At 69.5% G+C, this 56687-nt stretch carries 48 protein-coding genes and 8 pseudogenes (1 of these 56 running past the window's edge); 27 read left to right on the top strand and 29 right to left on the bottom strand.

Going from position 1 to position 56687, the window contains the following annotated elements; all coding sequences use genetic code 11:
* On the top strand, window positions 1–226 hold the 3' end of the coding sequence (locus tag ACFWSK_RS20135; RefSeq protein WP_383787840.1) for a LacI family DNA-binding transcriptional regulator. The gene continues 815 nt to the left of window position 1, outside the view; 226 of the gene's 1041 nt are visible here — the last part of the coding sequence; its start codon lies off the left edge, out of view; the stop codon is at window positions 224–226.
* A gap of 82 nt (window positions 227–308) precedes the next feature.
* Here the strand turns inward: ACFWSK_RS20135 and ACFWSK_RS20130 are convergent, their stop codons facing one another.
* The 3 genes from ACFWSK_RS20130 to ACFWSK_RS20120 form a co-directional block, all read right to left on the bottom strand.
* A complete protein-coding gene (locus tag ACFWSK_RS20130) occupies window positions 309–3080 on the bottom strand; it encodes a glycosyl hydrolase (RefSeq protein ID WP_383787837.1) in 2772 nt (923 codons plus the stop codon).
* Window positions 3081–3337: 257 nt separating this feature from the next.
* Entirely contained in the window at window positions 3338–3634 is a 297-nt protein-coding gene (locus ACFWSK_RS20125) for a hypothetical protein (RefSeq protein WP_383787834.1), read from the bottom strand.
* A complete protein-coding gene (locus ACFWSK_RS20120; RefSeq protein WP_383787985.1) occupies window positions 3631–4194 on the bottom strand; it encodes a hypothetical protein in 564 nt (187 codons plus the stop codon). The genes ACFWSK_RS20125 and ACFWSK_RS20120 overlap by 4 nt, the downstream gene beginning before the upstream one ends.
* Window positions 4195–4280: 86 nt before the next feature.
* Between ACFWSK_RS20120 and ACFWSK_RS20115 the strand changes: the two genes are divergently transcribed.
* Window positions 4281–4622, top strand: a complete 342-nt coding sequence (locus tag ACFWSK_RS20115; RefSeq protein ID WP_383787830.1) for a PadR family transcriptional regulator — start codon at window positions 4281–4283, stop codon at window positions 4620–4622.
* Complete coding sequence (locus tag ACFWSK_RS20110; protein WP_383787827.1) at window positions 4619–5311, top strand: permease prefix domain 1-containing protein; 693 nt, start codon at window positions 4619–4621, stop codon at window positions 5309–5311. Before ACFWSK_RS20115 ends, ACFWSK_RS20110 begins: the two co-directional genes overlap by 4 nt.
* A 369-nt stretch (window positions 5312–5680) precedes the next feature.
* On the opposite strand, the gene ACFWSK_RS20105 is transcribed toward ACFWSK_RS20110, so the two are convergent.
* The 3 genes from ACFWSK_RS20105 to ACFWSK_RS20095 all read right to left on the bottom strand — a co-directional run bounded on the left by ACFWSK_RS20105 (window position 5681) and on the right by ACFWSK_RS20095 (window position 9044).
* Entirely contained in the window at window positions 5681–6691 is a 1011-nt protein-coding gene (locus ACFWSK_RS20105) for an aldo/keto reductase (protein ID WP_383787825.1), read from the bottom strand.
* Between the two features lie 248 nt (window positions 6692–6939).
* The gene (locus tag ACFWSK_RS20100; protein WP_383787823.1) at window positions 6940–7764 is read right to left on the bottom strand and encodes an aldo/keto reductase; all 825 of its coding nucleotides are present in this window, start codon (window positions 7762–7764) and stop codon (window positions 6940–6942) included.
* A gap of 122 nt (window positions 7765–7886) precedes the next feature.
* On the bottom strand, window positions 7887–9044 hold the full coding sequence (locus tag ACFWSK_RS20095) for an MFS transporter (protein ID WP_383787820.1): 1158 nt from the start codon (window positions 9042–9044) through the stop codon (window positions 7887–7889).
* Between the two features lie 342 nt (window positions 9045–9386).
* On the opposite strand from ACFWSK_RS20095, the gene ACFWSK_RS20090 reads away from it, so the two are divergent.
* The 3 genes from ACFWSK_RS20090 (at window position 9387) to ACFWSK_RS20080 (ending at window position 13320) form a co-directional block, all read left to right on the top strand.
* Window positions 9387–10184, top strand: coding sequence for an HAD family hydrolase (locus ACFWSK_RS20090; RefSeq protein WP_383787817.1), 798 nt, complete (start codon window positions 9387–9389; stop codon window positions 10182–10184).
* 2 nt (window positions 10185–10186) lie between these two features.
* Window positions 10187–12601 (top strand): glycoside hydrolase family 65 protein, encoded by a 2415-nt coding sequence (locus ACFWSK_RS20085; RefSeq protein WP_383787816.1) that lies wholly within the window; start codon window positions 10187–10189, stop codon window positions 12599–12601.
* 119 nt (window positions 12602–12720) lie between these two features.
* Window positions 12721–13320 (top strand): fasciclin domain-containing protein, encoded by a 600-nt coding sequence (locus tag ACFWSK_RS20080; protein ID WP_383787982.1) that lies wholly within the window; start codon window positions 12721–12723, stop codon window positions 13318–13320.
* Between the two features lie 39 nt (window positions 13321–13359).
* On the opposite strand, the gene ACFWSK_RS20075 is transcribed toward ACFWSK_RS20080, so the two are convergent.
* A complete protein-coding gene (locus ACFWSK_RS20075) occupies window positions 13360–14544 on the bottom strand; it encodes a spore photoproduct lyase family protein (RefSeq protein WP_383787813.1) in 1185 nt (394 codons plus the stop codon).
* A 163-nt stretch (window positions 14545–14707) separates the two neighbouring features.
* On the opposite strand from ACFWSK_RS20075, the gene ACFWSK_RS20070 reads away from it, so the two are divergent.
* Window positions 14708–14902, top strand: coding sequence for a hypothetical protein (locus tag ACFWSK_RS20070; protein ID WP_383787811.1), 195 nt, complete (start codon window positions 14708–14710; stop codon window positions 14900–14902).
* 32 nt (window positions 14903–14934) lie between these two features.
* On the opposite strand, the gene ACFWSK_RS20065 is transcribed toward ACFWSK_RS20070, so the two are convergent.
* Complete coding sequence (locus tag ACFWSK_RS20065; protein ID WP_383787808.1) at window positions 14935–15591, bottom strand: RNA polymerase sigma factor; 657 nt, start codon at window positions 15589–15591, stop codon at window positions 14935–14937.
* Between the two features lie 144 nt (window positions 15592–15735).
* On the opposite strand from ACFWSK_RS20065, the gene ACFWSK_RS20060 reads away from it, so the two are divergent.
* Together ACFWSK_RS20060 and ACFWSK_RS20055 are read left to right on the top strand one after the other, a co-directional pair.
* Window positions 15736–16719, top strand: coding sequence for a MerR family transcriptional regulator (locus ACFWSK_RS20060; RefSeq protein ID WP_383787806.1), 984 nt, complete (start codon window positions 15736–15738; stop codon window positions 16717–16719).
* 138 nt (window positions 16720–16857) lie between these two features.
* On the top strand, window positions 16858–18126 hold the full coding sequence (locus ACFWSK_RS20055; protein WP_383787803.1) for an NAD(P)/FAD-dependent oxidoreductase: 1269 nt from the start codon (window positions 16858–16860) through the stop codon (window positions 18124–18126).
* Window positions 18127–18357: 231 nt separating this feature from the next.
* On the opposite strand, the pseudogene ACFWSK_RS20050 reads toward ACFWSK_RS20055, so the two are convergent.
* A pseudogene (locus ACFWSK_RS20050) lies at window positions 18358–18587 on the bottom strand (GNAT family N-acetyltransferase); the annotation flags it as partial.
* 136 nt (window positions 18588–18723) lie between these two features.
* The gene (locus ACFWSK_RS20045) at window positions 18724–19518 is read right to left on the bottom strand and encodes a helix-turn-helix domain-containing protein (protein ID WP_383787800.1); all 795 of its coding nucleotides are present in this window, start codon (window positions 19516–19518) and stop codon (window positions 18724–18726) included.
* 105 nt (window positions 19519–19623) lie between these two features.
* Between ACFWSK_RS20045 and ACFWSK_RS20040 the strand changes: the two genes are divergently transcribed.
* Window positions 19624–19992 carry a nuclear transport factor 2 family protein gene (locus tag ACFWSK_RS20040; protein WP_383787797.1) on the top strand — a complete coding sequence of 123 codons (369 nt, stop codon included), beginning with the start codon at window positions 19624–19626 and terminating at the stop codon, window positions 19990–19992.
* 330 nt (window positions 19993–20322) lie between these two features.
* Window positions 20323–21246 (top strand): hypothetical protein, encoded by a 924-nt coding sequence (locus ACFWSK_RS20035; RefSeq protein ID WP_383787796.1) that lies wholly within the window; start codon window positions 20323–20325, stop codon window positions 21244–21246.
* A 353-nt stretch (window positions 21247–21599) separates the two neighbouring features.
* On the opposite strand, the gene ACFWSK_RS20030 is transcribed toward ACFWSK_RS20035, so the two are convergent.
* The 9 genes and pseudogenes from ACFWSK_RS20030 to ACFWSK_RS19990 form a co-directional block, all read right to left on the bottom strand.
* Complete coding sequence (locus ACFWSK_RS20030; protein WP_383787793.1) at window positions 21600–22244, bottom strand: dihydrofolate reductase family protein; 645 nt, start codon at window positions 22242–22244, stop codon at window positions 21600–21602.
* Window positions 22245–22351: 107 nt separating this feature from the next.
* A pseudogene (locus tag ACFWSK_RS20025) lies at window positions 22352–22957 on the bottom strand (DUF6250 domain-containing protein); the annotation flags it as partial.
* Between the two features lie 108 nt (window positions 22958–23065).
* Window positions 23066–24871: pseudogene (locus tag ACFWSK_RS20020) on the bottom strand (hypothetical protein); the annotation flags it as partial.
* A gap of 567 nt (window positions 24872–25438) precedes the next feature.
* Complete coding sequence (locus tag ACFWSK_RS20015; RefSeq protein WP_383787791.1) at window positions 25439–26341, bottom strand: urease accessory protein UreD; 903 nt, start codon at window positions 26339–26341, stop codon at window positions 25439–25441.
* Window positions 26338–27039 (bottom strand): urease accessory protein UreG, encoded by a 702-nt coding sequence (gene ureG / locus ACFWSK_RS20010; RefSeq protein WP_383787788.1) that lies wholly within the window; start codon window positions 27037–27039, stop codon window positions 26338–26340. Before ureG ends, ACFWSK_RS20015 begins: the two co-directional genes overlap by 4 nt.
* Window positions 27040–27083: 44 nt before the next feature.
* Window positions 27084–27758 carry an urease accessory protein UreF gene (locus tag ACFWSK_RS20005; protein ID WP_383787785.1) on the bottom strand — a complete coding sequence of 225 codons (675 nt, stop codon included), beginning with the start codon at window positions 27756–27758 and terminating at the stop codon, window positions 27084–27086.
* A gap of 59 nt (window positions 27759–27817) precedes the next feature.
* Window positions 27818–29677 (bottom strand): urease subunit alpha, encoded by a 1860-nt coding sequence (gene ureC, locus ACFWSK_RS20000; RefSeq protein ID WP_383787979.1) that lies wholly within the window; start codon window positions 29675–29677, stop codon window positions 27818–27820.
* Window positions 29678–29790: 113 nt separating this feature from the next.
* Window positions 29791–30294: a metallophosphoesterase family protein gene (locus ACFWSK_RS19995; protein WP_383787782.1), complete on the bottom strand. Its 504-nt coding sequence runs from the start codon at window positions 30292–30294 to the stop codon at window positions 29791–29793.
* A gap of 101 nt (window positions 30295–30395) precedes the next feature.
* The gene (locus ACFWSK_RS19990; protein ID WP_383787779.1) at window positions 30396–32054 is read right to left on the bottom strand and encodes a catalase; all 1659 of its coding nucleotides are present in this window, start codon (window positions 32052–32054) and stop codon (window positions 30396–30398) included.
* A gap of 644 nt (window positions 32055–32698) precedes the next feature.
* Here ACFWSK_RS19990 and ACFWSK_RS19985 point away from each other — a divergent pair.
* Both ACFWSK_RS19985 and ACFWSK_RS19980 read left to right on the top strand, forming a co-directional pair.
* A complete protein-coding gene (locus tag ACFWSK_RS19985; protein WP_383787778.1) occupies window positions 32699–33256 on the top strand; it encodes a GNAT family N-acetyltransferase in 558 nt (185 codons plus the stop codon).
* Between the two features lie 165 nt (window positions 33257–33421).
* Window positions 33422–33598 (top strand): annotated as a pseudogene (locus ACFWSK_RS19980) (DUF4259 domain-containing protein); the annotation flags it as partial.
* 71 nt (window positions 33599–33669) lie between these two features.
* Here ACFWSK_RS19980 and ACFWSK_RS19975 read toward each other — a convergent pair.
* Complete coding sequence (locus ACFWSK_RS19975; RefSeq protein ID WP_383787775.1) at window positions 33670–34602, bottom strand: PaaX family transcriptional regulator C-terminal domain-containing protein; 933 nt, start codon at window positions 34600–34602, stop codon at window positions 33670–33672.
* Complete coding sequence (locus ACFWSK_RS19970; RefSeq protein WP_383787772.1) at window positions 34602–35264, bottom strand: GNAT family N-acetyltransferase; 663 nt, start codon at window positions 35262–35264, stop codon at window positions 34602–34604. Before ACFWSK_RS19970 ends, ACFWSK_RS19975 begins: the two co-directional genes overlap by 1 nt.
* Before the next feature lie 109 nt (window positions 35265–35373).
* Here ACFWSK_RS19970 and ACFWSK_RS19965 point away from each other — a divergent pair, with 109 nt between their 5' ends.
* Together ACFWSK_RS19965 and ACFWSK_RS19960 are read left to right on the top strand one after the other, a co-directional pair.
* A complete protein-coding gene (locus ACFWSK_RS19965; RefSeq protein WP_383787769.1) occupies window positions 35374–36435 on the top strand; it encodes an alpha/beta hydrolase family protein in 1062 nt (353 codons plus the stop codon).
* Entirely contained in the window at window positions 36432–37649 is a 1218-nt protein-coding gene (locus tag ACFWSK_RS19960) for a DUF418 domain-containing protein (protein ID WP_383787767.1), read from the top strand. The genes ACFWSK_RS19965 and ACFWSK_RS19960 overlap by 4 nt, the downstream gene beginning before the upstream one ends.
* Before the next feature lie 32 nt (window positions 37650–37681).
* Here the strand turns inward: ACFWSK_RS19960 and thpR are convergent, their stop codons facing one another.
* Window positions 37682–38290: an RNA 2',3'-cyclic phosphodiesterase gene (gene thpR / locus ACFWSK_RS19955; RefSeq protein WP_383787764.1), complete on the bottom strand. Its 609-nt coding sequence runs from the start codon at window positions 38288–38290 to the stop codon at window positions 37682–37684.
* Between the two features lie 82 nt (window positions 38291–38372).
* Between thpR and ACFWSK_RS19950 the strand changes: the two genes are divergently transcribed.
* From ACFWSK_RS19950 to ACFWSK_RS19940, 3 genes are all read left to right on the top strand, one after another.
* Window positions 38373–38660, top strand: a complete 288-nt coding sequence (locus ACFWSK_RS19950) for a hypothetical protein (protein ID WP_383787761.1) — start codon at window positions 38373–38375, stop codon at window positions 38658–38660.
* 271 nt (window positions 38661–38931) lie between these two features.
* The gene (locus ACFWSK_RS19945) at window positions 38932–39234 is read left to right on the top strand and encodes an ArsR/SmtB family transcription factor (protein ID WP_383787758.1); all 303 of its coding nucleotides are present in this window, start codon (window positions 38932–38934) and stop codon (window positions 39232–39234) included.
* Window positions 39231–39623, top strand: a complete 393-nt coding sequence (locus ACFWSK_RS19940; RefSeq protein ID WP_383787755.1) for a VOC family protein — start codon at window positions 39231–39233, stop codon at window positions 39621–39623. Before ACFWSK_RS19945 ends, ACFWSK_RS19940 begins: the two co-directional genes overlap by 4 nt.
* 83 nt (window positions 39624–39706) lie before the next feature.
* On the opposite strand, the gene ACFWSK_RS19935 is transcribed toward ACFWSK_RS19940, so the two are convergent.
* The 3 genes from ACFWSK_RS19935 to ACFWSK_RS19925 all read right to left on the bottom strand — a co-directional run bounded on the left by ACFWSK_RS19935 (window position 39707) and on the right by ACFWSK_RS19925 (window position 42797).
* Window positions 39707–41245 (bottom strand): glycoside hydrolase family 43 protein, encoded by a 1539-nt coding sequence (locus ACFWSK_RS19935; RefSeq protein ID WP_383787753.1) that lies wholly within the window; start codon window positions 41243–41245, stop codon window positions 39707–39709.
* A 696-nt stretch (window positions 41246–41941) separates the two neighbouring features.
* Window positions 41942–42082 (bottom strand): hypothetical protein, encoded by a 141-nt coding sequence (locus ACFWSK_RS19930; RefSeq protein ID WP_383787750.1) that lies wholly within the window; start codon window positions 42080–42082, stop codon window positions 41942–41944.
* 442 nt (window positions 42083–42524) lie between these two features.
* Entirely contained in the window at window positions 42525–42797 is a 273-nt protein-coding gene (locus tag ACFWSK_RS19925) for a hypothetical protein (protein WP_383787748.1), read from the bottom strand.
* Window positions 42798–43016: 219 nt separating this feature from the next.
* Between ACFWSK_RS19925 and ACFWSK_RS19920 the strand changes: the two genes are divergently transcribed.
* From ACFWSK_RS19920 to ACFWSK_RS19910, 3 genes and pseudogenes are all read left to right on the top strand, one after another.
* Window positions 43017–45455 (top strand): GH92 family glycosyl hydrolase, encoded by a 2439-nt coding sequence (locus tag ACFWSK_RS19920; RefSeq protein ID WP_383787745.1) that lies wholly within the window; start codon window positions 43017–43019, stop codon window positions 45453–45455.
* Between the two features lie 100 nt (window positions 45456–45555).
* Window positions 45556–45739: pseudogene (locus ACFWSK_RS19915) on the top strand (ABC transporter permease); the annotation flags it as partial.
* Window positions 45739–46338 (top strand): annotated as a pseudogene (locus ACFWSK_RS19910) (hypothetical protein); the annotation flags it as partial. The pseudogenes ACFWSK_RS19915 and ACFWSK_RS19910, both read left to right, overlap by 1 nt.
* On the opposite strand, the gene ACFWSK_RS19905 reads toward ACFWSK_RS19910, so the two are convergent.
* Together ACFWSK_RS19905 and ACFWSK_RS19900 are read right to left on the bottom strand one after the other, a co-directional pair.
* A complete protein-coding gene (locus ACFWSK_RS19905; RefSeq protein WP_383787742.1) occupies window positions 46296–47072 on the bottom strand; it encodes an ATP-grasp domain-containing protein in 777 nt (258 codons plus the stop codon). The pseudogene ACFWSK_RS19910 and the gene ACFWSK_RS19905 overlap by 43 nt on opposite strands.
* Before the next feature lie 302 nt (window positions 47073–47374).
* Window positions 47375–48364: a GlxA family transcriptional regulator gene (locus ACFWSK_RS19900; RefSeq protein WP_383787739.1), complete on the bottom strand. Its 990-nt coding sequence runs from the start codon at window positions 48362–48364 to the stop codon at window positions 47375–47377.
* A gap of 101 nt (window positions 48365–48465) precedes the next feature.
* On the opposite strand from ACFWSK_RS19900, the pseudogene ACFWSK_RS19895 reads away from it, so the two are divergent.
* Window positions 48466–49721, top strand: a pseudogene (locus ACFWSK_RS19895) (MFS transporter).
* 122 nt (window positions 49722–49843) lie between these two features.
* Window positions 49844–49999 carry a hypothetical protein gene (locus tag ACFWSK_RS19890; RefSeq protein ID WP_383787736.1) on the top strand — a complete coding sequence of 52 codons (156 nt, stop codon included), beginning with the start codon at window positions 49844–49846 and terminating at the stop codon, window positions 49997–49999.
* A 200-nt stretch (window positions 50000–50199) separates the two neighbouring features.
* Here the strand turns inward: ACFWSK_RS19890 and ACFWSK_RS19885 are convergent, their stop codons facing one another.
* Window positions 50200–50859: a lysophospholipid acyltransferase family protein gene (locus tag ACFWSK_RS19885; RefSeq protein WP_383787733.1), complete on the bottom strand. Its 660-nt coding sequence runs from the start codon at window positions 50857–50859 to the stop codon at window positions 50200–50202.
* A 1002-nt stretch (window positions 50860–51861) separates the two neighbouring features.
* On the bottom strand, window positions 51862–52134 hold the full coding sequence (locus ACFWSK_RS19880; protein WP_383787730.1) for a hypothetical protein: 273 nt from the start codon (window positions 52132–52134) through the stop codon (window positions 51862–51864).
* Between the two features lie 656 nt (window positions 52135–52790).
* Between ACFWSK_RS19880 and ACFWSK_RS19875 the strand changes: the two genes are divergently transcribed.
* From ACFWSK_RS19875 to ACFWSK_RS19860, 4 genes and pseudogenes are all read left to right on the top strand, one after another.
* On the top strand, window positions 52791–53240 hold the full coding sequence (locus ACFWSK_RS19875; protein WP_383787728.1) for an SRPBCC family protein: 450 nt from the start codon (window positions 52791–52793) through the stop codon (window positions 53238–53240).
* Window positions 53241–54274: 1034 nt separating this feature from the next.
* Window positions 54275–54511: a hypothetical protein gene (locus ACFWSK_RS19870; protein WP_383787992.1), complete on the top strand. Its 237-nt coding sequence runs from the start codon at window positions 54275–54277 to the stop codon at window positions 54509–54511.
* Between the two features lie 314 nt (window positions 54512–54825).
* Window positions 54826–56076, top strand: a complete 1251-nt coding sequence (locus ACFWSK_RS19865; protein ID WP_383787725.1) for a hypothetical protein — start codon at window positions 54826–54828, stop codon at window positions 56074–56076.
* 403 nt (window positions 56077–56479) lie between these two features.
* Window positions 56480–56687 (top strand): annotated as a pseudogene (locus ACFWSK_RS19860) (transposase); the annotation flags it as partial.

Genomic DNA, 56687 nt, shown 5'->3' with positions numbered 1-56687 from the left:
GGGAATCCGGGTTCCCGAGCAGGTGGCCCTCGTGGGCTTCGACGACATGGACTCGGTCTCCGAGGCCACCGATCCGCCGCTGACCACCGTGCGGCAGGACATCGAGGGCCAGGGCCGGCTGATGGCCCGGCTGCTGCTGCGCGATCTGAGCGCGGACCAGGCGGATGCCGACGGCCCCGACTCCGTCGTCACCCCGACCACACTGGTGCGGCGGGCCTCGGCCTGAGTGGCACGAAACCCGCCGCATGTGGTGCGCATCCGCGCGCGTACTTCCCGAGGATCGGAACCAGAGATCTACGCGCAGGCGATCACGCGTACGGGATCTTCAGGACGGCCCCGTCCGTACCGGTCTGCACCTTGGAGGTACCGCTGTTCAGGGCGTTCCAGATCTCCAGCCGGACCGTGCCGCCCCTGAGGGTGCCCAGGCTTCCGGTCACCGACTTCGTGCCCACCGCCTGGGTGTACTCCTCCCATCCCGTGACCGGGTCGGTCGCGAAGTAGCGGAAGGTCTCGGCCCGGTCGAAGGAGCCGTCTCCGGTCAGGTCGTAGCTGACCCTGACCTGCGGAGCGAGTCCGACCGTCGTCCCCGCGTCGACCCGGAGGCGGAACGTGGTGGACGCGCCCGCTGCGAGTGCCCCGTCGACGTTCCTGGCCTCGTACACCGTCGGCTTGTACGGCGTACCGTCCCGGTTGACGCCGTCGGCGGAGGCCAGCGTGTCCGCCCCCGCGGCGCCGTCCGTGGCGGTGGTGAGGACGCCGCCGGACTTCAGCCGGAAGGTGTTGCCGGTGGACGGGTCCGGATCCGGGTCTCCGCCGCCCGTGCCCGTACCGGTGGCCGTGGATCGGGCCGGGACGGAGAGGGTCGCGCCGTCTGAGAAGGTGACGGTACGGGCGGTGGAACCGTGGTTGTGGGCGGTGTAGGTCCGGACACCGTTCTTCACGAGAACGGCCGAGGTCGGGATGTTCCCGCTGACGGTCAGGTCGGGAGCGCCGAGAGAGTCGAGCGTCGCGATCCAGTGGTACGTGTGGGCCCTGGACTCACCCTGTTCCGGTGAGTAGCCCGCGTTGCCCGCGTCCCACTTGGCCTTCGCTGCGGCCGGATCGGCGAGCGACTCGAACTCCCACAGAAGATCGCGCCACTCGACGGCGGGTCCGCCGTTCTCACGTTCCATCTCGGCGATATTGCGCTTGATCGCGGCCTTCTCGCGGGCCAGGTGCAGCGAACCGCCGGTGACGGGTAGGACGTTGATGCCGTGGATCTCCTCCGGGTTCGCGGTCCACCAGGTGGAGTACGCGCCACCGCTGCCCCAGACCATCCCGACCGTGTCGTGCCCGAAGGAGCTCGGGAAGACCTGCTGGCCGGCGTCGAACCAGTACTGCGTGATCGCTTCCGACTCGGTGGTCAGCAGGTAGCTGCCGAGGTCGCGCAGTGCGGTGTCACCCGTCGCCGCACCCCACAGGACGAGTCCGGCGCTGAGGTTGATGGATTCCGACGAGGACTCCTGGTTGTTGCCCGCGGCGAATCCCTGATGACCAGAGGCCCAGCTGTGGCCCGCGTACACGTCGAAGCCGCGCAGGAACGGGTACGCGCTGTCCGTGCGGCTGGGGTTGGCCGCGTCACGCACGAGGGTCTTGACCATGGTGCCCCAGGCGGAGTCGGCGGCCCACGCCTGGTCGTACTGGGCGACGATCGCCGCCGCGTACACGTAGTAGCTGTAGTGGAAGTGGTGGTCGTTGAGCTCGGTGTCGCTGCCGTAGGAAGCTGGGTAACCGGTCAGCGTCTTCCAGTCCTTGTCGTAACTGAACTCGCTGGCACCGCCCGCCGTGAACCACTCCTGCAGCCGGCCCTTCATCAGGCCGAGCAGCTTGTCCCGGATACCCGGCTGGCCGATCTGGTCGGCGACGGGGACCAGTTGGGCGAGACGGCCGAGCGCCTTGCCGGTCCAGTAGGTGTCAGTGGCGCCGGAGAACGGATCGGAGGCGTTCGCCACCTCGTTGAGATACCCCGTCAGGCGGGCCTTGTCGACGCCGCTCGACGCGGGGAGCGCGGGCAGCACGCCGGAGTTCTTCTGGCTGGTGGTGAAGGAGGCGGACTCCCGCACCTTCATGGTGCCGCGCGGGGATACGTACGTGTACGGCGTGAGCGCGTCGGACGTGTGCAGCCACTGATGCCGGTAGAGGGCCTGGAGCGTGCCGCGCTCGGTGCCCTCCTTGGCCTCGGTGGTCAGGCTGTAGGTCGCCTTGACGGTGCCGCCGGTGGACTCCCAGCTCACTTGGGACCCGGTGACGAAGCTGAAGGCGTACTTGCGGTACGTCGCGAGCGCGTCGGTGGACGGCAGCACGGCGAGCGAGAAGTAGTCCTTGCCGCCCAGCCCGGCGGTGATGGCCGAGCCGGAGACCGTCCAGTCGCTGCCCGTGGGGGCGAAGAGGGCGTAGTGGTGCCCGGCGACGGTGATGCCCAGGACGTTGCCGTTGTCGGCGAAGACGGTCGGTGTGCCCGCCGTGGTGATCCGCGCGTCCCCGCCGGAGCCCTTGGCGTACACGAAGGGCATGCCGTGCCCGATGGTGGTACGCAGGGTACGGGCGCCGTCCGACCAGTAGGGGGTGACCGTCCAGTCGGACCAGGCGTCGGCCTTGGTGTCGGGGGAGTTGAGGCCGTTGAGACCGACGGTCAGGTCGGCCTTGTGGGCGTACTCGTACTGGCGGCCGTCCCCGACGACCGCTGGGGTGGTCGGGTAGCCGACCTCCAGTCCACCGGAGGTGGCCTGGTAGGTGAGGGGGTGGCCGTACATGGGGGTGGAGTACGGGTTGTCGCCATAGCGCTGGTAGGCGAGCGAGGTCCACCAGTCGTTGGTGGGGACCGGCTTGTCCCGCGCCGCCGCGGTGAGCTTGGGCGTGACGGGGGCGCCGGTGTTCGTGGTGGGTCCGGAGGTGCCTGCGGGGCGGGCATCGGAGTAACTGCCGGAACCTGCGGGGACGGTAGCGGCTGCCGCCGGGGTCGCGGCAGGGACCAGACCCACGGCGGCCAGGGCGATGGCCAGCACCGTCGCCGCGGCAGGTCTGGAGAAGGAGGCTTGCATGAGCAGCACCTCGAAGTCGTGGGAGGAGGACGGAGGCCCCATTGAGAGCGCTCTCAGATGTCAAGGAAACGTAAAACTCCTGAAACGTAGTGTCAATAGAGCACGCAACAGGGGCAGTTACTGATTACCAAACGTCGCGATGTGTTCGAGACTTGACGGCTGAGGAGTCCTGGAGGGTCGCCGAGGACGGGATGTGGGAGCGCTCTCGACGTGCGGCCCGCAGGCGGGCAGCGCGGTGTGGGTCCGCTCGGATCGGGTCAGCCTTCCTGAGCCTGCCGCGTATCGGGCCGGCTTGCCCGGGCACGGCTCCGGATCTGTCGCAGGGCGAGCAGGCCGCCGACACCCGGAAGGAGCGCGCGCCACCGGGCGCCCGACGCGACGGGCGCGGGGATCATGAAGGTGGCTGCGATGACGACGAGGTAGGCGGTGCCGTGCAAGGGGCCGAGGAGCTGGGAGATCACCGGCGAGTGCGTGCTGAGCAGATTGCCCAGCAGGGCGGCGAGGGACAGGGCCTCGGCCCCGGCCGCGAGCCGGAGGGCGCGCACCGGAATCACGCACCCGTGGTGGAGCCGGGGCGGACGATCATCAACACGACGACGACCGCCCAGAGGACGTTGAAGATGCCGGTGAGCATCGTCAGGCGCGTCGCCGCAGAGCGCGCTGCTTCCGGGGTGGGCACCGCCCGGACAGGTTCATGGGGCGCAGGGGCGTCCTGTGGAAGCGCCTCGGGCGCGGGTGTCCGGCGCCCGTTCATCTCGTGCGCGGGTGCCTCCTGGGCCAGGGCGAGCAGGCGCTGCTGGCCGGGCAGGATGGCCACCGCGAGGAGAGCCGCGGCGATCGTGGTCAGTGCGAGTGAAGTGATCAGCCAGGCGTCGGTGAGGACACCGAGCGCGGCGCCCGTGGCTATCCCGAACACCGGCACGGCGACCCCGGCGAGCGCGTAGGCGCGGCAGACGCGGTGCAGGAGTGCGGCGATCCCGACGGATCGGCCGTCCTTCCCTCCGTCGCCGAGGGCCTGCAGTGCATAGCGGGGGAACATCGAGGCGGCCACGGTGATCGAACCGACGGCCAGGATCGCCGCGAGGACGTGTACGGACAACAGCAGCTTGGTCACTGCGGGTGCCTCCAAGGCAGGAACGTGAATATGTTGGCTGCCAATACATACACTGTCTACGCCCTTATTGGGTAGGCTGCCTACTTATGAAGGCGGACGCGGTGCGAGGGCACCTCGATGGACTGTTGCTGGCCGTACTCGAGACGGGCCCGCTGCACGGCTACGCGATCATCGCCGCGGTTCAGGCCCGCAGCGGCGGCGTACTCGAACTGCGCACGGGCACGATCTACCCCGCTCTGAACCGGCTGGAGCGGATCGGGCTGCTGAGCAGCAGCTGGCAATCCGCCGGTGAACGGCGACGGCGATGCTACGAACTCACCGACGCCGGACGGCGCACGCTGGCCAACGAGCGAACGGCGTGGAGCGAGTTCACCATGGCGATCGGCTCGGTCCTGAACCCCGCCGCACCGCCCGGCCTCGCCACATGAACGCCCCCGGTCGGGACACCGATCCGATCCAGAACCACATCATGGCTCTGACGGCCGCCCTGCACGGACCGGCCAAGGCCAAGGCCCGGATGATCGAGGAGATACACGACGGCCTCGTGGACACGGCCGAGGCGCTCACGTGCGAAGAAATGCCCTACGAACGCGCTGCTCGGCAAGCCGTGCGCGAATTCGGGACGCTCGACCAACTCGTGCCGAGCTGCCAACAGGAACTCACCATCGCCCAGGCCAGGCACACTGCCCGCGTCGTCGCTCTCACAGCCCCTTTCCTCGTTGTCTGCTGGCACCTGGCCCGCACCACCGACCATGAACAGACCTCGCAACTCCCGCACGCGGCCCAGCTGCTGGCCGTGCACCTGGCAGGGGTGGCGACGGTCGCCGCGCTGCTGGCCGCCGTAACGCCGGCCGCAACCGGGGCCCTGGCCCGTCGGCTCCACCCACCCGTCCGATTGCCCCTCATGGTCGCCTGGGCGGGCACAACCGCCAGTGCCGCCATGGCGGTTGCGACACTCGCGCTCGCCACCGCCTCCGCCCTGGCCACGAACTGGCCCCTGCTCGCATGCGCCGGCACGCTCGCAGCCGCCTCCCACGCCGCGATCGCGGCTTCGGCCCGAGCGTGTCGGCAGTGCGCTCGCCTGCCCCTGACGCAGATGTCACTGAATCGTCGGTGACAGGACCGGGTGGAGTGAGCCGAACGGGGCCGGCCAGATCATCCACGCCGAGCGGCTGTCGGCGTGACCGTCGGTGCGAAGCACTGATACTTCCACGATGCCGCTCGCGTCGCGGTGAGTATCGATTCAGGGAGGAGATCTGGTCACGCTCGTCGCACGCGGTACGGAGTGGGTCCTCACCCCGTCAATGAGGGAGCGAGGACCCACTCCGGTCCTCGGGAGAGGTGCCTTCCGTGCGAATCGCGGCGGTCTCAGGCAGTGAGGGTGTGCCGTAGCGCGGCGAGCCCGTCGGTGTAGATGGCGTTGAACAGCGTGGTGGCCTCGTCGTCGTCGACGCCGACAGAGGTGAACGTGTGGGCTTCGCGCAGGTCAGGCGGTCGGAACAGGGGCGTCGGGAGCGATCAGCTTCTCCTCGCGCAGAGCCGCCCAGAATTCTGCGGGTACCGGCTCGGTGAGCGCGGCCGCATCTTCGGTGATGCGGCTCGGCCTGGTGGCGCCGGGAATCGCGGCCACGGTGGCGGGGTGAGCCAGTGAGAACTGCAGCGCGGCTGCCTTGATGCCGATGCCGTACCGCTGGGCGAGCGCCTTGATGCGCTCCACCTTGGCGATGATGTCCGCGGGCGCCTTCTGGTACTCGAAGTGCTGTCCGCCGGCCAGGATGCCCGAGCTGTACGGTCCGCCGACGACGATGTCGACGTTCTGGCCGGCGGCGGCCGGCAGCAGGCGCTGCAGAGCGCGGTCGTGGTCGAGAAGCGTGTAGCGGCCGGCCAGCAGGAACGCGTCGGGCTTGGGCTCGTCGAGGTCCAGGGTCAGTTCCAGGGGCTCGACCCGGTTGACGCCCAGCCCCCACGCCTTGATGACGCCTTCCTCCCGCAGTCCGTCCAGGACACGGAAGGCGCCGGTCCGCGCGCTCTCGTACATGGCCAGCCACTCGTCGCCGTAGAAGTCCTGCGCCACATCGTGCACCCACACGATGTCGAGCCGGTCCGTCCTGAGTCGCTTGAGGCTGTCCTCGATGGAGCGCAAGGTCGCGTCCGCCGAGTAGTCGTTCACCATCCTGTTGGGGCGTCCGTGCTCGAACAGCCCGCCCTTCTCACCGAGTTGGCGGGACGCAGGGTCTTCCACCTCGTCCAGGACGACGCGCCCGACCTTGGTGCTCAGGACGTAGTCGTTGCGCTGATGCTGCGACAGAACGTCGCCGAGCCGGAGCTCGGACAGGCCGGCACCGTAGAAGGGTGCGGTGTCGAAGTAGCGGATTCCGTGGTCCCAGGCGGCTTCGACGGTCCTCGCGGCCTCGTCGTCGGGGATGGCGCGGAACATGTTGCCCAGCGGGGCCGTACCGAAGCCGAGAGGGGAGGGGAGCAGGTGCCTAACGGTCATGGGAGTGTCCTGAGGGTTGAGGGTCCGGGGTGGGAAAGCGCGGCAGGATGTGCGCGCCGAGTTCCGCGAATACGTCTGCGGCGGGGCGATCGCCCCGCCGCAGATTGAGGGAGACGTGTACGACGCCGGCGTCCGACATCTCACGGAGTCGTTCGATGAGGCCGTTGCGACCCGTACGGTTGAGCGCGCTCAGCGGCAGGGGCGCCGTACCTGAGGGCCCGGGGCGGCCCCCCAGGTACGGCCGGTGGTCAGTTGAGGGTGTCGGGGTCGGGGCCGGTGCGCATTCCGCTGTCGAGGGCGGTGATGGCCTCGATGTCGGCATCCGTGAGTTCGAAGCCGAAGACGTCGAGGTTCTGACGGATGCGCTGCGGCGTGACGGACTTGGGGATGACCACGTTGCCGATCTGCAGGTGCCAGCGCAGAACGACCTGCGCAGGTGTCACGCCGTGACGAGCGGCGATGGACGTGATCGCCTCGTTCTTGAGCAGTGCGCCCTGGGCGAGCGGGCTCCATGCCTCGGTGGCGATGCCGTGCCGGGCGTGGAAGGCGCGCAGCTCCTTCTGCTGCAGCCCCGGGTGCAGCTCGACCTGGTTGACGGCCGGCACGGTGGCGCTCTGGTCCAAAAGGCGCTGGAGGTGGGCGGGCTGGAAGTTGGAGACGCCGATCGCGCGGGTGCGACCGTCGGCCAGCAGCTTCTCCAGGGCGCGCCAGGTGTCGGTGTACAGGTCGCGTGCCGGGGTGGGCCAGTGGATCAGGTACATATCCACGTGGTCGAGTCCGAGCTTGTCCAGCGAGGCGTCGAAGGCGGCCAGGGTGCTGTCGTAGCCCTGGTCGGCGTTCCACAGCTTGGTGGTGACGAACAGCTCGTCCCGGCTGATTCCCGATGCGGCGAGGGCGCGGCCGACACCGCGCTCGTTGCCGTAGATCGCGGCGGTGTCGATGCTGCGGTAACCGGCCGCGAGTGCCGTGTTCACGGCGGCGGTGGTCTCCTCGTCGGGGACCTGGAAGACACCGAACCCCAGCTGCGGCATCTCGACGCCGTTGTTGAGGGTGATGTGGGGGATGGAGGTCATGCTGTGCTCCTTGCGAGGTGATCTGTGTGGGGTCCGCGGAACGTGGGGTACGCGGAACGTGGGGTCAGGAAGACGTGCGGTCAGGTAGCTGTGTCGGGGTTGTGACGCCTTCCCCTCGTGACTCAGGGGACGGCGATGGGCCGCTTCTCCAGGGAGCTGGACAGGAAGGCGAGGGCCAGGGCGGATGCGGCCAGCAGTGCGCCGACCCAGTTGGGAGAGGTGTAGCCGAGTCCGCCGCTGATGACGAGGCCACCGAGCCAGGCGGCGAGGGCGTTCCCGGCGTTGAAGGCGCCGATATTCACGGCCGACGCCAGGGTGGGGGCACCGTGGGCGTGGTCGAGGACCCGCTTCTGCAGGGGCGGTACGGTGGCGAAGCCCAGGGCGCCGATCAGGAAAACCGCCGCGGCTGCGGCCGCCTTGTCGTGAGCGCCGACCGTGAACAGGGCCAGTACGAGGGCCAGGCCGCCCAGCGCCGTGTAGAGCATCGGCATGAGCGCGCGGTCGGCGAATCTACCGCCGATCAGGTTCCCGGCGACCATGCCCAGCCCGAACAGGACGAGCAGCCAGGTCACCGAGGAGTCGGCGTAGCCGGTGACGTGCGTCATCATCGGCGCGATGTAGGTGATGGCGGCGAACACTCCGCCGAAGCCGAGGACGGTCATCGCCATGGCCAGCAGCACCTGCACGTTCTTGAAGGCGCTCAGCTCGTGGCGCAGCCGTACGCCCGCCGGCTTGGGCAGGTCGGGCACCAGCCTGGCGATCCCGGCCAGGCCGATCACACCCAGAGCCGCCACGAAGAGGAACGTGATCCGCCAGCCTGCGTTCTGTCCGACGAACGTGCCCAGCGGAACGCCGACGACGTTGGCGACGGTCAAACCGGTGAACATCGTCGCGATGGCGCCGGCCTTCTTCTCCGGGGCCACCAGCTCCGCCGCGACGACGGAACCGATGCCGAAGAAGGCTCCGTGAGCCAGTGATGCGACCACGCGGCCGACCATCATGACCCCGAACGTCGGAGCGACGGCGGACAGCAGGTTGCCGACGACGAACAGGCCCATCAGCAGCATCAGCATCCGCTTGCGGGTGATCTTGGTGCCGAGGACGGTCATGAGGGGGGCACCGAACATGACGCCGAGGGCGTAGCCCGTCACGAGGTACCCGGCGGTGGGCACGGAGACGCCAAAATCGCCGGCGACCTCGGGCAGCAGCCCCATGATCACGAACTCGGTGGTCCCTATCCCGAAGGCCCCGATGGCAAGGGCCAGGAGTGCGAGGGGCATGACGTCGATCCTTTTAGGTGTGGGAGCTCTTTACGAGCGTCGACAATAGTTGCGGACGCTGGCTATTGCAAGCACGCCATAATCGCGTGTGCATGCAAAAAGATGGATCCCGTCGACCTCGGCGTGGTGCGGACAGGGCCGGGGCGGCTGTGGACCGGCCGGGGAACCCGCCTCGTCGACTACGCCCCGGCCGGGCGTTGTGTCCTGCCGCGTCCGTCCGTGAAGTGTTGGCACTATGGGAAACCGGGCGTCCATCGGCACGCGTGCTGCCGCAGCTATCGCCTGGAGGCTGGACATGAGTGCAGGCCGCAGTACGCAGTCGCGGCACCGGGACGGTCCTCGGTGAGCGCCGGGCGACGCCGCGCAGGGGCGGGGGAGGCACCCGCGGACCGCTTGCAGCAGGTGGTGGGTGTGGTCTTCGACACCGATGGAGTGATCATCGACTCGGCCCGCCTTCACGCCGCCGCGTGGAAGACCGCCTTCGACGCCTGTCTGAAGGCCAACCCGCCGGACGATCCGCCCGCGCGGCGGCCGTTCGACAGGGACGACTACCTGCGCTACGTCGACGGCAAGTCGCGCATGGACGGTGCCGCTTCCTTCCTCGCCTCCCGAGGAATCGCCCTGCCTCCCGGCACCCTCGCGGAGCCGCCCGGCACGGACACCGTGGGAGCGGTGGCCGCCTGCAAGGAGCAGATCTTCACCGAGCGGATCAGGGCGCGGAAGGTCGACGCGTACCCCGGGACGCTCCTCCTGCTGCGGCACTTGCGCGCGAGGGGGGTGGCGATGGCTGCCGTGTCCGCCTCCCGGCACGCCGGAGAGCTTCTGGACCGTTCCGGTGTCCTGCCGTACTTCGCTGTCCTCGTCGACGGAGTCGAGGGGGGCCGCCTCGGCCTGCCGGGCAAACCGGCGCCCGACCTCTTTCTTGCCGCAGCCGGACGGCTGGGCCTGCCGGCCTCGCGTACGGCGGTGATCGAGGACTCCCTGGCCGGTGTGGAGGCCGGCCGGCGCGGCGGATTCCACCTCGTGGTCGGCGTGGACCGGAGCGCCGGTCCGGACACGCGTGCGGCGCTGCTCGACCGGGGCGCGGACGTCGTCGTCGACGACCTTTCCGAACTGCTCACCGACTCCACCGAGGACTGATGATGACGGAGCACCTCCCGGAAGCGGACCACACCTGGGAATACGTGGGGTACGAACCCGGCCGGGAGCGGCTGCGTGAGGCGCTGTGCACCCTGGGCAACGGTTACATGGCGACCAGGGGCGCAGCGCCCGAGTGCACGGCCGACACGGTGCACTACCCGGGCACGTACGCCGCCGGCTGCTACAACCGACTCACCTCGTCCGTCGCCGGACGCCAGGTCGAGAACGAGGACATGGTCAACCTGCCCAACTGGCTGCCCCTGCGCTTCCGGATGCACAGCCCACAGGGCGACACACCGTGGTTCACCCCCGACAGTGCGGCGCTGCGTGAGCACCGCCAACGTCTCGATCTGCGCACGGGCGTCCTGGAGCGCACCCTCACGTACGAGCTGGACGGCCGCACCCTCGCCGTGCGGCAACTGCGGCTCGTGCACATGGGGGAGCCCCACCTCGCCGCGCTGCGCACGGAGTTCACCGCGAAAGGCGGCTGGTCCGGAGACATCGAGGTGGAGGCCGCCCTCGACGGCTCAGTGACCAATTCCGGCGTCGCCCGCTACCAGCAGCTCAACGGCCGGCACCTGATCCACGTGAACACCGGCGCCGACACCTCCGACACGATGTGGCTGCGCTGCCGGACCAGTACGTCCGACATCCGGATCGGCCTGGCCGCCCGCACGACGGCCGACACCGGAGCCGTCCACACCGGTACCGCCCACGAGCCCCTGCGGGCGGTCCAGCTCATGCGCCTGCACCTCTCCGCAGCGGGTGGCACGTGTGCGGTCGAGAAGGTTGTCGCGCTGTACACCTCCCACGACCCGGCCATCAGCGATCCTCTCCACGCGGCGATCGACGCCGTCGGGCGAGCACCCGCGTTCGCGGATCTGACGGAGTCGCACGCGGCCGCCTGGAGCCAGTTGTGGCAGAGGGCGGACCTGGACGTGCCGGGCGACGCCGGCGCGATCCTGCGGCTGCATCTCTTCCACGTGCTGCAGACACTGTCGCCGCACACGGCCGAGCTGGACGTCGGTGTCCCGGCCAGGGGGCTGCACGGCGAGGCGTACCGCGGTCATGTCTTCTGGGACGAGCTGTTCGTCCTGCCCTACCTGAACCTGCACCTGCCCGAGGTGTCGCGTGCGCTGCTCCTCTACCGCCACCGGCGACTGCCACGCGCCCTCGACGCGGCCCGCGACGCCGGGAGAAGAGGCGCCATGTATCCATGGCAGAGCGGCAGTGACGGGCGCGAGGAGACCCAGCAACTGCACCTCAACCCCCGCTCAGGGCACTGGCTTCCGGACCACTCGAACCTTCAGCACCACGTGGGCCTGGCCATCGCGTACAACGTGTGGAAGTACTGCGAGGCGAGCGGCGACAGCGAGTTCCTGCACACCAAGGGCGCTGAGATGCTGACGCAGATCGCCCGCTTCTGGGCGGACTCGGCCACCTACGACGACGCCACGGGCCGCTATCGGATCCTCGGGGTGCTCGGCCCTGACGAATACCACGACTCCTACCCCGGATCTCCCGCACCCGGGCTGGACGACAACGCCTACACCAACGTATGCGCCGCCTGGGTCCTTGCCCGGGCGCTGCACACGCTGGAGGAACTGCCGCCGCCCCGTCGCGCGGAGCTCTGCGAACGGACCGGTCTCGACGCCACGGAACTGGCCCTGTGGGACGACGTGTCCCGCAAGCTGCGCGTGCCCTTCCACGACGGCGTCATCAGCCAGTTCGATGGTTTCGGCGAGCTGTTGGAACTGGACTGGGCCGCCTACCGCGCCCAGTACGGCGACATCCGCCGTCTCGACCGCATCCTGGAGGCCGAGGGGGACACGGTCAACCGCTACCAGGCGTCGAAGCAGGCCGACGTCCTCATGCTCGGCTACCTGTTCTCCCCTCCCGAGCTGGCCGGGGTCTTCCACCGGCTGGGCTACGAGCTGGACGACGAGACCTGGCACCGCACCGTCGACTACTACCTGCACCGCACCAGCCACGGCTCCACCCTGAGCGGGCTGGTCCACGGCTGGGTGCTGGCCCGTGTGCGCTGGGAAGAGGCGTGGACGTACGTCCAGGAGGCGCTCGAAGGCGATGTCGCCGACCTCCAGGGCGGGACCACCGAGGAGGGAATCCACCTGGGGGCGATGGCCGGCACGATCGACCTCGTCCAGCGAGGACTCACGGGCCTGGAGGCCCGGAACGGCGCCTTGTGGCTGGACCCCGTTCCCTCCCCGCGGTTCACCGAGTACGGGTTCTCCATTCGCTACCAAGGCCACTGGGGCATCCAGCTCCGGGTCCAGCCATTGCGGTTGGAGATCAGGGTGCCACCCTCGGACATGCCCCCGATCGACGTACGGCTGCGTGACCGCGCTCTGTCGGTGGAGCCCGGCGGCTCAGCCGTGCTGCCCCTGCCCGAGGCGTGAACCACGAATTGTCAGAAATATGCGCCGGATGTCATCCAAGGGGCGTGCACGGTGCGAAGCAATGGGTGTGGCGGGCAGAGGCAGGAGCCCGTCGCTCCTCTCAGGAGAAGGTGAAGGTCATGACCACCAACCGCTTCAGGGGTATAGCTCTCACCGGTGCCGGCGCACTTCTCGTTCCCCTCGCCCTTGTCGCAGCGGCCCCCGCAGCGCAGGCGGGATCAGTGGCACAGGCGGCTCCGGTGGCGGAGCCGTTCGGCCCGGCCTGTTCGTCACTGCCGCCCAGCGGTGAGGGCAGTGCCGCCGGGATGGCCGACGACCCGGTCGCCACCGCGGCGTCGAACAACCCGGAACTGTCCACCCTGGTCGCCGCGGTGGAGAAGGCCGGCCTGGTGGACACGCTGAACAACGCGAAGAACATCACCGTGTTCGCACCGACCAACGATGCTTTCGAGAAGATCCCGAAGGCCGATCTCGACAAGATCCTCAATGACAAGGATCAGCTGACGGATCTCCTCACGTATCACGTTGTCAATGAGAAGGTGACCGTCGACAAGCTGCCCGATGGCACGTTCACGACTCTTCAGGGCGGTCGGCTGACCACGTCGGGGTCGGGAGACTCGTTCAAGGTGAACGATTCGGCGTCGATCGTCTGCGGTGACATCGCCACGAAGAACGCGACCGTGCAACTCATCGACACCGTGCTGACGCCCATGTCCTGACAACGGGGCCGGCGCGCGTAGGGGTGTCGGCTGTCTGCGTCAGAACGCGTAGCGGATCGGCAGCCACGGGGCGTGGGTGTGCACCAGGCGGCGTACGGTCTCGACCGCCGCCGCCTTGGTGCCATCGCGGTACCGCACGTTCCAGCTGCCGTTCTCCGAGCGCTTGGCCTGCTGGAGCTCGGGCCGCCAGATGGCGTCCTCGGCGCGTGGATGCCAGGCCATGTTGATGTCGTGCAGGTCCCGGTTGTGGGTCAGCATGATCACCTCGGCTCCAGCCTGGTCCTTGACCGCGTGGGGCAGGACGTCGTCCATCTGCTGGAGCAGCCGCGCCCAGGCGTCTTCCCATCCGGGCCGGATGACGACGGGGGAGAGGTTGAAGTGCACCTCGTACCCGGCCTCGACGAAGTCCGCTGCCGCGGCGATGCGCTGCTCGACCGGGCTGGTGCGGATGTCCAGCAGTCGCGAGTCGTCCGGCGGCATCACGGAGAAGCGGATCCTGGTCCGGCCACGGGGTTCGAGCAGCAGCAGGTCGGGGTTGACGAACTTGGTCGCGAACGAGGCTTTCGCCGTGGGCCACCGGGCGAAGGCGTGGACCAGATCGGCGGTGTTCTCGCTGATCAGCGCATCGACCGAGCAGTCGTTGTTCTCTCCGATGTCATAGACCCAGGCGCTCGGGTCGCACTGGTTCGGAACGCTTTTGGGCCCTTGACTCGCTACATGGCGCGCCAGTCGGGCGACGATGCGGTCGATGTTCGTGAACACGGTGACCGGATTCGCGTACCCCTTGCGGCGCGGCACGTAGCAGTAGGAACACGCCATGGCACACCCGTTGGCGGCGCCGGGGGCGATCCAGTCAGCCGACCGCCCGTTGGCCCGCACGGTGAGTGTCTTTCTTTCACCGAGGACCAGCACCGTGCTCTTGATCCGCACCCAGCGCTCGGCGTTCCCCTCGTTGCCGTGCAGTTCCGGGATGCGCCAGTGGGAGCTGACGGGGAGCACGTCCGCGTCCGGGAACCTCGCAAGGATCTGCCTGCCCCGCGGTGAGGCCGCCGACCCGGGTTCGGCATGGATCTCGCGTACCGACAGCATGCGGCGGGCCTGCTCCGAGTCACGGAAGAGCGGCCCGGCAGACCTCGGAACCGCCGGCCCCGTGCTGATCTCGTCGAGACCGAACAGCCCGTCTGGGGTTTCGTCCGGCCTGCCTGGTGTCTGGGGGGTGTGCATGACTGCTCCGGAATCTGTTGCGTCACGACCAACCGTACGAGAGCGGCGTGCTGGTCCGCAGCGGTGCTCCGCGCCGCTGCGCCGCCAGGAGTGTTTTGGGGCCATTCGATGCATGTGCTCGGGAAAGTGCATCCCGGGGGGACGACCGAAGGGAATCCAGGGCATGAAGCTGCAGGAGCGGGTCACGAGCAGACTCCCGCACGACAACCCGTACTGGCTGCGCCGACACCCGCGACAGGCCGGCCACGAGCCCCGGGCAGGCCGGCACGCGGCAGGAGCTCTCGCCACCGCCGACGAACAGTCCGCTGAAGGCCCGTCCCCCACCCCGCCTCCGCCTCTGGCCTCCGGGCCGTCCTGACAGTGGCGCGTGAAGTCGTGTGCCCTGCATGCTCACCCCGCAGATACGGTCGCCCTCCCCGCAGACCGCGCGCAGGGCCTCTCACGGCCGGCGTCGGCACCGAGGCCCTCTTCGATCCGGTCGCGCAGGCGGTGCAGCCCACGACGGGCGTGGCTTTTGACGGTGCCGAGCGGTATGCCGGTGCGCTCGGCGATCTGTACGTGGGTGAGGTCCTCGTAGAAGGCCATGCTGAGTACTTCTCGCTGTGTGCTCGGGAGCCGGATGAGCTCGTCGACGAGGAGTACGCGGTCGAGAGCGGCCTCGGACGCCGGGCCGCCGTCGAGCGGTACGGACAGGGCGAGGTGACCGGCGGCGTCGACGAGCCTCAGACGCCGGGTCCTGGCGGCCAGCGCATCGATGATCTTGCGGCGGGTGATGCCGACGATCCAGGCGCCGAGCGGCCCGCGCTCCGGTCGGAAGCCCGCCCGCCCGCGCCATGCGGCGAGAAAGACCTGCTGCGCCACGTCCTCGGCCTCGTGCGCGTCGCCGAGCGACCGGCTCGCCATGGTGTGGACGAGAGGCCCCCAGCGCCTGTACGCCGCGGCGAACGCGCGCTCGTCCGCGGCCATGAAGCCCCTGGTGAGGTCTTGGTCACCCGTCGTCTCGTCGACGGGAGGCGCCTGCTCCGTGGGACGGCTGGTGGTGTGCATCGCTTGTTCTCCTGCCGGAGCTGGATTGCGCAGGCCACCGAAGTCGTCCGCCGACGGCGCCGGCCGCCTGCACGTGTACGTCCAGTTTTGGAGGCACAAACGACGCAAGCAACATGCCTCGTTTGTGCGTCGTATGGTGAGGAGGTGACTCCTTCTGACGAGACCGGACGGCAAGGCGGCGGCTTCACGACCGGCGAAGTGGCCAGGCGGCTCGGCGTCGCACCCACGACGGTTCGCTCATGGGACCGCCGGTACGGGCTCGGCCCTGCTCTGCGCACCGGCGGCAAGCACCGCCGCTGGACGGCCGCCGACATCGCCCGGCTCGAGCGGATGTGCGCGCTGACCACGACCGGCCTGCCGCCGGCGGAGGCCGCCAGACTGGCCCGGGAGGAGCCGCCGTCCGACGGGGCATCGCCGCCGCGGCGAGCGACGCCGCGTGGCACACCGCCCGAGGCGGCGCGCAGCCGCGCCCGCACCGGCCTGCAACTGGGCGACGTGCGTCAGGAATGCAGGGGAATGGCCCGAGCCGCCCTCCGTCTGGACGCCGATGCCCTCGATGAGGTGCTGGCCGCCGTGATCGCCGACCACGGGCTGGTGACCGCCTGGAACGAGGTGATCATGCCGACTCTCCAGGCCGTCGGCCGCAAATGGGAGAGCGCGGGCGAACGGTATGTGGAGGTCGAACACTTCCTGTCCTGGCACGTTTCCGGCGCCCTGCGCCGGTGTGCCCCACCGGCCCGGTCCGAGCGCTCAGGGGCCATGACGCTGCTCGCCTGTGTGCCCGGCGAAAACCACACCCTCCCCCTCGAAGCACTCACTGCCGCGCTCGCCGAACGCGGCCTGCCGGTGAGAATGTTCGGCGCCGCCCTGCCCGTGGAGGCGCTCGTCGAGGCGGTACGCAGGACGGGGCCCGCCGCCGTCGGCCTCTGGGCCCAGTCCCGTACCACCGCCAGCCGGCCACTGGCCCACCACGTGGCCGCCATGGAGTGGGGTGTGCGCGGAGCCCGCAGGCAGCCGGTCGTGCTGACCCTCGGACCGGGCTGGGCCGGGAAGGCGGTGCCCGGCCTGCTGCGACCGATGGGGCTCGCCGAAGCCGTCACGGCTCTCAAGGCGGTCGCGACCGGGTGACGCCGACGGATTCGGCCTCTGAATTCGGCCTCTGAATGGGGCAACGCCCGTGGAGGTTCCTGGCATCGGCATCCGCTTCGTGGTCGCCTTGACCGCCGTTCAGGTTCTGTGTCCGCGGCACGACGAAGGAGACGGATGATGACCGATCAGCAGCGCACACTGCCCGACGTCCTCGTCATCGGTGCCGGTCTGGCAGGTATCGCCTGTGCCAGGGACCTGAGCCGGGCCGGACTGCGCGTCGAACTGCTGGAAGCGTCCGACGGGGTGGGCGGCCGGATGCGTACGGACCGCAAGGACGGCTTCCTGCTGGACCGGGGGTTCCAGGTCTTCAACACCGCATACCCGCAGGTCAAGAGGCGCCTGGCCCTGCGGGACCTGCACCTGCGGCCGTTCACCCCCGGCGTCCTCGCCCAGACATCCACGGGACGGGTACGGATCGCCGACCCCACCAGGCGTCCCGGGGCGGCCGGGAGCCTGCTGCCCGGGCGCGTCCTCTCGGCACGCGACCTCACCGCACTCGGCGCCCTCACGGCACGCGACGTCCTGCTTCCCGCCGCCACACTCAAACGCCTGCCCGACCGCACCACCTCGGCCGCCCTCGTGCGTGCCGGACTCTCCCCGCGTGTGGTCGAGGACCTGCTGCGGCCCTTCCTCTCCGGAGTGTTCCTGGAGGACGAGCTGGCGACCTCCGCGCGCTTCTTCCACCTGGTCTGGCGCAGCATGGCGCGAGGCACTCTCTGTCTGCCCGCCGCAGGGATCGGCGCGGTGCCGGAACAACTCGCCGCCGGCCTGCCCGACGACACGCTCCGGCTCGAAACCCCGGTCACCGCTGTGACCGACACCGGCGTCCTGCTTGAGGACGGCAGTGAACGGCCGGCGGCCACGGTCGTCGTGGCCACGGACGGACCGACGGCCGCCCGCCTGCTGCCCGGCCTGCCTGCGCCTGACGGCCGCACGGTGACGACCTACTACCACGCCACCGGCACCTCACCACTGACCGAACCGACCCTGGTCGTCGACAGCAGCCTGGCCGTCCTGAACACCTGCGTGCTGACCGAGGTCACACCCACCTACGCCCCGCCCGGCACGGCCCTGGTGTCGACCTCCGTACTGAATGGCGATGCACCGGGGAGGGACGCCGCGGTACGAAGGCGGCTGGCCGAGCTGTACGGCACCGACACGAGCCACTGGACGTCGATCGCCACGTACACCGTGGAGGACGCGCTACCGGTGATGACGCCGCCCTGGCCGCTCAGCCGCAGCACCCGATTCGCCCCGCAGCGGTACGTATGCGGGGACCACCGGGCGACCGGATCGGTTCAGGGAGCCCTGGCATCGGGCACGCGTGCGGCACGGGAGGTACTGACCGACCTGGGCCATGTTCGCGAAGCGAGTTGCTCGACGTAAGTCGTTGCACGCCTCACAGCTGCCCCCAAGCACAGACAGCGAGTTCGGGCATTGTCTGGGATGCCCCGGCGAGGTCGGCGTCGAGGCGCCTGTTCGCCGCCCGTCCGACCGGCGGCCGCTTACGCCGTCACTGCTCTTCCCACAGCAGACGGCCGTTCCGCAAACGGGGGCCCGACCTTGGCCCAGCGCCGCCGCCCAGCTGATTCGAGAACCCGGTCTTGTCGCCTTCCGCAGCCGCAACTCCCCGCGCACCGCGAAGCCGGAGTGCTCGTAGAAGGGGAGGTTGGACGGCTTGGAGGACTCCAGGCAGACGGGCAGGCCCGCGCCGTCGGCCTTGGCCAGTCCTGAGCGCAGTAGTGCTGCCCGTGTCCTTGACCCTTGGCGGCCGGATCGGCGCCGATCACCGCCAGGTACCAGTGCGGTTCGTCCGGAGTGTGCTCGGCCGCAGGCATGACGGCGTCTTCCTGATGCGGAAACCATCGAGGAACTCCAGAACATCCTCGGCGACCGGGCTCGGCTGTTCCGCGGGGAGCGGAGTGGCCAGGGGGCAGCCCGACACAGAGAATCCGCCCCACTTTCCGGCACCTGGCGACCAACTCAGGCGGGCCGCAAGGACGACGGCGCTCTGGGGGCGGGCGGTGTGTCAGCGATGCTTCGCAAGAGGGCTGCGCTGTCGGCGTCGGCCGGGTAGTAGGACTCGATCGAGATCTCCTCGAGCGTGATGTCCTGGGGGGTGCCGAACGTCGTGATGGTCGAGAACAACCTCAGCTCGCGTCCTCGGAAGCGGAAGATCATCGGAGTTGCCACCTCGGACTCCACCCCAGGGGCCGATCCGCCGGGCTCGTCCTCCGCGAAGAACTCGTCATACAGGGCGGCGACCACCGGGTCACCCGTCCTCGCCGCCTGGCGGGACAACCGGGCACGGAAGAGCGAACGAACATCCGTCAGATTGACGATCCGGGAGGCGAGACCCCCCGGATCAAGCCCGAGCCGCACCATGTTGACCGGATCGCCGAGCAGTTCGGGATCGACGTCTGCGAGGAAGTGCTCGACCGGTGCGTTGATCATCACGATGTTCCAGCGCCGGTCCACGACCAGCGCCGGAAAGGGCTCGTGCGCACGCAGGACCCGTGCCACTGCGTCCCGAACGGCTGACATGTCCGGCTCGTCGAGTGGCCGCTCGCGATACCGGGGTGCGAACCCGGCCGCCACCAGCAGACGGTTGCGGTGCCTCAGCGGCACGTCGAGCTGGGCTGCGAGCCGAAGCACCATGTCGGCACTCGGCCGGGAACGGCCCGTCTCGACGAGGCTGACGTAGCGTGGCGAAACGCCAGCCGCCAGCGCGAAATCGAGCTGGCTCAGCCGTCGACTATGCCGCCACTCGCGCAACATGCCGCCTACTGTCTCCACCCATCGACCCTAGTCGCCGTCGGCCGGCGCGGTCCATGAACTCCGAGTTCATCGACAGTCCCGAGCCGCGCCGCCACACTTCCGGACATGAGCACTGACAACAAGGAACTGGTCCTCACCTGCCTGGAGCTGTACGGCAAGAGCGACCTTGATGCAGTCGCACCCCTCCTGCGCGATGACTTCGTGGATCACGGGCTGCCGTTCCGGACCTCGACGAAGGAGGATTGGATCGCGGCAGCGCGGAAACTGCCCCTCACCGAGTTGCGGATCGACATCCGCCGCCTCGTGGCTGAAGGCGACTACGTGACGATGTTCTCCCGGCGGTGGCTGCCGGGAGGCGGTCTCGACATCGCGGTGGCAGACGTTTTCCGTCTGCAGGACGGCTTGATCGCCGAGCGCTGGGAGATCGTCGAACCGATCGCGGCTGACACTCCCAATCCGGTGGCAACTTTGTGAGCCGACCCGGGCAACCAGCCGTGCGCGGGCCCGGCTGGGCCGTACGAGCCGTGTCGCGCTGGCCCAGGTGACGCCACCGGACTGTGTGGACCGCACCGGCCAGGAGGCGCGGACACGCCGGCGGCGGGTCTGTCTCCGCGCACTCGGTGCTCCGCGGACCGGAGCGCCAATCCAGTCTCCGCGGAGCGATTCTGCCCGCTGCGGTGAAGCGCTGCGTCGTCCACTCGCCGCCCCGTATTGAACACGTTCAATTTTCCTGACAGGATGGCTGATGCGGCAGAGCCCACGGGCGGGCCGCGTTCATACGTCATGTCACCAGGGGGCTGAGCTGTGGACGAGGGCACACCGTGGAGGAATCTGGGCACCATCGGGCTGCGGCTCCTCGACCTGACCGTGCGCTACTGCCTGACCTTCGCCATCACGTGGGCAGTCGCGACAGCCGCTCTCCCCGCAGACACGGACGTTCCTGGCACCGGCCTGGAGTTGTTCCCGTTCATCGGGGTCCCCTCCATCCTGATCAGCTCGGTGTACGCGGTGGCCAGCACCCGCACGGGTATGGCGTTCCGGCTGCCCCTGGCGGGACTTTTGCTCCTTCCCACGTGGCTCCTGCTCTTCCAGAACTTCATGGCACTGCTGGTCATCCCCGTGCTGGGGCAGCTCCTGTTCGCGCTGTGTGTCATGCGGGCCCCGATGCCCGGACCCTCCCGGCTGCGACGGCGGGCAGCGGTGGCCCTGGCAGCCTTGGCGGCTCTGACCGGCTGCGGCCCCTACACGTACGTCGAGACACCCACGCTCGATGGCATCACGACCGCCGAGGCCGTGGGGGCCTGGCGCTGTATCGAGGGCACGGAACTGATCCTGCGGACTGACGGATCGGCCGCCATCACTTTGCTGGACGGCCAGGACTTCGACTTCGACGACGGCTGGCGGCTCTCCGGTACGGGGAACTGGAAACTGACCGACAACCCCGCCGGGGGGCAAAGGCTGCGCGTGACCCTCACGTCCCGCACCGCCTCAGCGGTCCGGCAGGACGCGGAGGTGGCGGGCACGCTCCAGGAGGGCCCTGGTCCGGCGCCCGAGACCTACACGTGGACCTTCTACATGCGCCGCGACACACATCGGGAGCTCCAGCTGTACTTCTTGTTCGGCGACCCCGATTCGGGGAGTACGTACGTGATGGAGAGGAAGCGGGCCGGGGCCGGGACGGGCGCGGGCGAACCGACGTCATCCCTGCCCGGCCGGCCGGGAGGCTGAGGACATCCATCGCCGGCGGAGGGCGTGACGCCAACGCCCGGGCATGGGCCCGGCAGGCCAGTGCACTCTCACTCCGTCACGCGAACCACTGGTGCGTGCCGCCTGGCTCTCCGCCGGTCAGCACATCAACGCGGCCGGGGCCCCGCCGCGCCCCGATCACCGGGAGATCGCCACGCGCGTCGATCTCAGCGGCTGACGGAGCAGCCCGCGCGTGACGGGGCCGGCGGCCCGCTGCGGACTTCGCAGCCCGCCGCCCGGCGAGGCCCGACATGGTCGGGTCGCCGGGCGGCGGGCACGTGACACGGGCCCGCGTCAGCTGGGCCGCCCTTCCCGTGCCCACCCTCGCCCTCGGGTCACTTTCGCCAGAACAGGTGGTGCGTAACGCCGCTCGGGCTGGGAACGACGTCGAGGTGGAACCTGTCGAGGAGCTCATCGGGTGACCCCCAGAGCCTCACGCCTGACCCGAGCTCCATCTCCGAGACCGCCACATGCATGGTGTCGACGAGGTCGGCGTCGAGGAACTGCCGGATGGTGGTGGCCCCGCCGCCGAGCCGGACGTCCTTGCCCTGTGCCGCTTCCCGCGCCTGTGCGAGGACCTCGGCCGGGTCGCCGTCGACGAAGTGGAACGTCGTGTCGGAGAGTGTGAACGAAGGACGCGTGTGGTGGGTCATGACGAACACCGGGGTGCGGAACGGGGGCTCGTCGCCCCACCAGCCGCGCCAGTCATGGTCGTGCCAGGGCCCGCGCTGGGGCCCGAACTTGTTGCGGCCCATGATCTCGGCGCCGATGTTGCGCGCGTAGTCCCGCGTGAAGTAGTCGTCGAGGCCCCGGCTTCCCCCGGGGTCGGTGCGCATGGGCCAGCTCGCCGTGGCGCCGGCCCAGGCGAACAGTTTCCCGGGATCGGCGTGGCCGAACGGACGCTCGAAGCTCTGGTCCTCACCGGCACCGATTCCGTCACGCGAGACGTTGAAGTTCTGGACTCTCAGCAGCTGAGTCACATCGTTCTCCTGTGTGGTCGACAACGGTGGTGAGACTCCCCGAGCCGCGAAAACTCATCGCCGAGTCCGTGACCCGCCGGAAACGGGCCGTCGGGCTCGGCGGTGGGTCATCCCCTGGTGGGCGGGCGCCAGACCGTGAAGTCACTGATGTGGAAGTGACTGGTGACGGTACGGAAGGCGAAGTGCCCGCTCGTGTAGGCGTCCGGGTCGCGGTGGTCGAAGACCAGTTGGTCGTTGTTCCACCACTGGACGGCCGATCCGTCGGAGACGATCCTGACCCGGTGGGGCTCGTTGGCCGTCAGGAGCGGCCGAGTGTAGTCGTAGAGCAGTGGGCGGTTGTCCGGCTCGCCGACGTAGCGGCGCATACGGGTGGTGGTGTTGCCGTTCGCTCCGTACCCGACGTAGTACGTCTTGAGGTAGTTGTACTCGTCGAGGCGGCCGCCCCGCGGGGTGGCGAAGAGGTCGTCCGGGGAACGTACGTCCGTGGCGTTCCAGAAGTTGTTCAGGTCCGACACCCGGTCGTTCGGGCCCCCCTGCGAGACCGGCGTCGCGGTGTACTCGATCTCGTACGGTCCCTTCAGTTTCTGGCCGAACCAGACTGTCGCGCCGCTCGGTACGTCGATGTCCAGGATGCCGTCGGCGGCTGTCACCGCGCCGCCGTCCTGGAGTTCCGAGCGCCATTGCGCTGTTCCGGAGCGGAAGGTGTCGGTGGCGGTCCGGGTCCAGGCGCGGCCGGGGCCGGTGTCGGTGCGGATCGCGGGGTTGCGCGGGTCCCTGGAGCTGAAGCCGAGGTAATAGTCGGTGAACGTCGACTGGAGGTAGCCGCGCACCGTCCAGCCGAGGCGGTAGGCGGGGTTGTGGGCGAGCGTGTAGAGGCGGGTGCGGGTGGGCTCGGTGGTCGTGTAGAGGCGCAGTGCGGTGCGGTCGTCGGTCTCGGCGAGGATCTCCTCCCGCCAGTCGCCGAGGACGTCTCCGTAGAACGGCGTCGCGTTGCGGGCCGCGGAGACGACGCCGGACGGGTCGAAGATCCGGACGGACGTCTCGGTCTTCGGGTCCCATTTCTCGACGTACGTGCTGTCGAGCAGCTCGGCGCCCTTGTCCCCGTCCCACCAGATACGGAAGTTGACGCTGGGGGTGGTCGTGGAGACCTTGCCGTCCCGGACGTTACGGACGCCCGCACCGGGCGCGGTGACGTCGGCGGTCGAGGTCCAGTACTCCAGGCCGCGGTGGCGGGGATCGATGTCGGCGGCGGTGCCACGGCCGACATCGAGGTCTGCGTCGCTTGCCGGGTTCTCCGGATGGGCCCCGGTGGTCAGCCGCTTGCCGGTGTCGGCGTCGTAGTAGTACCAGGGGAAGCGGGAGACCACGCCGAGCTCGGACTGCTGGATCGCGAACCCTTCGAGTCCCGGGCGCCCGGGGTCGAGGTCCGCGACGTGGAAGCGGTCGCCGTGGCCGGCGCCGTCGACGACGTAGCGCAGGGTGCCGTCGCTGTTGACGACGTAGTTGCCGTCGGCGATCTCGTCCTTGCCGTCCTGGTCGACGTCCACGACGCGGATCTGGTGGAAGCTCGTGGCGCCGCTCTGCACGGTGGCCACGTACCTCCAGCGTCTGCTCAGCTCGCGGCCGTCGAAGTCCCAGGTCTGGAAGAGGGTGCGGAACGCGCCACGCTTGGCACCGACGCGGGTGACCAGCTTCGTGACCAGGCTGGGGTGCACCCCGTCGAGGTACGCCACACCGAAGTGGCCGCCGGAGGGGCCGTCCGCGGTGAAGTCGTCGGGAACGGGCTGCCGAGTTCGCTCCGTACCGTTCTCACCGTCGATGACCGAGACGAACTGTTGCGCGGGAGACTGTGCCTCGACCTTCGCACCATCGGCGAAGGTGGTGCCGTCGGCGGTGTGGACGAGGACTTCGGCCTTGCCGTCGCTGTCGAGGTCGTAGACGGTGACGTTGTCGTCGTTGCGGTAGCCGCCGATGGCGGTCGAACCGCTGATGGCCGCCGGTGCGGGGTCGTTGGCGCCGTTGCCCGCGACCTGGGTGTACGAACCGGGTCCCTGGTCGACACGCCACAGGCGCCGTCCGGCGAGGGTGTACGCCTCCAGCAGGTCGGGCCTGTCGCGTGAGGCGGAGAGACGGCTGACGACGAACTCGTAGCGACCGTCGCCGTCGAGGTCACCCGGCCAGGCGTGCTGCACCGTGTAACCGTCGGCATCGGCCAGCGGTATCTCCGCATAGCCGTCGGCGAGGGAGAGCGCGGGGGCGCCGGCCTTCTGCTCCCGGCCGTCCACGACCGCGCGCACGGTGTAGGTTCCGCCGCCGTCGCTGCGGTCCTGATACGTGGTCGACGCGGTCACGGGCCTGTGGTTGAGCCGTTTGCCGGCTTTGTAGACGTTGAAGGAGACATCGGCCCCGTACTCGGTTCCCAGCAGCCTCCAACTCAGGAAGGTGCCCTTTGCCGAAGGCACAGCGACGAGTCCCCGGTCGAGGTTCTCCAGAATCCGGCGGGGTTTCGCATGGCCGTCGGTACCGGCGTAGGCCGCGGCTGCCGGCGGCGTGGACAGAAGCCCGGCGAGGACCGCGGCGGCACTCAGCGCCGCGATTCTTCGGTAACGGGAAGGGATGGTGTGCATGACGATGGTGACTCCTTGCGAGCACGGGGTAAGCGCTTGCTGCAAGGATGGTCGTCGCCGTGGTGTGGTGTCGATCTTTTGGGCCGTGCCGCCACACGACCGCAACGGTGCGCACACAAAGAGCGGGGTGCGGACCGAGTGGGGGCAGGGGGAGGGGCACATGGCAGGCGCTGATGAGCCCGAGGCCGGCATGCCGCGCGTGGTCGAGGCGTTGGACGGCGCGGTCTCTCTCGAAGCCTGCACTCGATCCCCACCAGCACCTCGAACCGGAGAGGCGTCGGCCCTCGCGTCGGCTGAGAAGCGAACTGCCACGATCGGAAGCCTCCATGACACCGCGACGAACGCAGTGACCAGCCCTTGCTGTAGTCAGAAACTCCCGCCCCACCCACCAAAGCGCCCCACCCGTCAAAGGGCCCACCAGCAATACAAGCGGAATCCCGCTGAGCGGGCTCGGCTGGCCAGGCCCGAGAGGCGGCCCAGCGCCCCGCTCGCGGTTTCGGCGGTGATGCCGTACTGCCGAAGCTCATCGGTCTCGGACCACGGCCCGGCCCTCTGCCTCGTCGCAGCTCAGACGAGTATCTGACTCGGTTCCTTGGGATCTGTTGATGCTCGCGGCGCGTGTGGACGCCGCTCTCCGGGCTCGTGATCGGCTCCTGCAAGGCGACGCCCGGCCCTCTGCGCGGTGTCGAGGAGGTGGCGCAGGCGGAGGCCGTCTGGGGCGACAGCGGTGACGAGCACGGCCGGTCCCACGAGGGGGGTGAGGACGGCTTGGCCGTCCCGTGGCGTGTCGCTGAGGAGTTGGACCTTGGGCGGCTTCTTCTCGAAGGCGGGGTCGACGATGAGGATCTGGCCGGTCGCTCGGTGGTCGGCGAGGACCGCTGGGCCGTCCCAGCCGGGTGCGCCCGGACCGTATGCGGCCTCCTGGTCCAGGAGTACGTGCCCGCCGCGTCGCACGGTGAGCCGGGTGGCCACGCGGCCGGAAGGTTCGCCGGTGCGTCCGAGTACCTGCTCTTCGCGCAGCATGAACCGTGCGGTGGGGGCGAGGTCGATGGTCCAGGTCTGGCGCAGATTACTGCCGGCCGCACAGATCAGCGGTTTGGGAAGCCAGCGCAGCTCCGCGTCTTCTGCCACGGTCAGGTGTACGTCGTAGCTGGCGTGCTGCGTTGTGGGGCCGCGTAGGGCGAGGGTCGCGGCGGCGGACGTGATGTGGAGTGTCGCGCCCTGCCGGGCGGTGGCTTCGATACGCAGACGGTCGCCACCAAGAGGGGCACTCATGGCGCCGACGACGCACACACGTGCCTCGGTGCCGCGTGAGCGCAGGCGACGGAGCTCGAAGGGTCCATCGCCGTCGAGGACGGGCAGGGTGGTGGTGCCGCGGCTGACGGCCGCCGTGATGCGGGCGGTGGCCCGTACTCCTGGGGCAGGGGTGTCGTGAGTGGTGGGTACGGCTTGTTCGGTGGTGGAGGTCATGCCGGGCCCGCGGTCCAGTGGGCGAGGCGTTCGCGAATCCAGTCTGCGACCGGTTTGACGCCGCCCTCCTCCTTGAGGGAAGTGAAGACGACGGGGAGGTCGCCGCGCTGGGCCTCGGCATCGCGGGCCATGGCCTCCAGGTCCGATCCGACGTACGGGGCGAGGTCGGTCTTGTTGACGACGAGCAGGTCGGCGGTGGTGACGCCGGGACCGCCCTTGCGTGGGATGTCGTCGCCGCCCGCGACGTCGATGACGAAGATCTGGCTGTCCACCAATCCCTTGGAGAAGGTGGCGGTCAGGTTGTCGCCACCGGACTCCACCAGCACCAGATCGAGGAAGCCGACCTCCTCCTCCAAGTCCTCGACGGCTTCGAGGTTGGCGGAGATGTCGTCACGGATGGCGGTGTGAGGGCACGCGCCGGTTTCGACGGCCTTGATGCGCTCAGGTGGCAGGACCGCTTCGCGCAGCAGGAAATCGGCGTCCTCGCGGGTGTAGATGTCGTTGGTGACCACGGCGATGGACACGTCGGTGCGCAACGCCCGGCACAGGGCGGCGACGGTGGCGGTCTTGCCCGAGCCAACCGGTCCGCCCAGACCGATGCGCAGGGCGCGTCGGCTGCCGTCGGCGTGCTTCGGGCCGGATGCGCTGTACGTGTGCCGGTGGGGGAACTTCTCGTCGAGATCGTGTCCGAGGTGCATACGTCACTCCTGTCTGGTGTGTCGTGCCGTGTCGTGGTGAGTGGTCAGGAGGCGAAGAGGCGTACAGGCCAGGCGGCGTGTTCCTGCGCGGTGATGTCCAGCAGCGGCGCGGAGGCGGCGGGCAGCACGTCGATCCCCTCCTCGGCGATGCGGCCGGCCGCTGCTGCGGCGGCTGCGGCGATCCGGTCGAGGTCCGGGGCCAGACGGGCCAGGACAGCGGTGGCATCGAACGGATCCAGGCTCAGGAGCCGTACCGTTGCCGTAGCCGGCGCGCTGACGGTTTCGTACACCGCCGTATATGCGGCGTCCAGTGGCGCGAGCCCGGCCGACCGGGCGGCCATGCCCAGCACCACTGGCTGGTGCGCGCCCCGCGGCCGGGCCGAGGCGAGCGCGTCGAGTTCGGCCGATGGCCAGGTGGCGCGGGCAGCCCGCATCATCTGCCGGCCGAGTCTGCGGGCGCTGGTCCGCAGGGCCGGCACCGGGGTGCGGGCGTCGGCGGCCCCGTCCAGGGCCAGCGGATCGTGCCCCTCGGTGGCCGCGGCGGCCAGTGCCGCCGCGACCAGGCCCGTCGTGTGCAGCCGTCCCCTGCAGTAGTCCTCCAGCGAGTCCGCATCCCTGATACGGCCCGCGGCCACGGCCGGTTCGGCTCCGCCGGAGTGGGCGTGCCCTCCGGCGGGGAACCGGCCGTCGGCCAGGATGAGCAGCGCGGCACGGTTCATCATTCGTCCTCTTCTGTGCTGGGCTCGGGTTCTGCGTTCCCGGAGGGTGCACTCGTCGGTCAGAAGAGGAAGTACCTCTGCGCCATGGGGAGTTCGGAGACGTAGGCACGGTCGACGATCTGGCCTTCGACGAACGTCGTCACGTCCGTCACCTTCGCCCCGCCGACGACGACCTCGTAGGTGTCGGGGTCGATACGGACGTCGGGGGTGGCGTTGTTCTCCTTCATGTCGGCCTTCTTGACGGCGCGCGTGTCCTTGATGGCCCTGAACTGCTTGCTCAGCTTGCAGTCCTCGGACAGGCCGTTCCTGATGGCCCGTTCGGTGACGAAGTTGTAGGAGATGGAGCCGGGTGTGAGGCCGGTGGCCCCCCACATGGGGCGTGGCAGGACCGGCTGGGGGGTGGGGATGGATGCGTTGGCATCGCCCACCTGCGCGTACGCGATCTGCCCGCCTTTGATGACCAGGTGCGGTTTGACCCCGAAGAACTTCGGCTCCCACAGCACCAGGTCCGCCAGCTTGCCCGTCTCCACCGACCCGACGACGGCGTCGATCCCCTGGGCGAGGGCCGGGTTGATGGTGTACTTCGCGACGTACCGGCGGGCGCGCCGGTTGTCGGCCAGGGGCGGTTCGGCCTCCGGCGTCGTTTCCACCGGTGTCTTACCCTTCGGTTCGGCCTGCGGCTTGTCCAGCGGCTGGTCTTCCTTGAGGAAGCCACGCCGGGCCTTCATGACGTGCGCGGTCTGCCAGGTGCGCATGATCATTTCGCCGATGCGGCCCATGGCCTGGGCGTCCGAGGACATGATCGAGATGGCGCCGAGGTCGTGGAGGATGTCCTCGGCGGCCATCGTGGAGGGCCGGATCCGGGAGTCCGCGAAGGCCAGGTCCTCTTCGACCTTCGGGTTGAGGTGATGGCAGACCATCACCATGTCGAAGTGCTCCTTGACCGTGTTGACGGTCAGCGGCCGGGTGGGGTTGGTGGAGGCGGGCAGTACGTTCGGCTCGCTCACCATCCTGATCATGTCGGGGGCGTGCCCGCCCCCGGCACCCTCGACGTGGAAGACGTGAATGGAGCGGCCGTCGATGGCATCGATGGTGTCCTGGACGAAGCCGGCCTCGTTCAGCGAATCGGCGTGGAGCGCCAGCTGGACGCCCGTCTCCTTGCAGACCTCCAGGCACCTGTTGATGACGGCCGGGGTGGCACCCCAGTCCTCGTGGATCTTCAGGCCGATGACTCCGGCGTCCACCTGGTCGAGCATGGACTCCTTCGACATCGTGGCGCCCTTGCCGAGCAGCCCGATGTTCACCGGAAAGCCGTCCAGCGCCTCAAACATACGGTCGATGTGCCAGGAGCCCGGTGTGACCGTGGTGGCCGTGCTGCCCTCCGCCGGGCCCGTCCCGCCGCCGATGAGCGTGGTGACACCCGCTGCCAACGCCTCACCGACCTGGTCCGGGCAGATGAAGTGGACGTGCGTGTCGATCCCGCCGGCGGTGAGGATCCGCCCCTTTCCGGCGATGACCTCGGTGTCCGGGCCGATGACGAAGTCGGTGGGCTTCGGACCGATGCCGTTGTGACTGACCCCGCCCTCGTGCAGAGGGTTCATGGTCTCGGGGTTGTACGCCTTGCCGAGGGCGACGATGTTCCCGTCACGGATGGCAACATCGGCCTTGACGACGCCCCAGTGGTCCAGGACCACCACGCCGGTGATGACCGTGTCCGGGGGCACCTCGGCAGTACTGCCACCCGACGTGCCCGTCATGCCCTTGCCCGGGTCACGGGGCACGACGGACTGACCCATCGACTCCCGGATCACCTTGCCGCCACCGAAGACCATCTCGTTCCCGCTGCGCCCGGGGCCTCCCGACCAGTCGTCCTCGCTCAATGATGGACATCCATCCCCCTCAGTAACTGACCCGATCAGTAACTGCCCCGATCTGTAACTGACCCGAGCGATCGGCTGGGCTGGATCGCGAGGAGTGACACGAGGGAGTGCAGCGTCGCTGTCCCGCCGGGCCGGGGACCGGCTCCGCCGTATCAGGAGCGTGGAGGCAGCCGGTGCAGGCGTACGTCGAGCAGACGGGCGCCCGCCACCTCGGCGGTCATGTACGTGCAGTGCGGCTGCCTCCGCCGGTCGGTCGGTGACCCCGGATTGAGCAGCCGCAGGCCGCCTGGGGCCGTGGTGTCCCAGGGGATGTGGCTGTGGCCGAACACAAGGACGTCGACGTCGGGGAAGCGTTCCGCGCAGCGCCGCTCACGGCCCTGGGAGGCGCCCGTTTCGTGTACGACACCGAAGCGGACCCCTCCGCACTCCACCCGGGCCACCTCGGCCAGCCGGGCTCTCAGCTCCGGCCCGTCGTTGTTGCCGAAGACGCCGACAAGGCGCTGTGCACGGGCCTCGAACAGATCCAGCGTCGCCGAGTCCACCCAGTCGCCGGCATGAAAGACGACGTCGGCCCTCTCGATCTCTCCGAGCAGGAGGGGAGGCAGTTGCCTGGCCCGCTTGGGCACGTGCGTGTCAGACGTAAACAGCAGACGCACAGGTCACACTCCGGGGCTCAGGAAGCGACGTCGGACCGGGCACTCACCCGGAGTGCCCGGTCCGCCCTCACCCTATTTCGTTCTCGTTCTCGCTCTCGCCGTCAGCGGGTGACGACGTGCCGCTCATCAGGAACGCAATGCGTCATCGTCAGGCCCTCGACATCACGCGACGGGTTCTCGCCGAGCCGGGCGAGACGTTTGCGGTCGTCGTCCGACAGGTCCTGGCCGGCCAGGGGCCGCAGTCCCGCCACATCCTGGGGGGTGATGCCCAGCCCGTCGCCGACCCGACGGCCGAGATCGTTCTCGACGAGGAGGAAATGCCAGACCATCCGCTCCTGCACCGCTCGTGGGCACTCGGAGAGCTGGCCGATGAAGTTGGCCACCAGGTCGTCCCGCTCCCACTCCTCCATGAGGAGATAGCGCTGCCCGGCCTGCAGATAGTCGTTGGTCCGGGGAATCCGCTTGCGGGTGAGGCGGCCACGGATTTCCGGCCCCTGCTCGTCGTGCGTCGGATACCGGGCCTCGCGCAGCCCGCCGGTGATGGAGGGCTCGTAGTTGACCTCCGGGTTCGTGCCGTGGTGACCGTTGTCGTACGCCATCAGCCCGTCGCGCTGATTGGTGGCCACGTGCGCGTTCTTCGCCCGGTTCACGGGGAGTTGCAGATAGTTCGGCCCCACCCGGTAGCGCTGGGTGTCGCTGTAGGAGAAGGTCCGTCCGACCAGCATCTTGTCGTCGGAGAAGTCCAGCCCGTCGACCAGTACACCGGTGCCGAAGGACACCTGCTCGTTCTCCGCGAAGTAGTTGTCCGGCACCCGGTTCAGCACCATCCGGCCCACCGGCTTCGGCGGGAAGTCCTGCTCGGGCCAGGTCTTCGTGTCGTCCAGGGGATCGAAGTCCAGCTCGGGATGGTCGTCGTCGGACATCATCTGCACGACCAGTTCCCACTCGGGGTGGTCGCCGCGCTGGATGGCGTCGTAGAGATCCTTCGTCGCGTGGCCCAGCTCCTGCGCCTGTACGTTCGCCGCGTCCTCGGCGGTCATGCTGCGGACGCCCTGCCTGGGCAGCCAGTGGTACTTGACCAGCACGGAATCCCCTTCGGCGTTCACCCACTTGTACGTGTTGACGCCGAAGCCCTGCATATGGCGGTAGTCGGACGGGATGCCCCGCGGACTGAACAGATTCACGAGCATGTGCATGCTCTCCGGCGTCTGCGACATGAAGTCGAAGATGCGCCCCGGCTTCTGCTCGTGGGAGACCGGGTCGGGCTTGAGCGCGTGGATGACGTCGGGGAACTTGATCGCGTCCCGGATGAAGAAGACGCCGAGGTTGTTGCCCACGAGGTCCCAGTTGCCGTCTTCCGTGTAGAACTTGACGGCGAACCCACGGGGATCGCGCGCCGACTCCGACGAGTCGCGGCCGCCGATCACGGTGGAGAACCGGACGGCGACGTCGGTGCGCTTACGCGCCTCCTGGAACAGTTTGGCGCGGGTGTAGCGGGAGATGGGCTCGTCGCCCCACTTTCCGTACGCCTCGAAGTAGCCGTAAGTCGTTACGCCCCGTGCATGCACCACACGCTCCGGGATACGCTCCCGGTCGAAGTGGCTGATCTTCTCCAGGAACTGGTAGTTCTCCAGGGTGGCCGGGCCCCGCGCCCCCACCGTGCGCTGATTCTGGTTGTCGAAGACGGCATGACCCTGCCGGTTCGTTAGTGCCGGCCGGTCGTCGTCCGGGGCCGGCCCTGAGCTCGCTACGTCTGTCACAGCCAACCGCTCCTTCTCGCTGTCCCAGGAATGCGGTGGCGCGCCGGCACCCGGAGGACCGGACACCGGGACAGGAGAAGACAACCCCGCGCCCGGCTCCGGCAGCGCCGTCGGCGCTCATCCCGCAGACGGGTCTCCAATGCCCTCATGCTCTCTCCGGCCCGGCGACCTCACCACCGCAGAGGGCGAACGGGGCAGCGATTCGCTCGGGGGCTTCATATTGCGCTTGTAGCGCTGGGCGCCGGCGAAGTCGTCGGTGTCGCACGACGCCGGGGAGCTGGCCGCACAGGTTCACCGGACCTGTGCGGCCCCTCGCGGCTGGTCGACCACCAGGTCATCACCTCGCTGGTGGACTCACCGGAGTTTGCCGAGCCGCACCGGGAGACAGCCGGCGCCCCTACGTCGCCGCCATCCGGCCGGGCCACAGCCATACGGGAAGCCCGCATCACCCGCGTACGTGATCCGAGACCATGCCCAGGGCATCGCACAGTGGCGCTGCCGGCCGCCACGGACCCGACCTGAGCGGCGTGATTCAGCGCCGTCGTCCCTGGCTGGTGCCGCATCAAGCAACCCGACCTTGCCGTGCTCGGTGCGATCCGGACGCTCCCTGACGGGATCCCGATCCCCTCTGCGAGTCTGAACACATGACGATCAGACCAGGAGCAGCGGCCGACGCGCCGCGGATCGCCGCGCTCCACACGGACAGTTGGCGAGCTGCCTACTCAGGCATCATGCCCACCAGCTATCTGGAAGGGCCGCTGCTCGAAGAGCACGCCCACCTGTGGCGGACCCGACTACTCACCGACGAGCCGACTGCGGACGATGCCGCCGGGATGCCTCATCTGCTGGTCGCAGACGGCGCTGCCATGCAGTTGGGCGGCTTCGCCTACCTGATTCCGCAGGACGACGGTCGCATCCTTTTGGACAATCTCCACGTCACACCAGGACTCGTCGGTACTGGAATCGGCCGGCGCCTGCTGCGCCGAGGCTTCGCATGGGCGGCGGTTGAGCACCCGGGGCGGCCGGTCTATCTGGAAGTTCTCAAGGAGAATGTCCGTGCGGCCACCTTCTACTCCCGCCAGGGCGGCCGTCCCACCGCAGAACGCACAGAGCGATTCCCCGCCGGGTTCGAACTCGCTGAGATCGAGTACACCTGGACCGCTGCGGACGTGACCGCCCTTGCCGACCACTGCGGCGGATAGACGGCTCGGGCTTTCCCTCAAACAGTGCAGGGCGGATCTGGCGGTGGTCGCCCGGCTCAGCGGGTGAGCACGACCAGGACTTCATACCGCGTCCGCCGTGGGCCGGGATGCGGAAGGTGGTCTACCCGGATTCATGGGTCTACCTGAGCTTTCAACGACACCGGTGCCGACTTCGCCGACGACGTGGATAAGGCAGCCGCGGAAGAACGCGAGCCCATGATCCGCAGCGTACTCAGACGCGCCGCCGGCCGTCCGGACCACCTGGATGCCCCCGGCGCCGAGCGAGCCGTGGCCGCGGCAGCGCTGGTTGTCGCCCAGCACCCTGACGGCGAGCCGACGTGTTCGATCATGGGCCCATCGGAGCAGCTACCTGACTTACCGAAAGGTGCTGCTCACGCCGCTCTCGCCGTGTGTCAGACAAGGCGCTCGGGGATGGCTGCGAGTAGGTCCTCGTACTGGACGAACAGGCGTGGGACGGGGGTCCCGGCAGGGGCGTGGGTGTCGGCCTCGGCGAGTGCGGTCCAGCAGGCGGCCGTGAGCTGGCGGGCGTGGGCCCCGGGCCAGGGCTGGGGGAGGAGCTCGGGGGGCAGGAGGGGGTCCGGTTCCATGGCGTGGGTGAAGGCCGCGGCGAGCTGGATGGCCATGGCCAACCGCTCGGACCCGGTGGGGCTGTCTGGCTGCGTGAGCCGGTCGAGACAGACCTGGGCGAGGCCGGCGAGGCGGTCGTGGCGGGCGGCGATGTCGTCCAGGGGCCAGAGGGCGGCGGCCAGGGCGGACGGGTGATCGAGGCCCCCGACGCGTAGGTCGGTGCTGGTGAGGCAGGTGACCGCGTGGGCGACGTCGAGGTGGCGGGCCTGGGCTTCGACGAGCTCTTCGATGGGGTTCGCGCTGACGTAGAGGCCGCTTTGGACCGGGGCGGCACCGAGGTGGCGCAAGGTGTCGCGCAGGGTGTCGCGGGAGGTCCTGTTCGACTCGGGGATGGCGAAGGCGAAGAGGTGCCAGACACCGTCCCAGGCAGCGAGCCCGTGGTCCTGGCGGTAGGCGTGGCGGACGTAGGCGACGTTAGGGGTGATCGAGCCGGTGGCGTCGGCGACCGCCTTCAACAGGGCCTTGCGTCCGCGGCCTTCGTGGGTGAAGCGGCCCTCGGCGACGAGCCGCTTGATGCAGAGGCGGACCTGTTGGTCGGTCATGCCGAGAAGACGGGCGACAGCGTAGAGCTCACCGGCGTCGACGGTGCCGTCCTCGCGGACCAGGGCGTGGACGAGTAGTCGGGTGGCGACGGGCACAGGGACGGGGCCATCCGAGTCGCTCCGCGTGCCCATCGGGGTGTTCGGGAGGGTGCTCATCATGCCTCCCGGCGGTTCGTCGAGACGGCCTGCGTGACGGGCCGGTGCATGGTCGTGACGGCGCCGAAGCCCATCAGGTTGCGCAGGTACGGGGTCTTCTCGGTGTGTACGGCGACGAAGTCGTGCCGTTCGTACAGGGCGCGGGCACGCGGGTTGACGTCGATGACGTCGAGACGAATACGCCGGCAGTAGTGCTCCGCGGCCACGGCCGCGATCTCGCGCAGCAGGAGGCCGCCGATGCCTTTGCCGCGGTGCTCCGGGGCGACGGCGATGCCGTCCATCACGAGTTCGCCCTCGGCGGGTCGCCGCTCCATTAGGACGAGAAGAGTCAGGCGGGGTAGTCCGCGCAAGGTCCCGTACGTGGACAGGATGTCGCCCGCGCCGCCACCCATCAGCCCGCGTTCGTTGAGTTGGTAGCCGGCCACCCCCGCCACCTCGCCGTCGACGACGGCGACCACACCTCGGTCGTGGTGGAGATGAGCCGCGAGGAAGGCGCGGGCCTTGTCCGGTGGGTTGAGGGCGGCGCCGAGCTTCCGCCCGAAAGCCTCCCAGTACAGCGCGGCCACACGCGACTCACTGCCCTTGGGCACGCCCCTGCATACCCCCGGGCCATCCGCATTCTCCGGTCTGCGTGCCTTCTTCGGGGCGTCCACCGGTTCCATCGGCATTCCTTCCGCGGGCGGGCCGAGGCGCCTGCCCTTGCACTATCGACCCTACTACGCTCATGCTGGATACGAGCGTATCGGAATCGATAGTTTTCCTGGGGGAGAGATGAGCCGACAGATAACACCGCTTGTGCGGCGTCGCTGGCGCGTCCTCGTGTGGTCGCTGGTCGCCGTGCTGCTGGCGGGCGCGGGGCTCGGCGGTGTCGCGGTCTGGCAGAACACCTACGCGTTACGGGAGGAGCGCATCACCGTGCGTCACGACGGACGGCTGCTGGACGGCGTCCTGGCGCGGCCGCAGAACGGCGACGGACCTTTCGGGCTCGTGGTCTTCGTCCACGGCGACGGGCCCATCGATGCCACGCACGACACCTTCTACCGGCCGCTGTGGGAGTCGTTCGCGAAGGCCGGCTACGCCTCGCTCTCCCTGAGCAAGCCCGGCGTCGGCGCCTCCGAGGGGAACTGGCAGGACCAGAGCATGGACGACCGCGCGGACGAGACCCTCGCCGCGATCACCTGGGCCCGCACGCGTCCCGACATCGATGGCCGGCGCATCGGCCTGTGGGGGGCCAGCCAGGCCGGGTGGGTGCTGCCCAAAGTCACGGCCCGCGACCGCGCTGTCCAGTTCGTCATCGCGATCTCACCGGCCGTCGACTGGCAACAGCAAGGGCGCTACAACCTCCTCGCCGAACTGCGCAGGGACGGCGCCACCAAGGACGAGACACAAACGGCGCTGCGACGGCGCGAGACGACCCTGCGCCTGCTGCGGCAGGGCGCGGCCTTCGAGCAGTACCGCACCGCAGTCGACGACACCGACGGCATGACCGCCGAACGCTGGCGGTTCATCGCCAAGAACTACCGCTCCAACGCGAGCGAGGACCTGCGCGCCATGCGCGTCACACCCACGCTCCTGGTGCTGGCCGGGCACGACATCAACGTCGACGTCGCTGACACCGAGGCCGCCTACCGCCGCATCCTGCCGCCCGCCTCCCTGACGGTGCGGCACTACCCCAACGCCACCCACTCACTGGTCGACCACGCCGTCGAAGACTCCGAGCCGCGCCTCACCCTTACCGCCGTCTTCGCCCCCCGGCGCCTGTACGCCGCCGGATTCCTCGCCGACCAGCGCCACTTCGTCGAGCAGATCACCGACCGCAAGGGGACCGAGTGACCACCACGACCACCGCGCCCCCGTCCCGGGAGGCCGGACGCCTCGCCCACGTCGACGCCCTGCGCGGCTTCGCGCTGCTGGGCATCCTCATCGTCAACATCGGCTACCTGGCCTCCACCTACCACGGCACGGGCCTGGAGGACCCCGGCTTCGCCTCGCCGCTCGACGACGCGGTCCGATGGTTCGTCGCGGTGTTCTTCGAGGCCAAGTTCTTCCTGTTGTTCTCGTTCCTGTTCGGTTACAGCTTCACCCTCCAACTCTCCTCTGCCGAGCGGCACGGGGCACGCTTCGCCTCCCGCTTCCTGCGGCGCCTGGCCGGCCTGTTCGTCCTGGGCGCCCTGCACGCGGTCCTGCTGTTCCCCGGGGACATCCTCACCACGTACGCGGTGCTCGGCCTGATCCTGCTGGCCGCCCGTCGCCTGCGGCCCCGTACCGCCGTGCGCACCGCCGCCGCGCTCTTCGTCCTCACCGCCGCCGCATACGTCGTGCTCGCGCTCTCCGCCCACGCAGCGGGCGGCTCCGGATTGGACCCGGCCACAGCGGCCGGTGCCGAGCAGGCCGCCGAGGCGCTGCGCGGCGGCCCGGCATCAGTGGTCGCCACCCACCTGGAGCAGCTGCCCGACGTGCTGATCCTGCTCGTCTTCTTCCAGGCCCCGGCCGCCCTGGCAGCCTTCCTCATCGGTCTCGCCGCAGGAAGGCGCCAGGCACTCGGGGACATCGCCCGCCATCGCGGGACGCTGGGCAGGCTCCAGCGGACGGGCTTCACGCTGGGGCTGCTCGGCGGTGTCGTCTACGCCCACGCGAGTCTGGAGCACCCGGGCGGCGCGTACCAGATCCTCGCCCTGGGCATCGACGTCGTCACCGCCCCGCTGCTGGCTGCCGCCTACGCCGCGACGGTCCTCCGGCTCGCCTGCGGCCGGAACGCGGACCGGCTGATCGCGTTGCTCGCCCCGGCGGGCCGCATGACCCTGACCAACTACCTCACCCAGTCCCTCGTTTGCGCCCTGCTGTTCACCGGCTACGGCGCGGCCCTGGTCGGCGATGTGCCTCCCTTGGGCGTCCTGGTCATCGCCCTCGTGCTTTTCACAGCGCAGGCAGCCGCGAGCCGCTGGTGGCTGCGCCTGTACCGCTACGGCCCGCTGGAATGGCTGTTGCGCGCCTGGACCACCCTGACCTGGCCGCCCCTCCGTCGAGGCGAGGCCGCCCCGCGCTGACCGCCACCCCGACGCAATCCTCTTCGCGATCGTCATCGTCGTCTGGATTCAAGATCCAGTGCGTTCCCGTCGCCAAGGGGCCAAGACTCGATGTCGCGGTAGTGGATCGGCCCACGGCTACGGCCGACATTGCTGCCGACCAGGTGCAGACGTTCGGCAGGCCATCGGCGGCCTGTGAATCCGGAGAGTCCTTCGGCGATCTCTGCTGCCGAGGACCGATCTCCTCGGGCGCGGGCCAATGTCAGGTGTGGGCGCAGGGGCCGTTCCTCGAAGGCGATACCGCAGCTCTTGACCGCGGTTCGCACATCGGCGGCGAGCATGTGCAGCTCTTCGAGGTCTCCCTCGATTCCGCTCCACAGCACCCGGTCGTCGAAGCTTCCGCTGCCGCGCAGTGCCAAACCGGGTGGCTGGTGGTCAGCTGCGAGCTTGGCGAGAGGTGGGCGCAGGAGCGGGACGGTATCGGCTGGTAGTTCACCGAGGAATGCCAGGGTGATGTGCCAGTCCTCGATGCGGTTCCACCTCATGTGAGGGTGTGTGTCATAGGCAGGGCGCAGCTGCCGGGCCAGTTCTTCTTTCGCGTCGTCGGGCGGGGCGAGGGCGATGAACACGCGAACGGTCGCGGGCTGAATCTGTTCGTTCACACCGGACTTAGTACAGCATTCGGGGTGGTTGAAGCGACGCTCAGACCATGCGGGAAGGCGTCTGTGGTCGCCGACTGCCCGAATGAGCCACTGGGCGGCAGGCGGAGACACCGCCCGGCCGCTGGTCTGTGGGCCCGGGGAGTCGAGGCCGAGGGGGGTCAGCACCCGGACGGACGCCGACCCCCTGCGTGCTACCGCGCTGCCCCTGCACACGGCCGTCTTCGACGCCTTCACTGCCGAGGGCTACGGCTGTACGACCACGCGGACCGTCGACTCCACCATCCCGGACACGGAGTTCTCCATCTATCTGCGCCAGAGCTTCCTGCTCACCCGAGGGAGCGGCCATGAAGGCCGCAGGAGCTGGAATTGACCTACCACAGCAACTCCGTCGGCTGCGAGATGTACGTCCGCCGGGCCGCGATGCATCAGAGGCAAAGCGCGCACACGGGCCGGCCGCTGTTACGCGGTCTTAGCGAGGCGACGGTCTCGGCGGCTTCCTGCGTGCAGAGCCCACCGGCATTCACATGAGGCACCCACCGTGCAGTACGGGGCCGTGCAGTACGGGGCCGGACGGGGGTTCGGCCGTGGGCGCGACGCACCTCGACTTGATAGGCAAGTGAACAGTTGCCTATTCTTTGGTCGTGGCCGACGACCTTTTCAAAGCCCTGGCCGACCCCACCCGTCGCACGATCCTCGACGAGCTCACGGAGAGGTCCGGACAGACACTGTTCGAGATCTGCTCCCGACTGAGCATGAAGCACCAGCTCGGCATCTCGCGTCAGGCCGTCTCCCAGCACCTTGCCGTACTGGAGGCCGCTGGGCTCATAGAGACCAGGCGGGAGGGCCGCTACAAGTTCCACGACCTGAACACAGCCCCGCTGCGGCGGATCGCCGAACGATGGCTCGTGCCCGACACGTCCGGACCAGAGAAGAGCACCCCATGAAGATCCACCTGACCAGCGTCTTCGTCGACGACCAGGCCAAGGCCGAGCACTTCTACACGGAGATCCTCGGCTTTGTGAAGAAGCACGATGTCCCGCTGGGTGAGAAGGACCGGTGGCTGACCGTCGTCTCGCCCGACGAGCCCGAGGGCACCGAGTTGCTCCTTGAGCCCGCAGGCCACCCGGCCGTCAGGACCTACCGCGACACGCTGGTCGCGGACGGCATCCCGCTCGCCCAGTTCGCCGTCGGCGACGTGCACGCGGAGTATCAGCGCCTGCACGGCCTCGGCGTCCGCTTCACCCAGGAGCCGCTGGAGATGGGCCCCGTCACCACCGCCGTCTTCGACGACACCTGCGGCAACCTGATCCAGATCGCGACCGAGCCGCAGTAGTCGTTGCCGTGCCGGGACGCCGGGCGGCCGATTCCGTGACCCGGTCCGCCTAGTCGGGGACTGGGCCACGGCTCGGGACACCGTCAGGCCGACCGCAGTTCGAACCAGTCGAAGGCAGGGGCACCCTGGGTCGCGTACATCCCGAGGACCCGGCCGGTGAAGCCGCCGGCGACCTCGGTGGTGAGGTAGCGGCCGTCGAGTTCGGCGAGGATCTCGAACTTCCCGCTTTCGGTCTCGTACCCGAGGCGGAGGGTGTCGGGGCCGCCGACGCGGAGGCCGGCCGGGAGCGGGCCCCCGGGCTCCGTGGGGCGGGCCGTGACGGTGGGCGGCAGGATCTCGGTGGTGGTGATGTCGACCCGTAGCGTCAACGGGCCCGGAGGCACAGCCCGTTCGGCGACGGTCTGACGCAACGGACCGATCCTGGCGACCGCCCGCACGGTGCCTTCGCCGGTCTCCACCTGGTAGTGGTGCGCCTCGTCGAGGCGCACGGCAATACCGCCCCGGTCACTCTCGCCCGCCTCGATACGTGTTCGCGCGCTGCAATCGGGATCGCGCTGGCGTCGGCCCACGAACACCGCGCCGGGCTTGTCCAGGCTGTCTGCGCGGGCGTGCAGCACCATGTGGCCCGGCCGGTCGTCGAGGCGTACGGTGCCCGGTTCGTGCCGCCTCAGTGACATCCAGCAGGGGGCGAGTACGGGAGCGTCGAAGTCGTCGCGAGCCGGCTCGGCAGGCCAGGGGTGCGGGGGCAACGCGGGTGCCTGGGCGCGGAGTTCCAGCGGTCCCGGCAGGGGCCACTCGTCCTCCCACCGGACGGGCGCCAGGAACGTCTCCCGGCCCATGCCGTGGAACTTCGGAGTGTCACCGCGCGGCCGGGTGCCGAGCAGAACCATCCACCACGTCCCGTCATGTGCCTGCACCAGATCGCCATGGCCGGTGTTCTGCACGGGATGACTCGTACTGCGGTGGGACAGCACGGGGTTGTCGGGGTGCGGCTCGAACGGCCCCGGCAGGGTGCGGGCACGGGCCACGGACATCGCGTGACCGCGTTCCGTGCCGCCCTCCGACAGCAGCAGGTACCACCAGTCGCCGATCCGGTACAGGTGCGGGCCCTCCGGGTACTGCAGCCCGCTGCCCGAGTACATGGCCACGGGCTCGCCGAGCAGTTCGCCCGTCTCCGGTTCGATGCGTACGCCGCGGATCCCGTCGTGCGAGAAGACGCACCAGCAGTGCCCCTCGTCGTCCCAGGCCAGATCGGGGTCGATCCCGGGTATGGCGACAGGTACGGGTTCGGACCACGGACCGGCGACGTCCTTCGCTGTCACCAGGACGTTGCCCGCTCCGGCGACCACGGTCGTGATCATCCAGAACCGTCCGTCGTGGTAGCGCAGTGTGGGCGCGTACACCCCGCACGAGGACGGGGCTTCGTCCGGCAGCGCCAGCTGCGAGGGCCGGTCCAGGGCGTGCCCGATCAGCCGCCAGTGCACGAGGTCGCGGCTGTGCCACAGCGGTACGCCGGGCACGTACTCGAAGCTGGACGTCGCCACGTAATAGTCGTCGCGCACGCGGCAGATGCTCGGGTCCGGGCTGAAGCCGGGTATCACAGGATTGTCGAAGAGCACCATGTTCGTCCTTGTTCGTCCGTCGATGGGGGCGCGGTCGCGCAGTCGGACGGGCGCGGGCAAAGGGGCAGGCCGTCCGGCGTACGGGCCCCAGCGCCAGGATCGTTGAAGCGCTTCGAAGATGGCACTCGAGTAGCGGGCTGTCAACAGCCTTGCGATACGACTCATCCCTGGTCGGGGTCGCGCATGCGCGCGTTGCATCGGAGCCACTGGCCACCGTTTTCAGGTAATTCGATCGAAGCGCTTCGACGAACCGGACGGTCATCCGTGAGGGTCGCCGGAGCGGCTCTGCGACGGGCTCATGCGCCGTTGTTTCCTCGTCCGCCTGCGCAGGACGTCGGCGTGGCTCATGACAGGGCGCGTTGCTCGACCACGGACCGGAGCGGGTTTCTGACGGCGTGGCAGTCCGGTCGCCCGGATGCTTCATCCAAGGCGCAGTGTGGCCCAATGCGCGGCCGAGTTCGACGACGCCGCCATTGAGCGGGGGAGCAGCCCTACGATGTGGGCGTGGACGGGGATGAGGCCGCCGTGAGGGGGATGTTCGGGCCGAAGAGGCAGTCGAGCTCGGCGGGGCATCCCCCTGCAGGGGGACACCGACGCGGCTGATGACTCCGCCGGGAAGAGTGGACCCAAGGGGAACTCGTAGGCGGGGCATGTGCCCGACGTCTTCCAGTACGGTGCGGGCGCCGGGTCCGCCGGTCAGGTCGCGGACCCTGGCGATACCTTCTTGGCCGCGTTGCCTTCGGTAATGACGTCGGCGGCGCCGAAGAAGCGTCCGAGGCCGGTGCGGTCCTGGTGACCGCTACGGACGACAGCGCCGACTACGTAGGTTCCGGCCACCTCGCGACCATGGCGGTGCAGAGCGGGGAAGACGTATCTCAGTCCGCTAGTGCCGCGCGCAGGGACAGCCCGTGGTGGCGGCGCAGCCAGTACACCTCCCAGACGGCCGGCGACCGGTGCGCCCATCGTCGAGCACGCCACGTCCACATGGGCCGAAGCCGGACGGGACTCGTCCAGCCGCTGGAGGATCACATGGACGGGCACATGCGGGGGCGGGTGCAGGGCATGGAACTTCGCGTGCTCCCCCGGGGCATGAGTCCCAGCCGGTCAACGTCGTCCAGTACGCCTCCTCGGCGTCGAACGCGGACGGGGACACATCGAGGCAGAGCTGGTCCAGTCGACTGGCCACACCCCCGGGAGCCGTGAACACCGGCGGCCGGATGCGCTGCCCCGCGCCAGGGCACGACGCTGAACGGCAGGCCGCCGGGGGAGCGCAGCACGGTCAGTTCCGGCTTCCGCGCCTCGGCCACGGCACCCAGGTCGCAGGCCCGCGCCGTGAATTGCCGTCCTCCACGGCCAGATCGGGATGCGCGCCGCCCGGCACGCCGACGGCCTGCGTCACCAAGCAGGCGTCGGCCCCGTCCGGGAGCAGGGTGGTGAACTCGCCGCGGTCGCCCCATGGTGCCGAGACGTGGGTTCCGGTGACCGTCACCCAGAAGGCGTCCGCGCGCCCGGCGGCGGGGCGGGCGATGAAGGCGTACGTCCAGTGGATCACGTCTCTCCCCTCCGGGCCCTGGGCGTCGGCCGACGGCTTCCATGGTGTCAGGGGAAGCGCCGGCGGTGTCCGTTCACCACTCGTTCACCGCGGACCTCGGCCGTGGCATTCCCTCGCACGCCGCGGGCACCTACGCTCGGCCCGAATCGATCAACGCTGTCCGTTCCGTCAAGGCAGCATTGACAACGTTGTCCCCGATCTGTCGGAGGTACCCGAGACATGCCGTCCAGACCGTCCCGCGCGGCCCGGCGCCTCGCGGCGCGAGCCGCCGCGATCGTGCTCACCGGCGCGCTCGCCGGCGCCGTCATGCCGCCGGCCGCCCAGGCCGACGCGCTCGTCGCACGGCCCACCGCGTACGTCGACCCGCTGATCGGCACCGCGAACGGAGGCAACACCTTCCCCGGCGCCACCCTCCCGTACGGCATGATCGCCTGGTCGCCGACCAGCACCACGGGCGACCAGACCAGTACCGGAGCGGCCAACGGCTACGAGTACGGGGTGACCCGGATGCGGGGGCTGAGCCTCACGCACGTCAACGGCGCCGGGTGCAACCCGGGCGCCGCCGGTGATGTGCCGATCATGCCGTTCGTCGGTGACGTCACCTCCTCGCCGTCCGCCGACACCAAGGACGCCGTCTACGCGTCGAACTTCTCGCACGCCAACGAGCGTGCTGTACCCGGCCGTTACAGCGTCGGCCTGGATTCCGGCGCCACCGCCGATCTGGCGGTCAGCGAGCGCGCGGGCGTCGCCGACTTCGGCTTCCCCGCGGGCAGGCCCGCCAACCTGCTCTTCCGGGTGTCCAACTCCCTCAACGGCAGCGAGGACGCCGAGATCGAGATCGACACCGCGCACCGCAAGGTGACGGGCTCGGTGCTCACCGGCGCGTTCTGCGGCCGACGGGCCAACGGCGGTACCAACAACCGCAAGAGCTACTACCGGCTCTACTTCAGCGCCTCCTTCGACCGTGACTTCGCCTCGACCGGCACCTGGCGCGACGGCACCCTCGCGCCTGGTGCGACCACCGGGAGCGGCGGCGAGGGTTACGCCACCGGCGCCGCCCGGGCCGGAAAGGGGTCCGGCGGCTGGGTCGGCTTCGACACCGCCACCGACGCCGACGTCCGCATGCGCATCGGCATCTCCTACGTGAGCCAGGCAGGGGCCGAGGCCAACCTCCGCCAGGAGATCGAGCCCCGGGCGAGTGTGGACGACGTCGCCCGGGCCGGGTCCCGCGCGTGGGACCGCGAGCTCGGCTCCGTACGTGTCGGCGGCGGCAGCGAGGATCAGCGCACCACCTTCTACACCGCGCTGTACCACTCGCTGATGCAGCCGAATCTGATCAGCGACACCGATGGCCGCTATCCGGGTATGGACGGCACCCCGCACCGCGTGAGGCGCGGTCAGGGAGCCCAGTACAGCAACTTCTCCGGCTGGGACCAGTACCGCGCCCAGATCCAGCTCCTCGCGCTGCTCAAACCGCGGATAGCGGGAGACTTCGCGCAGTCGCTGTACAACTTCGCCCGGCAGAACGGCGGCGTCTGGGACCGGTGGGTGCACGTCAACGGTGCCACACACGTGATGACGGGCGACCCCTCGGCGGCCACCCTCGCCACGTTCTACGCGATGGGCGTACGCAATTTCGACTACGAGGGCGCCTTCGAGTCCTTGGCGCGCCAGGCCACCGTGCCCCACCCGGACGGACTGAACGACGCCGGATGCCCCGGACAGTGCACGGGGCAGCGGCCCAACCTGGCGCAGTACCTGGAGTCCCACTACGCGGCCCAGGACGTCTGCCACTGCTGGGGCGGTGCGGCCGAGACCCTGGAGGACGCGGTCGCCGACGACGCCCTCGGCCGCTGGGCCCGGCTGCTCGGGCGGGACGAGGAGGCCGACGCGTTCGAGGAGCGTGGCCGTTGGTGGCGCAACGTGTTCAACCCGGAGGCGAGCGACGGGGCGGGAACGACCGGCTACATCCAGGCCCGCAACCTCGACGGCTCCTGGCTGACCCCGTTCGGGCCGGGTAGCGACCGGGGCTTCGCCCAGGGCACCAGTGCCACGTACACCTGGATGGTTCCGCAGGACGTGCAGGGGCTCGCCGACGCGATGGGAGGCCGTGACGTGGCGGCGAAGCGGCTCGACGCCTTCTTCCACAAGGCCGACGGGTCCTGGTCCGTGAAGGGCGGCGACGCGCTGCGCTACGACCCGACCAACGAGCCCGGCATCCACGCCCCGTGGCTGTACAACGCTCTGGGGAAGCCCTGGAAGACCCAGGAGACCGTGCGCGAGATCGTGAACACCGTCTACGGCACGGGCCCGCGCGGGCTCCCTGGCAACGACGATCTGGGCACGATGTCCTCCTGGTACGTCTTCTCGGCGCTGGGACTGTATCCGCGGACGCCGGGCAGCGCCACCATGCTGCTGGGCGCACCCCTGTTCCCGCGCGCGGTGCTCGACCGGCCGCGCGGGGGCGACATCACCATCAGTGCCACGGACGCCGGACCGACACGTCCGTACATCGACGCGGTGCGCGTCGACGGGCGGGCCCACGACCGGTCGTGGACGGATGACCGGCTGATCACGCGGGGCGGGTCCCTGACCTACCGGCTCGCCGAGCAGCCGAACACCGACTGGGCCACCGGACCTGCGGGTCTGCCGCAGTAGGACGCTGCCAGAAGGAGTCCCGGACCCCGGTGAGCGGTACGTGAACGCTCGCCGGGGCCCGGATGCCGCGCGCCCGCCGGATCGGAAGGCCGGAAGCGACCCGACCTTCGCCTCCCTGGACGACGCCCACGGCCTGACGATCCAGGCGTCGTTCCTCGCCGTGGTCGCGCTCGGCATGACCATGGTCGTTCATCACCGGCGGAATCGCCCTGTCCGTCGGATCGGTCTTCGCCCTGGGCGGGGTCCTCGTCGCCTGGGCGTCGCAGTACGGGTTCCTCGCCGCCCCATCCACCTGGAGACCGAGGACCTCATGGCGCGCACCGAGACCGCGCCGCTGGTCCTGCTCGGCGAGCGCGAGTACGAGGCCCCGTGCGACCACATCGCCATCGACAACGTGGCCGCCGCCCGCGTCGCCGTCCGCCACCTCGTCGCCCTCGGCCACCGCGGGATCGCCTTCCTCAGATCGCGCACCGGCCGCGAACGCCGGGCCACGCACCTGCGGCTGCGCGGCTGGCGCGAGGAACTCACCGCCTCGGGGATCACCTCGGACGAGGAAACCATCGCCCGCCTGGCCGCCGACAGCCAGGTCGAACGTCTTTCCGTTAAACCGGCGACCGAACCACGCAGGCCACGTCCCGGCTACCGCCTGGTCATCCGGGGAGGTACCCAGCCCCGTACCGCGCCCCGGCGACAGCGCACGCAGCCGCACCGAACTGCGCTTCCCTCACCTGGGAGCCTGATCGACACCGCGCCGGGCGGAAAAGGGGCGCGGAGTAGGCCAAGGCGCGGGCGCCTCAGGTCCGGACGCCGACCCGGTGGCTACTCTGCCCGCGGGCGATCTCATGCGTCAGGGAACGGGCCGGGCATGCGGAGGAACCGGTGATCGCCAGGTCTGACGGCTTCGGCCGGTCCAGCGGCTTGGAGGACAACGTCCAAGGCCCGCTGCGGATCAGCGGTGTACATGCCGCTTGCCCAGGCGGCGTTGGCTTCGATCACCGACCAGCGCCCGTCAGCCATGCCCACATCCACCACGATGGCGGAGGGCAACGTGTCGCGGCACTCGGCGAGCAGCTCCGCCCCGAAGGCGGCCGCGTCCTTGCCCAGCGGCCCAAGACACAGCCGCCCGTGCTGCGCGTACTGACTACCGGTGTGCACCGTGCCGTTGAGCAGGTACAGCCGGTACTCGGTGGCGAACTCCACCACGTCGCTGATGAGCACCGGTGTGTGCGGATCCACCGAGTCCGGGCCCGGCAGCCGTGACCCGTCGGTGTAGATCAGCGCGGGTATCTGCTTGTCGTTAGGAGACTTGATGAACGCGGGCCGACGCAGGCGGTAGGCCTCGCGGATCGGAGCGACGGTGATCTCGCGCCCGGTGTACTGGCGGGGCAGACGGGCCAGCCAATCCTCGGGGGCCTGCAGGAGGGCGATGTTCAGAGCAGGCGCCACGATGTCCGCGAAGCCGGGCCCGGAGTGGAGATGCTCGGCGTGCAGATCGGCCGGCACGGCCGACGTAGGCAGTTGCACTGTCGGCAGGCCGCGACGCCGAGCGGCATCACGCAGCGCCTGCGCGGAGGCGGTGAGACGGGGTGGCAGAAGGAGAGTCACGGCACCGAGCATCGCTCACGACCAGCAGTCGGCACACCCGATATTGCACTCGGTCGCGTCCCTCGGGGGCAGTGGTGACACGCCCTCCCGTCGCATCGGCGTGCACTGTACGACGTCACCGTGCACTGTACGACGTCACCGTGCACCAACAGGCCTGATGCCCGAAGCACCTACTCGCCTGCCTGGACACTGACCCCGACTCCTTGCCGGAGCGGCCCTGCCGGGGGAGCATCACTACGAGGTGCTCCACCGGATCGGTCCACTCGCGCCTCTGACGCCCTGAGCGCCTGGCAGAAGTGCCGCGCGCGTACTGCTCACTCCGTTCCCCGGAACGTATTGCGGTACGTGCGCGGCGATACGCCCAGTACGTCCCGGAAGTGCTGACGCATCGCAGTGCCCGTGCCGAATCCCGCCCGTGCGGCGATCCGGTCCACAGGCTCGTCGGTCCGCTCCAACAACTGCCGTGCGAGCTGGAGCCGCTGGGCAGTCAGCCAGCGCATCGGAGTTGTCCCGGTCTCACAGAGGAATCGCCGACTCAGCGTCCGCACACTCATCGACGTCGCACGGGCCAGGTCCTCCAGAGCCAGCGAATCCCCCAGGTGACCGAGGGCGTAGTCGCGGGCGGCTGCCGTCGAGCTGCCTCCCGGCTCGGGCACCGGCTGCTCGATGTACTGAGCCTGCCCACCCTCCCTGTGCGGCGCTACCACGGTGCGCCGGGCGACCGTGTTCGCCACGTCGGCGCCGTGGTCGCTCCGGATCATGTGCAGGCACAGGTCGATGCCGGCGGCGACCCCCGCCGAGGTCAGCACACCCCGGTCGTCCGTGTACAGAACGTCCGGGTCGACAGCGACCTCCGGGTACAGCGCCTGGAACTCGTCGCACGACTTCCAGTGCGTCGTCGCCCGCCGCCCTGCCAGCAGCCCGGCCGCCGCCAGTACGAACGACCCGGTACAGATCGAGGCGACCCGGGCCCCGGCCGGGATGCGCTCCAGCGCTCGACGTACCGGCTCCGCCAGCCGCCCCCGTTCCTGCGGTCCGTAGTCCTCCTCCGCGGCCGGAACGAGAACCGTGTCGGCGTTCTCCAACGCCTCCGGGCCGTGAGGCACTTTCACCGTGAAGTCCGCGTCCGTCGCCAATTCGCCGGGTTCCGGGGCACAGGTCACCACCGAGTACAACGGCCGAGCGTCGTAGTCCATCGCCGTTCCGAACAGTCGGTGGACGATGCCCAGCTCCATCGGCAGCAGCCCCGGACGGACCAGCGTCACCACCCGGTGCACCACCGGCTCCTCATTCACCTCACCCATGGCCAGATTGTTGCACTACGGAGGACAAGATCGGACGCCACCGAAGCCCGCAGCAGCACGCTGACGCGGAGCGAACCGCACAGGTATACGGACGCCGGTATTTGGGGCACCGAGCCTGGTGGGTCGCCGCAGTCGCGGCTTTCGCCCTCGTGGTCGCCGGATCCTTCTCCACGATGCCCGGCATCCTCCTGGGCCCCCTCCAGCAGGAGTTTCACTGGTCGCGCGGCACCATTGGCCTTGCCTCCTCGGTGAACATGGTCCTGTACGGGATCACCGCACCATTCGCCGCCGCACTCATGGACCGGTTCGGCATCCGCCGTGTGGTCGTCGCAGCTCTCAGTACGGTCGCGGCCGGCTCCCTGCTCACCACGCAGATGAGCTCCTCGTGGCAGTTCACCCTCTTCTGGGGCTTCCTCGTCGGAGTCGGCACCGGCTCCATGGGTATGGCCTTCGGCGCCACCGTCACCAACCGCTGGTTTCCTCGGGCAGTGTCTTCGGCCAGATGGTCTTCCTGCCCGCACTGTCCTGGACCATCGACCACTACGACTGGCGCCCCGCCCCCATCACTCTCGCGCTAGCCGCGCTCGCCGTTGCCCCGATCGTCTGGCTGATCCTGCGCGACCATCTTGCCGATGTCAGCCAACGCCCTTACGGCAGTCCAGAGTTCGTACCCAAGCCGCCACCCGCCACAGGTGTCGCCCGGCGCACCATCACCGTGCTCCGCAACTCCATGCGTACCGCTCCCTTCTGGCTACTCGCCAGCACCTTCGCGATCTGCGGCGCCACCACCAACGGCATCATGTGGACCCACTTCACGCCGGCTGCTCATGACCACGGTATGGCTGTCACGACCGCGTCGACCCTCCTCGCACTCATCGGCATCTTCAACGTCGCCGGCACCATCGCCTCCGGCTGGCTCACCGACCGCATGGACGCCCGCCGGCTGCTCGCCGTCTACTTCGCCCTGCGCGCGGTCCTGCTGGTGCTCCTTCCGCTGATGATGGCGGCCACGGTCAGCCCGGCCATGATGATCTTTGTCGTCGCCTTCGGCCTCCTCGACCTCGCTACAGTCCCACCGGTCATCGCCCTGTGCCGCGAGTTCTACGGCGAGGACAGCGCCATTGTCTTCGGCTGGGTCAACGCCTCTCACCAAATCGGCGCAGCCCTGGCCGCCTTCCTCGGTGGCGTCACCCGCGACACATTCGGCAGCTACGACCTGGTCTGGGTTCTGCTCGGTGCCGCCTGCGCCGCAGCCGCGCTGCTTTCTCTGGTCATCCGTCGCACTTCCACCGCAGACGACACGCCCTTGATGTCATCCAACCGAGAGACGGCGTCTTCGGCGCGGTCCGCAGAGTAGGGCCGACGCTGCGTGCGGCGGTCCTCTCGAACGCGTAACGCCGCCTCGCCGTACGCCAGTGTTGCTACGGTTACCGCTTACTCGACTCGGCCGACTCGGACCATCTGATCTACCGGCCGGGCGTGGAGATGTACGTTCGCCTGCCCCGTCACGCCGGAGCCATCGAGCAGGCCGAGAAGGGCTGCGGTGCAACTCGCGCCTACACCTCCCACGCTGCGGTCAACCCGCGGGTCGCCGCGCAGACCACTGGGAAGATCACCGAGGTTCTGATCGGCTGAGCGGCCGATCCAAGGGACACGATGCGATCTGCAACTTGGGATCTACGCGTCCAGGCATGGGAGTGCAGTTGATCCTCCGTAAGGCAAAGCGCGCCGCGCGGACCCTGTCCAGGTGGGTGAAGCGCGTTGGGGTCGGCTGCCGCAGCTCCGGCCTGCCTCATGCGGGCTGATCATGCGTGCGGACTTGCCGGGACGGCTGATCAGGCTGCGAGTGCCGCCGGCTCGCCCAGGTGCAGGGCGGCAGTGCGCCAGGCTTCGGTGACAGCGCGATGGGCGACCGCGCTCGCCGCGTCGATCTCGGTGGGCAGCATCAGCGGAGCGCCGATGTGGACGTGCAGACGGGGGCGTCGGAGGGGCGCCGTGAGGAGCCCCGCCAGCTGCTTGGTGTGGCTGCCCGAGGTGATCCTGCGGGCACCGGCCTGACCGATCGGAATGAGGGGGGCGCCAGAAGCGGAGGCGAGACGGGCGGGGCCGCTTCGGAACGCTTCGGGGGCTGCTTCGGCGGCGTCCGTGCGGCTCGGGAGGCGCCCCTCGCCGTAGATGAGAACGTGGCGGCCCGCGCGGAGCGCAGCCACCGCCCCGTCCAGGGCGTCGGCGGCGCGGGCTGTGCGGCGGTGGACGGGCACGTGCCCGTCACGGTCCAGGAGGTAGCGCAGGACGGGGATGCGCCACAGGCCGGCGGTGGCAAGGATGACAGGTTCGATGCCGACGCGACGGAGCGCCGCCAGCACGATGCCGGGGTCGGCCAGGGACGTGTGGTTGGCGACGAGGATGCCAGGGCCCTGGAAGTCGGGGAACTCGGCCGACGTCGTCATGCTGCCGAGGGCGGGGACGACGGTGGCGGCGATACGGCTGAGCACGGTGCTCCTCGGGGCTCGGGCGGCGAGATGATCCATCGTCGCTCCGCGCCACTCCCGGGGCCTGAGTTCTCGTACTCATCCCTTCTGAGCCGCCGCGCAGGCCACCGGCGGCCTCCATGGACTCCGCCACCGGATAACTCACCGCGTGGCGCACAGCCGCGCCTGGGTCAAGGGCTCAGTCTCCAGCCAGCAGACTGGTTCCAGACCGCAGATGGTGAGGAACCCCGGCGCCCGGACTGCTCACTGGCTCGCACCGGAGTACATCCCCGGCCGCCCCGTGCGCCGCCGGTGCATAGGAGCATGAGAACGAGCTAGAAATGAGGTCTTCCTGCTGACGCACGCGGCCGACCCGCTACCCCTCCCTGCGGCTGGTGGAACGAAGCAGAGAGGCAGCGCCGTGCTCGGCGAGGCATCGCCTGGCTGCCGTTCATGCGGTCGAGGCGCTGCGGTAGTTGCCCTTCCAACTCCTGCGCCGGTGCCGCCCGTGAAAGGAACGCCGAACAGGCAGCCAGGACCGCACGACCGCCTTGCCTCTCACGCCAAGTCTGACAGGTCATCCGTCTGCGTTCAGCAGGATCCTGCCGAGCTGAAAGTCCGGGCGACGGATCGCCACAGGGGGTGGTTCCCGGCTGAACCACCACAAGGTCGACACCCCTCGACGAGTTGAGACGCCCGTCGAGGAGCTCGTCCACGCCTGGAGCGGTCGCCGGTCAAGGAGAGCCCGGCTCCCGGATGGTCCCCTCCTGCTTGTGATCGACAAGAGCCGAGACCAGTGGGAGCTCACCTTCGACCCGCTGCCCCTCTGCGAGCCGTCCCCACGGGCAGGGCGGCAATGGCGGGGAGAGCGTCCCTACTGAACGTGAGGGGACCGTCTCACCGCCCCCGGAGGGCGTCAGGGATCCGGATTCGACCAGGTGGTCGAGAGGCTCAGGCGTCAGCGGGGTCGCTGCCCGCGCATGCCTGCTCCTCGCGGAGCGCGAACTCGCTCACGCCGGCCGCGAGTCACCCCGTCGGCTCGTCCGGGGTGGGGTGCTCCGGGTGGACGCCCGCGTTGCGGGCGCCGTTGCGCCCCGAGCCTGCCTCGTCCGGGTCGGGCTTGTCGGCGTCAGGCTCGGCGTCGGGTCGCGCTTCGAGGCGTTCTGCGCTCGGCGGGAGGATCACGTCAAGGGCGTCCTCGCCGTCTTGGACCTGCTGGTCGGGCATGTCGGCGGGCACCGGAGGCGGGCTGCCCTTCGCCCCGGTGTAGGCGGTTCCCTCGGGCCTGCGGTCAGTCATGTCGTTACTCCCGTCGATGTGCTGATGCGGGGTGGGGCTGTTGTCGCACCTCGCGTACCCGATGCGCCCCGGACCACGCAGGCCCATCCCGCTGCCCTGTCCGCAGGCGCAGCAGGGGGCGACGCGGTATGTAGGGGGTGTGGAGGTTTGTTCCGTGCTGCTCGCAACTCGAGGCGTCGCCGGCGAAGCAGCGTGGGTCGGGCTCGGAGGGTGGGCAACCTGCGCTTCGGGGTGGGCAACCTGCACCAAGATTCAGCGACTGAGTGACGTCTGGTCCCTCTGTGCAGGGACAGCTGCCACCACAGCCTTGGCGCCGGGCCCGGAGCTGACGTGCCGTGGACGGCGGTGCAGCGGGTCGGGGGGCTGACGCCCCGGACACCGGGTTGCCGCACGTGGCCGACGTGGACGTGGCCGCGAAGCCCAGCGGGGAGCGCATCACCCACTGCCTGTGCCGGCTGTGCGACGGGGAGCCGACTGCCCTTGGGGAGCGCTGAAGGTGCTCCAGTTGTAGCCAGGCACCCGCCGGGGAACCCGGCGGGTGCCTGGATGCGCCCGGGGGCATGGACGTGGGCAACGCGGGCAGGGGCGCTGGCAGGGGAAAAGCTCCCCGGGTACAGCCGGGGCACCGCCCGGCCGACGAAGAGGAAGGACGCTCCGTGTCGAAGGTCGAAGAGTCCGTCGAGGTCGACGTCCCCGTGCGCACGGCCTACAACCAGTGGACGCAGTTCGAGACGTTCCCCCACTTCATGGATGGTGTGGAGCGAATCGAGCAGCGCACCGACACCATGACGCATTGGGTCGCGAAGATCGGAGGCGCGACCAAGGAGTTCGAGGCGGAGATCACCGAACAGATCCCGGACGAGCGGGTCGCGTGGACGACGCTGGGCGGCGAGGTCAAGCAGGCCGGTGTTGTCACCTTCCACCGTCTGGACGACGCCAAGACCAAGGTGATGCTCCAGCTCGACTACGACCCGGACGGCTTCGCCGAGACGGTCGGGGACAAGCTCGGCTTCGTCAAGCGGCAGATCACCGGCGACCTGAAGCGGTTCAAGGAGTACATGGAGGACCGCGGGCGCGAGACCGGATCCTGGCGCGGCGAGGTCTGAGTCCGGATCCCGGCCTCGTCCGGGTGAACCCCGGTCTGCCGGGCACCCCCTCGTAGGGCCCGGGTCTGGGGCGACGCGAGAGTGGGTGATCCCCGGTCGGCTGACGGGGCCCGGGGCCCGCGGCGTGATGCCGAGCCTGGGCCCCGTCACCCGAACCGCCATACGTCCCGGCGGCGCGGCGGCTGTCCGGCCACCGCCGGGAGGCCGCGCGGAGGCGGAGAGCGACCAGATGCGGGGCGGTCCCAACTCTCCTTGCCTGGGCTGGTCACGACCTGGAGGGCCAGCTGTTGACGGCCCGCTCAGGTTGCCGGCTCGGCCGTTTCAGGAGGCGGAGCTTCGGCGGCGGGCGCGAGGTAAAGGAGCCATTCATCGCCTCGGGTCTCGACGACCAGGTCTGCTGCGCGCAGAGCTGCGGCCATGGCCAGGCCGAGGTGTGCCGTAGCCCGGGCAGGTCGCGGGACGCCGGCCGTTGGCCCCGGCGAGGGTCGCGCCGCCGGGCGGCCTGGATGGTTTCTTCCGGCAGTCGGCCGACCATGCCCCCGCGGGCGTGTCGGATCAGGTGCACGCCCTAGGCGCCGATGGTGATCTCCCTAAGCCGGCCCTGGACAGCACTCCGCGGACACGGCCCAGCAGTCCTTTACGTGATCGTTCATGGGCCGCCTCCAGGACGACGGCACCCGCTCATGGGTGCGTCTCGCAGCGCAGCGCACCATTCCTCCGTGCGCTACGGGGCCGCTGGCAACTCCTGAAGCCAGCACCCTGCCACGACGTCGCCCGCCATCAGCACCCCTCCAGTTTCGCAGTCCGGCCTGCCCGGGAACCTACTCTCCACCTCTGACAACGATGACCCCCAACCTGCTCGAGGCCGGCCTCGAACCCCGGCCGATCCATATGCCGCAGCCGACGCTCTGCTCGAAGCCGAAGACCGCATGAAGAAGACCGCAGCCGCCCGTCAGTAGGCCGATCACCGTGTCACCACCCTGGCCTCCCGTCTCGAAGAGATCGCCGACGCAGCCAACATCCGACTGCAGGCCATGACCTCGGAGCGCTACCTCCTCCAGCACAGCGCCGAGACAGGAACACAGGCCGCGGACACCTCGAGTTCGGCCTGGCACACCCTGCCCTGGACCTCCGGTGTCGAAGCACACGACAACCGGATCAAGAGGCTCGAGCGCCAGATGTTCGGACGTGCCGGCTTCGCGCTGCTCCGCCAGCGAGTCCTCCTCGCCGCGACCGATGTCAGTGCGGAGCTCCGTCGCGAGACGACGTGAAGGACCGGTTCACCCTCGATCGATGCAGCACGCCCCCGGCGCCCGGCTCGCCTTTGGGCAGGCAGCGGAACCCGGCTTTCGCCCCCCCCGAGCCACGGACCGCCCCGTCCCTGGGCCCCGGCCGGGGGAGACCGGTGATTTACGTGATTCCCCCTCGCACGGTTCCCGGTCTAATCGCCAGGGACCAGCCGGGAGAAGCCCTCCGGCCATTCGGGCCGAGCGACGCTCGCGTCATCCGGAACGGGCACCTCTCGCGCACGTGCCACGACGAAGCGCCGGAGCAGACGACCGGCGCAGCCTGGAAAGGACATCACATGTCTCGCCTCAGCCGGCGCCTGCGAGCAGCCAGCGCAGTGGCCGTCAGTACGATGGCTGTAGTCGCCATCGGCGCCTCCACGACCCCAGCTTCGGCCGCCGCCTCCGTGTACAGCGAGGACTTCTCCAACGGACTCGGAACCTTCGCCGCCTCCGGTTCCGTCAGCACCGGCACGTACGGCGCCCGGTTGAGCGGGTCGCTGGGCTCCGATCCGACCCTGACGTCCGCATTTGTCAACCTCGCCGGATACAGCGACGTGAGGGTGTCGTACACCCGCGCCGCGTCCGGCCTGGACCTCGGTGAGTCCTTCAAGGCTGCCTACTCGGTGGACGGCGGCGCCTTCACCGCGATGGAGTCGGCGCGCACCGCCACGGGCAGCGCGTCCTTCCGCCTTCCGGCCTCCGTCGCGAACCGCACCCTGCGTCTGCGGTTCTCCCTGGACGCCAACAGCGCCCTGGAGACCCTGACGGTTGACGACGTGCTCGTCGAGGCCGAAGGCGGAGGGGGCCCGACCGACCCCCCTCCCGGTTCCCTGCCTCCCGTGGCGGACGTGACGGCGCGGGGGCCGTACGCGGTGACCATCGACAGCACCGCGGGCCCCGGTGACGACGGGTGGCTCGTGTACCCGACGAACGCCGGCCAGAACGGTGTGAACCACCCGATTCTCGTCTGGGGCCCGGGAGCGGGGTCGGACCCCGCGGACTACGAGGACATGCTGCGGCAGTGGGCGTCGCACGGCTTCGTCGTGTACAGCGAGGTCTCCTCCAGCAGCGGCGACTACATGGTCGATGCCCTCGACTGGCTGGAGGACCAGAACGCCGCATCGAGCAGCCCGCTGTACCAGGACCTCGACACCTCCGAGGTGGCCTTCGGGGGCCACTCGCGCGGGTCGATCGGTACGTTTGACGTAGCCGGCGAGCCGCGGCTCGAGACCACGATCCACGTGGCCGGCGGCTCCTTCGACGGCAACGGCCCGGCGGGTCTGCGCAACCCGGCTCTCTATGTCGGCGGTGACGAGGACTTCGCCACCGCGAACATGGAGCGCGACTACGCCAACACCGGTGTACCGGTGTGGTTCAACGTCCTCGACGACACCGACCACATCCTGGCCACCCGCAACGGCCAGCACATCATCACCGCCTGGCTGCGCTGGCACCTCGCCGACGAGGAGTTGCGGCGCACGCAGGACTTCCTGAGCATCGCTTGCACGTTCTGTGACCTCGGCGACGTCCAGTACAAGAACTGGTGACCCCGAGGTGAGTGGTCGCTGCCGCTCCGCGGCTCAGTAACGGCGGCGAAGCGGTAGCGACCCGGTGGGGCGGCGGGTGTGCCCCGGTAGACCTCACGGCGCAACCCGCTCGACCCGGCCACCCGTCCGAGAGAAGCCCAGACGTCGAAGAAGCGATCGACATCACTCTTCCAGCAACTACTGCGCACCAAAGACAAGTTCCTGATCACCGAGGACCCGGCCGGCTACACCTGTATCCGCATGCGCAACAAGGTCACCGACCATGGGCGCGCCCGATCACGTCGAGAGCTTCGCCCGGCCCCTGCCCGTCCCGGCTTCACCGACCACATCCGCGCCCTCACTAACGAGCTCGTGCATGGTTAGCGGTGGCGCGTCGGGCCCTTGATCGTTGATCATGGAGTGTGTGGTGGGGAACCGGGCACGTGCAGCGATCATCGGAAGCCAGCGGATCACAGGTCTGACCGCCGACGTGATTGCTGAACTCGTCGCCGAGGTTGGCCCGTTGTGGCATGAGCGACAGCAGGCCGTCCTGACCGCGCGGCCCCGGCGGCGAGCTGTGGGGGCCGGAGCAAAGTACAAGCTGGTCTTCGTCGACCGCCTGTTGGCGACTC

Source organism: Streptomyces sp. NPDC058620 (genome assembly GCF_042717135.1).
Lineage (GTDB): Bacteria > Actinomycetota > Actinomycetes > Streptomycetales > Streptomycetaceae > Streptomyces.
This window is presented reverse-complemented; position numbering and strand designations above follow the sequence as displayed.

What these genes read in the sequence shown, in the direction of transcription:
- ACFWSK_RS20130 (WP_383787837.1), bottom strand. Translation starts at nt 3,080, where the DNA reads ATGCAAGCCTCCTTCTCCAGACCTGCCGCGGCGACGGTGCTGGCCATC.
- ACFWSK_RS20115 (WP_383787830.1), top strand. Translation starts at nt 4,281, where the DNA reads ATGAAGGCGGACGCGGTGCGAGGGCACCTCGATGGACTGTTGCTGGCC.
- ACFWSK_RS20110 (WP_383787827.1), top strand. Translation starts at nt 4,619, where the DNA reads ATGAACGCCCCCGGTCGGGACACCGATCCGATCCAGAACCACATCATG.
- ACFWSK_RS20105 (WP_383787825.1), bottom strand. Translation starts at nt 6,691, where the DNA reads ATGACCGTTAGGCACCTGCTCCCCTCCCCTCTCGGCTTCGGTACGGCC.
- ACFWSK_RS20100 (WP_383787823.1), bottom strand. Translation starts at nt 7,764, where the DNA reads ATGACCTCCATCCCCCACATCACCCTCAACAACGGCGTCGAGATGCCG.
- ACFWSK_RS20095 (WP_383787820.1), bottom strand. Translation starts at nt 9,044, where the DNA reads ATGCCCCTCGCACTCCTGGCCCTTGCCATCGGGGCCTTCGGGATAGGG.
- ACFWSK_RS20085 (WP_383787816.1), top strand. Translation starts at nt 10,187, where the DNA reads ATGACGGAGCACCTCCCGGAAGCGGACCACACCTGGGAATACGTGGGG.
- ACFWSK_RS20080 (WP_383787982.1), top strand. Translation starts at nt 12,721, where the DNA reads ATGACCACCAACCGCTTCAGGGGTATAGCTCTCACCGGTGCCGGCGCA.
- ACFWSK_RS20075 (WP_383787813.1), bottom strand. Translation starts at nt 14,544, where the DNA reads ATGCACACCCCCCAGACACCAGGCAGGCCGGACGAAACCCCAGACGGG.
- ACFWSK_RS20070 (WP_383787811.1), top strand. Translation starts at nt 14,708, where the DNA reads ATGAAGCTGCAGGAGCGGGTCACGAGCAGACTCCCGCACGACAACCCG.
- ACFWSK_RS20065 (WP_383787808.1), bottom strand. Translation starts at nt 15,591, where the DNA reads ATGCACACCACCAGCCGTCCCACGGAGCAGGCGCCTCCCGTCGACGAG.
- ACFWSK_RS20055 (WP_383787803.1), top strand. Translation starts at nt 16,858, where the DNA reads ATGACCGATCAGCAGCGCACACTGCCCGACGTCCTCGTCATCGGTGCC.
- ACFWSK_RS20045 (WP_383787800.1), bottom strand. Translation starts at nt 19,518, where the DNA reads ATGTTGCGCGAGTGGCGGCATAGTCGACGGCTGAGCCAGCTCGATTTC.
- ACFWSK_RS20040 (WP_383787797.1), top strand. Translation starts at nt 19,624, where the DNA reads ATGAGCACTGACAACAAGGAACTGGTCCTCACCTGCCTGGAGCTGTAC.
- ACFWSK_RS20015 (WP_383787791.1), bottom strand. Translation starts at nt 26,341, where the DNA reads ATGACCTCCACCACCGAACAAGCCGTACCCACCACTCACGACACCCCT.
- ureG (WP_383787788.1), bottom strand. Translation starts at nt 27,039, where the DNA reads ATGCACCTCGGACACGATCTCGACGAGAAGTTCCCCCACCGGCACACG.
- ACFWSK_RS20005 (WP_383787785.1), bottom strand. Translation starts at nt 27,758, where the DNA reads ATGAACCGTGCCGCGCTGCTCATCCTGGCCGACGGCCGGTTCCCCGCC.
- ACFWSK_RS19985 (WP_383787778.1), top strand. Translation starts at nt 32,699, where the DNA reads ATGACGATCAGACCAGGAGCAGCGGCCGACGCGCCGCGGATCGCCGCG.
- ACFWSK_RS19975 (WP_383787775.1), bottom strand. Translation starts at nt 34,602, where the DNA reads ATGAGCACCCTCCCGAACACCCCGATGGGCACGCGGAGCGACTCGGAT.
- ACFWSK_RS19970 (WP_383787772.1), bottom strand. Translation starts at nt 35,264, where the DNA reads ATGGAACCGGTGGACGCCCCGAAGAAGGCACGCAGACCGGAGAATGCG.
- ACFWSK_RS19965 (WP_383787769.1), top strand. Translation starts at nt 35,374, where the DNA reads ATGAGCCGACAGATAACACCGCTTGTGCGGCGTCGCTGGCGCGTCCTC.
- ACFWSK_RS19950 (WP_383787761.1), top strand. Translation starts at nt 38,373, where the DNA reads ATGAGCCACTGGGCGGCAGGCGGAGACACCGCCCGGCCGCTGGTCTGT.
- ACFWSK_RS19940 (WP_383787755.1), top strand. Translation starts at nt 39,231, where the DNA reads ATGAAGATCCACCTGACCAGCGTCTTCGTCGACGACCAGGCCAAGGCC.
- ACFWSK_RS19935 (WP_383787753.1), bottom strand. Translation starts at nt 41,245, where the DNA reads ATGGTGCTCTTCGACAATCCTGTGATACCCGGCTTCAGCCCGGACCCG.
- ACFWSK_RS19920 (WP_383787745.1), top strand. Translation starts at nt 43,017, where the DNA reads ATGCCGTCCAGACCGTCCCGCGCGGCCCGGCGCCTCGCGGCGCGAGCC.
- ACFWSK_RS19905 (WP_383787742.1), bottom strand. Translation starts at nt 47,072, where the DNA reads ATGCTCGGTGCCGTGACTCTCCTTCTGCCACCCCGTCTCACCGCCTCC.
- ACFWSK_RS19900 (WP_383787739.1), bottom strand. Translation starts at nt 48,364, where the DNA reads ATGGGTGAGGTGAATGAGGAGCCGGTGGTGCACCGGGTGGTGACGCTG.
- ACFWSK_RS19880 (WP_383787730.1), bottom strand. Translation starts at nt 52,134, where the DNA reads ATGACTGACCGCAGGCCCGAGGGAACCGCCTACACCGGGGCGAAGGGC.
- ACFWSK_RS19870 (WP_383787992.1), top strand. Translation starts at nt 54,275, where the DNA reads ATGACCTCGGAGCGCTACCTCCTCCAGCACAGCGCCGAGACAGGAACA.
- ACFWSK_RS19865 (WP_383787725.1), top strand. Translation starts at nt 54,826, where the DNA reads ATGTCTCGCCTCAGCCGGCGCCTGCGAGCAGCCAGCGCAGTGGCCGTC.